Annotated in this window: 39 protein-coding genes and 1 riboswitch; of the genes, 18 read left to right on the plus strand and 21 right to left on the minus strand. The window is 70.7% G+C overall.

All coding sequences use genetic code 11. The features are described 5' to 3' along the window. Positions 1 to 458: 458 nt before the first annotated feature. The 3 genes from N864_RS02675 to N864_RS02685 form a co-directional block, all read right to left on the minus strand. On the minus strand, positions 459 to 1,400 hold the full coding sequence (locus N864_RS02675; protein ID WP_240474181.1) for an esterase/lipase family protein: 942 nt from the start codon (positions 1,398 to 1,400) through the stop codon (positions 459 to 461). A 138-nt stretch (positions 1,401 to 1,538) separates the two neighbouring features. Then, the gene (locus N864_RS24495) at positions 1,539 to 2,138 is read right to left on the minus strand and encodes a hypothetical protein (RefSeq protein WP_034713176.1); all 600 of its coding nucleotides are present in this window, start codon (positions 2,136 to 2,138) and stop codon (positions 1,539 to 1,541) included. Then, the gene (locus N864_RS02685; RefSeq protein WP_081793311.1) at positions 2,135 to 2,698 is read right to left on the minus strand and encodes an RNA polymerase sigma factor; all 564 of its coding nucleotides are present in this window, start codon (positions 2,696 to 2,698) and stop codon (positions 2,135 to 2,137) included. The genes N864_RS24495 and N864_RS02685 overlap by 4 nt, the downstream gene beginning before the upstream one ends. A 128-nt stretch (positions 2,699 to 2,826) precedes the next feature. Between N864_RS02685 and N864_RS02690 the strand changes: the two genes are divergently transcribed. The 3 genes from N864_RS02690 (at position 2,827) to sucD (ending at position 5,746) form a co-directional block, all read left to right on the plus strand. Beyond that, on the plus strand, positions 2,827 to 3,384 hold the full coding sequence (locus tag N864_RS02690; protein ID WP_034713180.1) for a hypothetical protein: 558 nt from the start codon (positions 2,827 to 2,829) through the stop codon (positions 3,382 to 3,384). Positions 3,385 to 3,636: 252 nt separating this feature from the next. Further along, positions 3,637 to 4,836 (plus strand): ADP-forming succinate--CoA ligase subunit beta, encoded by a 1,200-nt coding sequence (sucC, locus tag N864_RS02695; protein ID WP_034713181.1) that lies wholly within the window; start codon positions 3,637 to 3,639, stop codon positions 4,834 to 4,836. A gap of 16 nt (positions 4,837 to 4,852) precedes the next feature. Further along, positions 4,853 to 5,746 (plus strand): succinate--CoA ligase subunit alpha, encoded by an 894-nt coding sequence (sucD, locus tag N864_RS02700; RefSeq protein WP_034713184.1) that lies wholly within the window; start codon positions 4,853 to 4,855, stop codon positions 5,744 to 5,746. A gap of 110 nt (positions 5,747 to 5,856) precedes the next feature. On the opposite strand, the gene N864_RS02705 is transcribed toward sucD, so the two are convergent. Next, positions 5,857 to 6,549 (minus strand): polysaccharide deacetylase family protein, encoded by a 693-nt coding sequence (locus tag N864_RS02705; RefSeq protein ID WP_034713188.1) that lies wholly within the window; start codon positions 6,547 to 6,549, stop codon positions 5,857 to 5,859. Between the two features lie 156 nt (positions 6,550 to 6,705). Between N864_RS02705 and N864_RS02710 the strand changes: the two genes are divergently transcribed. Further along, positions 6,706 to 7,947, plus strand: coding sequence for a cell division protein PerM (locus N864_RS02710; RefSeq protein WP_051518102.1), 1,242 nt, complete (start codon positions 6,706 to 6,708; stop codon positions 7,945 to 7,947). Between the two features lie 14 nt (positions 7,948 to 7,961). Here N864_RS02710 and N864_RS02715 read toward each other — a convergent pair whose 3' ends face one another. Next, positions 7,962 to 8,354 carry a hypothetical protein gene (locus tag N864_RS02715; protein ID WP_240474182.1) on the minus strand — a complete coding sequence of 131 codons (393 nt, stop codon included), beginning with the start codon at positions 8,352 to 8,354 and terminating at the stop codon, positions 7,962 to 7,964. A gap of 56 nt (positions 8,355 to 8,410) precedes the next feature. Here N864_RS02715 and purN point away from each other — a divergent pair, with 56 nt between their 5' ends. Then, on the plus strand, positions 8,411 to 9,043 hold the full coding sequence (gene purN / locus N864_RS02720; RefSeq protein ID WP_034713192.1) for a phosphoribosylglycinamide formyltransferase: 633 nt from the start codon (positions 8,411 to 8,413) through the stop codon (positions 9,041 to 9,043). Between the two features lie 8 nt (positions 9,044 to 9,051). Beyond that, a riboswitch (ZMP/ZTP riboswitch) is annotated at positions 9,052 to 9,128 on the plus strand. Between the two features lie 37 nt (positions 9,129 to 9,165). Then, on the plus strand, positions 9,166 to 10,779 hold the full coding sequence (gene purH, locus N864_RS02725) for a bifunctional phosphoribosylaminoimidazolecarboxamide formyltransferase/IMP cyclohydrolase (protein ID WP_034713194.1): 1,614 nt from the start codon (positions 9,166 to 9,168) through the stop codon (positions 10,777 to 10,779). A 78-nt stretch (positions 10,780 to 10,857) separates the two neighbouring features. On the opposite strand, the gene N864_RS02730 is transcribed toward purH, so the two are convergent. Then, positions 10,858 to 12,951 carry an MMPL family transporter gene (locus N864_RS02730; RefSeq protein ID WP_034713195.1) on the minus strand — a complete coding sequence of 698 codons (2,094 nt, stop codon included), beginning with the start codon at positions 12,949 to 12,951 and terminating at the stop codon, positions 10,858 to 10,860. A 50-nt stretch (positions 12,952 to 13,001) separates the two neighbouring features. On the opposite strand from N864_RS02730, the gene N864_RS02735 reads away from it, so the two are divergent. Then, complete coding sequence (locus tag N864_RS02735) at positions 13,002 to 13,511, plus strand: MarR family winged helix-turn-helix transcriptional regulator (protein ID WP_240474183.1); 510 nt, start codon at positions 13,002 to 13,004, stop codon at positions 13,509 to 13,511. Position 13,512: 1 nt separating this feature from the next. Here N864_RS02735 and N864_RS02740 read toward each other — a convergent pair whose 3' ends face one another. Then, positions 13,513 to 14,625, minus strand: coding sequence for an alpha/beta hydrolase (locus N864_RS02740; protein ID WP_034713199.1), 1,113 nt, complete (start codon positions 14,623 to 14,625; stop codon positions 13,513 to 13,515). A gap of 214 nt (positions 14,626 to 14,839) precedes the next feature. On the opposite strand from N864_RS02740, the gene N864_RS02745 reads away from it, so the two are divergent. Next, positions 14,840 to 15,253, plus strand: coding sequence for a PPOX class F420-dependent oxidoreductase (locus tag N864_RS02745; RefSeq protein WP_034713202.1), 414 nt, complete (start codon positions 14,840 to 14,842; stop codon positions 15,251 to 15,253). Here the strand turns inward: N864_RS02745 and N864_RS02750 are convergent. After that, positions 15,216 to 15,932: a phosphodiesterase gene (locus N864_RS02750; protein WP_155892797.1), complete on the minus strand. Its 717-nt coding sequence runs from the start codon at positions 15,930 to 15,932 to the stop codon at positions 15,216 to 15,218. The two genes, N864_RS02745 and N864_RS02750, sit on opposite strands and share 38 nt — an antisense overlap. Positions 15,933 to 16,097: 165 nt before the next feature. Between N864_RS02750 and N864_RS02755 the strand changes: the two genes are divergently transcribed. The 3 genes from N864_RS02755 to N864_RS02765 all read left to right on the plus strand — a co-directional run bounded on the left by N864_RS02755 (position 16,098) and on the right by N864_RS02765 (position 19,354). Further along, positions 16,098 to 16,583 carry a CinA family protein gene (locus N864_RS02755; protein ID WP_051518104.1) on the plus strand — a complete coding sequence of 162 codons (486 nt, stop codon included), beginning with the start codon at positions 16,098 to 16,100 and terminating at the stop codon, positions 16,581 to 16,583. 99 nt (positions 16,584 to 16,682) lie between these two features. Then, positions 16,683 to 17,192, plus strand: coding sequence for a hypothetical protein (locus tag N864_RS02760; RefSeq protein WP_155892798.1), 510 nt, complete (start codon positions 16,683 to 16,685; stop codon positions 17,190 to 17,192). 47 nt (positions 17,193 to 17,239) lie between these two features. Then, positions 17,240 to 19,354, plus strand: coding sequence for a bifunctional polysaccharide deacetylase/glycosyltransferase family 2 protein (locus N864_RS02765; protein WP_034713252.1), 2,115 nt, complete (start codon positions 17,240 to 17,242; stop codon positions 19,352 to 19,354). Positions 19,355 to 19,428: 74 nt separating this feature from the next. On the opposite strand, the gene bar is transcribed toward N864_RS02765, so the two are convergent. From bar to N864_RS02790, 4 genes are all read right to left on the minus strand, one after another. Continuing rightward, on the minus strand, positions 19,429 to 20,565 hold the full coding sequence (gene bar, locus N864_RS02770) for a barbiturase (RefSeq protein ID WP_034713207.1): 1,137 nt from the start codon (positions 20,563 to 20,565) through the stop codon (positions 19,429 to 19,431). Between the two features lie 36 nt (positions 20,566 to 20,601). Continuing rightward, positions 20,602 to 21,540, minus strand: a complete 939-nt coding sequence (locus N864_RS02775; RefSeq protein WP_034713209.1) for a carbamate kinase — start codon at positions 21,538 to 21,540, stop codon at positions 20,602 to 20,604. A 292-nt stretch (positions 21,541 to 21,832) separates the two neighbouring features. After that, positions 21,833 to 23,335 carry an acetyl-coenzyme A carboxylase carboxyl transferase subunits beta/alpha gene (locus N864_RS02785; protein ID WP_034713212.1) on the minus strand — a complete coding sequence of 501 codons (1,503 nt, stop codon included), beginning with the start codon at positions 23,333 to 23,335 and terminating at the stop codon, positions 21,833 to 21,835. Further along, positions 23,332 to 24,516 carry a CaiB/BaiF CoA transferase family protein gene (locus N864_RS02790; RefSeq protein ID WP_034713214.1) on the minus strand — a complete coding sequence of 395 codons (1,185 nt, stop codon included), beginning with the start codon at positions 24,514 to 24,516 and terminating at the stop codon, positions 23,332 to 23,334. The genes N864_RS02785 and N864_RS02790 overlap by 4 nt, the downstream gene beginning before the upstream one ends. A 150-nt stretch (positions 24,517 to 24,666) precedes the next feature. On the opposite strand from N864_RS02790, the gene N864_RS02795 reads away from it, so the two are divergent. Continuing rightward, on the plus strand, positions 24,667 to 25,323 hold the full coding sequence (locus N864_RS02795) for an SDR family oxidoreductase (protein WP_034713215.1): 657 nt from the start codon (positions 24,667 to 24,669) through the stop codon (positions 25,321 to 25,323). A gap of 45 nt (positions 25,324 to 25,368) precedes the next feature. Here N864_RS02795 and N864_RS02800 read toward each other — a convergent pair whose 3' ends face one another. From N864_RS02800 to N864_RS02810, 3 genes are read right to left on the minus strand one after another with little or no spacing between them, the layout of a single operon-like run. Beyond that, positions 25,369 to 26,211, minus strand: a complete 843-nt coding sequence (locus N864_RS02800; protein WP_051518105.1) for an NmrA family NAD(P)-binding protein — start codon at positions 26,209 to 26,211, stop codon at positions 25,369 to 25,371. Then, positions 26,208 to 28,232: a hydantoinase B/oxoprolinase family protein gene (locus N864_RS02805; RefSeq protein ID WP_240474184.1), complete on the minus strand. Its 2,025-nt coding sequence runs from the start codon at positions 28,230 to 28,232 to the stop codon at positions 26,208 to 26,210. Before N864_RS02805 ends, N864_RS02800 begins: the two co-directional genes overlap by 4 nt. After that, entirely contained in the window at positions 28,229 to 30,367 is a 2,139-nt protein-coding gene (locus N864_RS02810) for a hydantoinase/oxoprolinase family protein (protein ID WP_034713220.1), read from the minus strand. The genes N864_RS02805 and N864_RS02810 overlap by 4 nt, the downstream gene beginning before the upstream one ends. A 180-nt stretch (positions 30,368 to 30,547) precedes the next feature. On the opposite strand from N864_RS02810, the gene N864_RS02815 reads away from it, so the two are divergent. Together N864_RS02815 and N864_RS02820 are read left to right on the plus strand one after the other, a co-directional pair. Further along, positions 30,548 to 31,297: a hypothetical protein gene (locus tag N864_RS02815; protein WP_034713222.1), complete on the plus strand. Its 750-nt coding sequence runs from the start codon at positions 30,548 to 30,550 to the stop codon at positions 31,295 to 31,297. A gap of 38 nt (positions 31,298 to 31,335) precedes the next feature. Next, positions 31,336 to 31,680 (plus strand): winged helix-turn-helix domain-containing protein, encoded by a 345-nt coding sequence (locus N864_RS02820; protein WP_051518106.1) that lies wholly within the window; start codon positions 31,336 to 31,338, stop codon positions 31,678 to 31,680. A gap of 61 nt (positions 31,681 to 31,741) precedes the next feature. On the opposite strand, the gene N864_RS02825 is transcribed toward N864_RS02820, so the two are convergent. The 6 genes from N864_RS02825 to N864_RS25905 form a co-directional block, all read right to left on the minus strand. Further along, the gene (locus N864_RS02825; protein WP_034713225.1) at positions 31,742 to 32,392 is read right to left on the minus strand and encodes an SRPBCC family protein; all 651 of its coding nucleotides are present in this window, start codon (positions 32,390 to 32,392) and stop codon (positions 31,742 to 31,744) included. A 4-nt stretch (positions 32,393 to 32,396) separates the two neighbouring features. Beyond that, complete coding sequence (gene cutA, locus N864_RS02830) at positions 32,397 to 34,847, minus strand: aerobic carbon-monoxide dehydrogenase large subunit (RefSeq protein WP_051518107.1); 2,451 nt, start codon at positions 34,845 to 34,847, stop codon at positions 32,397 to 32,399. After that, complete coding sequence (locus N864_RS26305) at positions 34,844 to 36,400, minus strand: FAD binding domain-containing protein (RefSeq protein ID WP_338033613.1); 1,557 nt, start codon at positions 36,398 to 36,400, stop codon at positions 34,844 to 34,846. The genes cutA and N864_RS26305 overlap by 4 nt, the downstream gene beginning before the upstream one ends. A gap of 165 nt (positions 36,401 to 36,565) precedes the next feature. Further along, positions 36,566 to 38,038, minus strand: a complete 1,473-nt coding sequence (locus tag N864_RS02845) for a uracil-xanthine permease family protein (RefSeq protein ID WP_034713227.1) — start codon at positions 38,036 to 38,038, stop codon at positions 36,566 to 36,568. Positions 38,039 to 38,404: 366 nt separating this feature from the next. Further along, positions 38,405 to 40,198 (minus strand): PucR family transcriptional regulator, encoded by a 1,794-nt coding sequence (locus tag N864_RS02850; RefSeq protein ID WP_081793313.1) that lies wholly within the window; start codon positions 40,196 to 40,198, stop codon positions 38,405 to 38,407. Between the two features lie 290 nt (positions 40,199 to 40,488). Then, complete coding sequence (locus tag N864_RS25905) at positions 40,489 to 40,731, minus strand: hypothetical protein (protein ID WP_240474185.1); 243 nt, start codon at positions 40,729 to 40,731, stop codon at positions 40,489 to 40,491. A 6-nt stretch (positions 40,732 to 40,737) separates the two neighbouring features. Between N864_RS25905 and N864_RS26370 the strand changes: the two genes are divergently transcribed. The 4 genes from N864_RS26370 to N864_RS02870 all read left to right on the plus strand — a co-directional run bounded on the left by N864_RS26370 (position 40,738) and on the right by N864_RS02870 (position 46,391). Then, positions 40,738 to 41,340: an oxamate carbamoyltransferase subunit AllH family protein gene (locus tag N864_RS26370; RefSeq protein WP_420805201.1), complete on the plus strand. Its 603-nt coding sequence runs from the start codon at positions 40,738 to 40,740 to the stop codon at positions 41,338 to 41,340. Positions 41,341 to 41,343: 3 nt separating this feature from the next. Then, complete coding sequence (locus tag N864_RS25915; RefSeq protein WP_034713231.1) at positions 41,344 to 42,948, plus strand: FdrA family protein; 1,605 nt, start codon at positions 41,344 to 41,346, stop codon at positions 42,946 to 42,948. Continuing rightward, entirely contained in the window at positions 42,945 to 44,369 is a 1,425-nt protein-coding gene (locus tag N864_RS02865) for a YlbE family protein (protein ID WP_034713233.1), read from the plus strand. Before N864_RS25915 ends, N864_RS02865 begins: the two co-directional genes overlap by 4 nt. A gap of 282 nt (positions 44,370 to 44,651) precedes the next feature. Further along, complete coding sequence (locus N864_RS02870; RefSeq protein WP_034713235.1) at positions 44,652 to 46,391, plus strand: sialidase family protein; 1,740 nt, start codon at positions 44,652 to 44,654, stop codon at positions 46,389 to 46,391. Positions 46,392 to 46,551: the final 160 nt, after the last annotated feature.

Raw genomic sequence — 46,551 nt, forward strand, 5'->3', positions numbered from 1 at the left:
GTCGCGGTCGTTGCCGGCCGCAGCGACGGCGCGGTCGCGGGCCTCGTAGCCGAGCCCGGCCACCGTGTCGGAGAGGCCCTGGACCGCGGCCGCCTCGGGGCTCAGGTCGCTGCCGCCCGCGCTGCGCACGACGACGCCACCGGCAATGGTGGTGGACACGAGGGCGAGGGGGACGAGGAGACGACGGCCGTGGGAAGCCTGCGCGGGCGCGCGGTGGCGACCCGCGTATCGGTTTTCGGACACGAAGAAGTTACCTAACTTGACCGGTGAAGACGCCTCACCCTAAGCGTGACCGTTTCGTGATGCAAAACCGTCGCAGGGCGTCCACCCCCGTTCGGACGTGCGGCCGACGGCGCGGTGGCACCTCGCACGATAGGGCATCTCCGGACAAAAGGGGAGCACTCCGGCGGTTAGGGGCACGCCAACGTGGGTACGGGCGGGGGTTGGCCGGTGGTGCTTCAGGAGCTGCGGCGCTCGCCGAGCGGGCTGACGCCTGGTGTCACCGTCGCCCCCGTGACGTCGAGGTGGCCCAGGGCCGAGGTGATGCCGTGCACCACGGAGCGGGTGATCGGCAGGCTCATGTGCCCGATGCCGTGCAGTTCGACGTTGTGGACGTTGAGGTCGGGGTGGTGCAGGGCGGCGTTGCGCTGGGGGACGACGAGCTGGTCGATGTCGGAGCGGTAGGCGATGAACCGGGTGCGGCAGTCCGCGATCGGTGCGTCGAGCTCGGCGAACAGGCTGCTGCCCGGGCGCAGCTGCCGGGTCAGCCCGTTGTTCCAGGCGTACGCGACGTAGGTGCCCTGGTGGGGCGTGCCGAGGGTGACGAGCGTGTCGACTCGTTCGTCCCCGCCCAGCCGGGTCACGTAGTAGCGGGCGATCAGGCCTCCGAGGGAGTGGCCGATGACGTGGATGCGCTCGTAGCCGGTCTCCTCGGCCAGATGCTCGACCTCACGGCCCAGGTCGGAGGCCGCCCGCCGCACGTCGCCGGTGAGGATCGAGTAGTTGATCGTCTCGATGCGGCCGAACCCGCGCCGGCGCAGACCGTGCCGCAGCACCGTGAAGATCGACCGGTTGTCGACCATGCCGTGCACGAGCAGGATCGGGGTCTCGGCCGCCTCGATGTTGTGCACTGCGAGGCCGCGCTGGGTCGGCGAGAGGTGCCCGATGCGGTAGCCGGCGCGCTGGTCGCTGCGGCGCGCCCCCACGTGCCCGAGCGGCCAGAGCCCGAGGTGCAGCCCGATCCACGAGGCCTCGACCGCGACGCCGGCGAGCCCGGCGGGACGGCAGAGGGCGCGGCCCATGGCCCGGATGTCGCCGAGGAGGCCGGGTTGCCTCGACGTCCTGTCGGCTCCCGGCTCGGGTCCGTGCGGCGCCATCGCCGCGGGTGCCACCCCAGCCACGACCGAGACGTTACCCCCGGCCAGGTCGAAACATGCGCCGGCCGCGCGACGTGTTGCCAGGTCGAGACCGGGCGTGTTGCCGGGTCGGGGCCGGGCGTGTTGCCGGGTCGAGACCCGGTGCCCCGACCGTGCCGCCGGTCAGGCGCGCGGGAGGCGCCGGTTGAGCGAGAAGAGCCGCCCGAGGATCGGCATGACGAGCAGGTTGAGGCCGTGCAGGACACCGATGACGAGCAGGATGCCGCCGATCCGCGTGAGCGAGGTGGCGAGCTGTTCCGCGGTCACCCATGTCGCCCAGCTGACCTGCGGCACGAGCTGGACGGTGAAGAGGATGTACGCGCTGAAGATGAGGTAGTAGACGATGTCGGTCAGCACGATGTAGCTCTTGCCGGTCTGCGGGTTGTCGTGGAAGACGTCGGCGGCGTACGCGCGGCCGAACCGCTTGATGAACGGCCCGAGCCAGACCGCGATGGCGATGAGGGCGAGGTTCGTCGCGATCTCGAGGATCCACCAGTGCATGGCCAGCCTCCCGTGGATGCGGGGCGTGAGGACGGCGACCCCGACGACCGCCGCGATGATGCCGGTCGCCCATGCCGCGGCAACCAGGCGCAGGTGCCGGCGGCGCCGCCGGTCGTCGGCGACGGAGTCCATGACCCGGGTGAAGAGGTCGCGGGGCGGCTCGAGCGGCTCGGGTCCGGACGGCCGCAGCGCTTCCTCGAGGAGGTGCTCGATGTCGCTCATTGGTGCTCCTCCAGGGCGAGGGCGAGGGCCCGCAGCCCCCGTTGCAGATGGGTCTTGACGGAGTTGACGGACAGTCCGAGCCCGTCGGCGATCTCCGGGGGCGACATGTCGTAGTAGTACCGCAGGGTGAGGCAGTCGCGTTGCCGCCCGGGCAGCTCGCGGAGGGCGTCGATGACGTCCTGGCGCCTGCTGCGCCCGAGGGCGAGCTCCTCCGCCGAGGGCATGTGCTCGGGGTCGGGCGGCCGGTGCCGCAGCGAGACGAGGCCGCGACGGTTGTGGTCGCGGGCGAGGTTGATGACGATCGAGCGCAGGTATGCCGCCGCGCGGGCGGGGTCCTCGATCCTCCCGACGCTCCGGCTGAGCCGGATGAAGGCCTCCTGCACGAGGTCCTCGGCAGCGGTCTCGTCGTCGACGTAGAACCGGGCCAGGTGCAGCAGCGACGGCGCCTCCGCGTGGAACAACGCCGCCGCCCGCGACTCGAAGCCGGTCGCGGGGATGCCGTCGGCCCGCGTCACCACCACAGCGGTGCCCGCCCCTGCCTCCGTTGCGAACGCATCCATCACCTCGACAGACGTGCCACTGACCGGTCCGGGTGACAAGGAAATTCGAGGAATCTTCCTCGTCCCGGCCGCGCTCACGGCCGTCTGCCCAAGTGTATGGATGCATCACGAACAAGGGGGGAAAACCCATGGAACACAGTCGGTTTCGCAAGCCGAGCATCCCGCTCGTCCTCGCCGGGTCGCTCGTGGCGGGCATCGCGTGGGGAGCGCTTTCTCGCCTCTTCATGCGACTCGTGTCGACGACGCCGGAGTTCAGCTGGGAAGGGACGCTCGGGATCGTCGGCATCGGCGCCGTCGCCTTCGTGCTGACCGGGCTCGTGGCCGGTGCGATGGCGAGGGGCTGGTCCGGCTGGTGGCGGCTCGCTGCGGTGCCGGCCCTGCTCATCTTCGCGGGACAGGGGCTGGGCCTGCTCCCGGCAGCAGCCGGCACCTTCCTCGCCGTCCGGGTCCGCAACGTCTGGCTCCGCTCAGCAGCGCTCGTCGCCGGTCTCGTGGGGAACTACGCGCTGCTCCACTCGGCGATCGACTTCAACTGGCTGCAGCCGCGCACGCTCCAGCTCGGCCTGGCCGTCGCGGTCCTGTCCGGCGCCTGGCTCGGTCTCCAGTTCGCGCTCGCCGCCCGGCCTCGCGCGCAGCGGGCCCCGCTGCGCACCGCGACGGACGTGACGCGGAAGGTCACCGTCTAGCGGGGGCGGGGTGAGCGGCATACCGAAGAAAGGGAGGTATGCCGCTCACCCGCGTCACGTGTCCACGGTGCGGCACGCTCGTGTTCCGTCCGTCACACCGCCCGCGTCGGGGCGCCGCAGCGGGCGCCCCACGGGTGGGGCTGCCCCTCGCACGGGGTCTAGAGTCCGAGGGAACCTTGTCGACTGCGGCGGGCGGGCACACCTCCCGGCCGGCGGTGGTCGACGCCAACCGACGACGAGGACGGACAATCCGTGGATCTCTTCGAGTACCAAGCGCGCGACCTGTTCGAGGCGCACGGGGTGCCGGTGCTGGCCGGTGCCACTGCCACCACCCCTGAGCAGGCCCGCGAGGCGGCCGAGCGCATCGGGGCGAGCTCAGGCGGCGTGACGGTCGTCAAGGCGCAGGTCAAGACCGGCGGTCGTGGGAAGGCCGGGGGCGTCAAGGTCGCCAAGAGCTTGGATGAAGCAGCCGAGGCGGCCCGAAACATCCTCGGCATGGACATCAAGGGCCACACCGTCGGCACCGTGATGGTCGCCGCGGGCGCCAAGATCGCCGAGGAGTACTACTTCTCGCTGCTGCTCGACCGGGCCAACCGCAGCTACCTCGCCATGTGCTCCAAGGAGGGCGGCGTGGAGATCGAGCAGCTGGCCGTGGAGCGGCCCGAGGCGCTCGCGAAGGTCGAGGTCGACCCCAACGTCGGCATCGACGATGCGAAGGCCCAGGAGATCGTCGACGCGGCCGGTTTCGACCAGTCGACCGGTGCGGCCATCGTGCCCGTGCTGAAGAAGCTGTGGGAGGTCTACCACGACGAGGACGCCACGCTCGTCGAGGTGAACCCGCTCGTCAAGACCGAGGACGGCTCGATCATCGCCCTCGACGGCAAGGTGACCCTCGACGCCAACGCCGACTTCCGGCACCCCGAGCACTCAGAGCTCGAGGACAAGGCCTCGGCCGACCCGCTCGAGGCGAAGGCGAAGGCACTCGGCCTCAACTACGTCAAGCTCGACGGCAACGTCGGCATCATCGGCAACGGCGCGGGCCTCGTCATGAGCACGCTCGACGTCGTCGCGTACGCCGGCGAGGATCTGCACGCGGAGCGGGGCGGCAGTGTTGTCGCCAGGCCGGCGAACTTCCTCGACATCGGTGGCGGCGCGAGCGCCGAGGTCATGGCCAACGGCCTCGGCGTCATCCTCGGGGACGAGCAGGTCAAGTCGGTGTTCGTCAACGTGTTCGGCGGCATCACGGCGTGCGACGAGGTCGCGAAGGGCATCGCCGGCGCGCTCGAGTCGCTCGGTGACGCCGAGACGAAGCCGCTCGTGGTCCGCCTCGACGGCAACAAGGTCGACGAGGGGCGCCGCATCCTCGCCGAGCTCAACCACCCGCTGGTCACCATCGAGGAGACCATGGACGGCGCCGCCCGCAAGGTCGCCGAACTGGCAGCCAAGAACTGAAAGGGACGCTGACTCAATGGCTATTTTCCTCAACTCGGACTCGAAGGTCATCGTCCAGGGCATGACCGGCTCCGAGGGCATGAAGCACACCACCCTCATGCTCGCCGCGGGCACCAACATCGTGGGTGGGGTCAACCCGCGCAAGGCCGGCCAGATGGTCGACTTCCCCGAGGGCAAGCAGGTCAAGGTCTTCGGCACGGTCAAGGAGGCGATGGCCGAGACCGGTGCCGACGTCTCGGTCGTCTTCGTGCCGCCGGCCTTCACCAAGGCGGCCGTCATCGAGGCCGTCGACGCCCAGATCCCGCTCGTCGTCGTGATCACCGAGGGCGTGCCGGTCAAGGACACCGCCGAGTTCTTCAACTACGCGAAGGGCCAGGGCAGCACGCGGATCATCGGCCCGAACTGCCCGGGCATCATCAGCCCCGGCCAGTCGAACGCCGGCATCATCCCCGCGACCATCGCCGGTCCCGGGCGCATCGGTCTGGTGTCCAAGTCGGGCACCCTGACCTACCAGATGATGTACGAGCTGAAGGACCACGGCTTCTCCAGCGCCATCGGCATCGGCGGTGACCCGATCATCGGCACGACGCACATCGATGCGCTCGAGGCGTTCCAGAACGACCCCGACACCGACGCGATCGTCATGATCGGCGAGATCGGTGGCGACGCGGAGGAGCGCGCGGCCGAGTACATCAAGGCGCACGTGACCAAGCCGGTCGTCGGCTACGTCGCCGGCTTCACCGCCCCCGAGGGCAAGACGATGGGCCACGCCGGCGCGATCGTGTCCGGCTCGTCCGGCACCGCGCAGGCGAAGAAGGAGGCCCTCGAGGCCGCCGGCGTCAAGGTCGGCAAGACCCCGTCCGAGACGGCCCAGCTCATGCGCGAGGTCATGCAGGGCCTCGCCAAGTAACCGTCGAGGGGCCACCAACCGACGAGTGGCCACCAACCGACGAGGGGCCAGTTCACGACAGCGTCGTGAACTGGCCCTTCGTCGGTTACTGGCCTTTCGACGGGAGAGGGTCAGCAGGCCATCAGGCCGAGGACGTAGCCGCGGGCCCGCAGCCTCGGGATGAGCAGGTCGAGCGCCGCGACGGTCTGCGAGCGGTCGCCGCCGCCGTCGTGGAGCAGGATCCGCGAGCCGTCCCGCACGTTGGCGAGCACCCGGTTCACGATGGTCCAGGTGCCGGGACGCGACCAGTCACGCGGGTCGACGGTCCAGAGGATGAGCCGCTGGCCGCGGTTGGCGATGATCGTCGAGATCCGGCTGTTGTAGGCGCCATAGGGCGGCCGGACGCAGCGGGGCCGGTAGCCGAGGGCCGACTCCATCCTGTTCAGCTGCCAGGTGACGTTGGCGGTCGACAGCGTCGTCAGGTCCGGGTGGTTCCAGGTGTGGTTGCCGATCTTCATGCCGTAGTAGCGCAGGGTCCGCGTGATCGACGGGTACCACGTGATGTTCTGGCCGAGCTCGAAGAAGACGGCCTTGACGCCGTACTTTCGCAGGATCGACAGGACCTTCGGTGTGTAGGTCGCGTTCGGGCCGTCGTCGAAGGTGAGGTAGACCGTGCCGGCGTAGGCGACCGGGACTGCGGCGACGTCCTGCGTGGCGGCATGGGTGGCCGCGGACGTGGTGGTCGGGCTCGGACTCGGTGCGAAGACGGTCACGGCCAGCATCGCGACGAGGACCGCGACGAGGGTTTTCAGTGTTGTCTTCATGGTCGTTCACCCCTTGTGACTCCAGTGTCTGGCGGTCCGTCAAGGGACGGATGGGGCACACGGCCGTCTTGTTGCTCACGGACCTTCGGCCCTGTCGGCGTGGGGACTCGCCAGGGCGGACGAGTCTTGTGAGCATGGCGGGGACCGATGTCAGGAGTGAGTCCAACGTCCAGCCCCACCTCGTCCGCCCTGCCCACCGCGGCCCGCGCCGGCCTCGTCACCGCGCTCGCCACGTGGTCCGTCGTCGTGCTGCCCGCCCTGGTCGGGTGGGTCAGCGCGCCGGAGAGCTCGCTCGGCTGGTGGTCGGGCATGGCCGTCGGCAGCGCCATCTGGTTCCTCGGTCACGGCCAGTCGGTCGCCGGCGCCGGGATCGCCGTCTCGACGACCCCGCTGCTCCTGCTCGGTGTCTTCGTCGTCATCGCCTGGCGGGTGTCGCGGCGGCTGCTGCTCGGCGCCCGGTCCCGGGTGCGCCGGGCGGAGTGGGACGCCGTGCTGTGGCGCGGCCTCGTCCCCGGCTACCTGCTCGGCTACGTCATCGCCGCCGCGGTCTTCGCTGCCCTGATGCTGGCCGGCTCGGTCCACCCGGACCCCATGGCGATCGTCGGCTGCCTCCTCGTGCCCTTGCTCGGCCTCGCGATCGTGCTCGTGCGACCGGGGGAGGACACCACCCCCGACGTGGTCGCGCGCGGCCTCGCGGCGCTGCCCGACTGGGCCGGTGCCGCGTGGCGCGCCGCGTGGCGTGGCGCGCTGCTGCTCCTCGCCGCCGGGATGGTGCTCGTCCTGCTGCGCGTGCTTCTCTCCCTCGGCGCCGTGCTCCGCATCCAGAGCGAGTATGGCGCTGAGCTCGTCGCCACGATCGTGCTCGCTCTCGCTCAGGTGGCCTTCCTCGGCAACGCCGCCACGTGGGCGCTCGCGTTCCTCGCCGGGCCGGGCTTCTCCGTCGCGGTCGACGGTGTGGTCTCCCCGGCCGGCGCCCACCCCGGGCTCATGCCGCTCATCCCGGTGCTCGGTGCGCTGCCCGACGACGCGACCTACCCAGGGGCGATGTGGGCGGTGGTCGCCGTGCCGGTCCTCCTCGGCGGGGTGATCGCCTGGCGGGTCGACCGGCTGCTCCGCCCGGCCGCCTGGCGGGAACGGCTCGGTGCGATGGTCGCTGCGAGTGTCGGCTCGACCGTGCTCGTCACCGTGCTGACGGCCCTTGCCAACGGAGCGATGGGGCTCGAGCGCCTCCGGTCCGTCGGCGTGGACATCTGGCCCTTCGCCGGGCTCCTGCTGGCCGAGCTGCTCGGCGGCACAGCCCTGTGGCTGCTGGTTGCCCTCTATCGCGAGCACACCGAGCCCCGTCCGGACGACGGTCACGAGTCCCGTGCGCGCACGGTCGCGGCCGACCGCACCTGACCCGCCTGGTCCGGCTACTTGACGACGAAGTCCATCCCGAACGGGCCCTGCTGGCGGATCTCCTCACACATCGCACGGGCGGAGCTCGTCTGCGCGCCGCTCATGCACTCCTCGTAGGCGCGCACGCTCGGGTAGAAGGCCGCCTGCATCGCGAGGCTGCCGAGCAGGAGCCCCGTCAGGACGAGGGTGATGACGGGCCAGACCTTCTCGTGTCCCGTCTGGCCGCGCAGGAACTGGAGCAGCCGGACCGTCAGGACGACTGCGATGACGAAGGGCAGCGCGGCGACGAACCGCTGCGGCAGCGGCAGGTACATCGCGATGATGCCGAGCAGCACGAGCAGCGACACCGGCAGGGTGCGCTTGGCCTTCTCACGGGCGAAGGCGATGTCTCGCGGTTCGGGTGGCACGGCCCCATGGTGGCCCATGCCGGGCCGCGGGCCGAAACCGGGCTACACTCGCCGCCGTGCCGAGCGATGAGACCAAGGGGCCCGTCGACGTCGTCGTGCTCGTGTCCGGTTCTGGCACGCTCCTGCAGGCGCTCATCGACGCGGCCCAGGACCAGACGTATGGCATCCGGGTCGTCGCCGTCGGGGCCGACCGCGACGGCATCGCCGGGCTCGAGCGGGCGCAGCGAGCCGGGATCCCGACCTTCGTCTGCCGGGTCAAGGACTTCGCCAGCCGGGACGAGTGGGACGCCGCGCTGACCGAGCAGACGGCGGCATACGACCCTGCGCTCGTCGTGTCGGCCGGCTTCCTCAAGCTGGTCGGCGCCCAGTTCCTCGCCCGGTTCGGCGGCCGCTACCTCAACAGCCACAATGCCCTGCTGCCGGCGTTCCCCGGGATCCACGGGCCCCGCGACGCACTCGACTACGGCGTCAAGGTCGCCGGGGCGACCCTCTTCGTCGTCGACGAGGGGGTCGACACCGGGGCCATCGTCGCGCAGTGCGTCGTCCCGGTCCTCGACGACGACACGGAGGAGAGCCTCACCGAGCGGATCAAGCAGGCCGAGCGGCCGCAGCTCGTCGAGTACGTCGGCCGGATGGCACGGGAGGGCTACGCCATCGAGGGCCGACGAGTTCGGCTCGGCCGCGGCTGACCGCTAGTCTGGACGCACACGACTGGCGCGGGTGGACCACCACCGGGGAGTGACGCCGGGAGCATCGACCGCCTGGGTGCTCCCCGGCGAGCCAACCACCGATCCCCGGACAGGAGCACCGCATGACCGTCCCCGCATCCGCACAGCCCGACGGGCGCCGCCCGATCAGGCGCGCCCTCGTCTCCGTCTACGACAAGACCGGTCTCGAGACCCTCGCGACCGCCCTGCACGAGGCCGGTGTCGCCATCGTGTCGACCGGCTCGACGGCCCGCACGATCGCCGCGACGGGCGTGCCGGTGACCCGGGTCGAGGAGCTGACCGGCTTCCCCGAGTGCCTCGACGGCCGGGTCAAGACGCTGCACCCCAAGGTGCACGCCGGCATCCTCGCCGACACCCGCAACCCCGAGCACGTGCAGCAGCTCGCCGACCTCGGGGTGGAGCCGTTCGACCTCGTCGTCGTCAACCTCTATCCCTTCACCGAGACGGTCATGTCCGGTGCGAGCCAGGACGACTGCATCGAGCAGATCGACATCGGCGGCCCGTCCATGGTGCGCGCCTCAGCCAAGAACCACGCGAGCGTCGCCGTCGTGACGAGCCCAGCGGCATACGACACCGTTGCCGCGGCGCTGGGAGCCGGCGGCTACACGCTCGCGGAGCGGCAGCGGCTCGCCGCCGAGGCGTTCGTCCACACCGCCACGTATGACGTGCACGTGGCCTCCTGGATGGGCAACGTCGTTGCGGACACGAGCGCCGGAGACGGGTTCCCCGCCTGGTCCGGCGCGACGTGGAACAAGGCCCACACGCTCCGCTACGGCGAGAACCCGCACCAGCGAGCGGCCTTGTACGTCAACGGTTTCCAGCCGCAGCCGGGCCTCGCTCAGGCCGAGCAGCTGCACGGCAAGGAGATGTCCTACAACAACTACCTCGACACCGACGCGGCGGTCCGGGCGGCCTACGACCACGGCGACCAGCCCACCGTGGCGGTGGTGAAGCACAACAACCCGTGTGGCATCGCCGTCGGGACGGACATCGCCGACGCCCACCGCAAGGCGCACGCATGCGACCCTGTGTCGGCCTATGGGGGCGTCATCGCGACCAACCGGGAGGTGACGGTGGCGATGGCCGAGACGGTCAAGGGCATCTTCACAGAGGTGGTCGCAGCTCCCTCCTTCGAGCCCGAGGCGCTCGAGATCCTCAAGGGCAAGAAGAACATTCGCCTGCTGCTCGTCGCCCCGCAGACTCCTGGGGGCATCGAGACCCGCCCGATCTCAGGCGGCTTGCTCATGCAGGAGCGGGACGCGGTCGACGCGGTGGTGGACGGCGAGAAGCCGGGTGGTGACGACCCGGCCCGCTGGGCGCTCGTCGCGGGGGAGCGCGCCGACGATGCCACGCTCCGGGACCTCGAGTTCGCGTGGCGCTCGGTGCGGGCGGTGAAGTCGAACGCGATCCTGCTTGCCAAGGACGGTGCGAGCGTCGGCATCGGGATGGGCCAGGTCAACCGGGTCGACTCGGCGCACCTTGCGGTCGATCGGGCCGGCGAGGGCCGGGCTCGCGGGGCCGTCGCCGCCTCCGATGCCTTCTTCCCCTTCGCGGACGGGCTGCAGGTGCTCCTCGACGCGGGAGTCCGCGCGGTGGTCGCCCCCGGCGGGTCCATCCGGGACGACGAGGTCATCGCCGCAGCGCGGGACGCGGGCGTGACGATGTACTTCACCGGCACCCGTCACTTCGCGCACTGACGCGGCGGGGGCGTCGCCGAGGAGGCAGGCGACGCCCCGGCCGTCATTGGCTGCGGGCCACTGGGGACCGGCGGGTGGTCACCGCCCTCCGGCCTTCACTGGCGCGGAGACCGGCTCGGGGCGCAGCGGCTCGGCACCGGATCGACGCCTCGGCCACCAGAAGGCGTCGCCGAGTCCGATGGCCAGAGCCGGCACGAGGAGGGTCCGCACCACCAGCGTGTCGAGCAGCACGCCGATGCAGATGATCACGCCGACCTGGGCGAGAACGACGAGCGGCAGGACACCGAGCACGGCGAAGACCGCGGCGAGCAGCACGCCGGCGCTCGTGATGACGCCGCCCGTGGCCGCAAGGCCGCGGACCATGCCGGAACGCGTGCCATGGCCCTGGGCCTCCTCGCGGGCCCGGGTGACGAGGAAGATGTTGTAGTCGACGCCCAGTGCGACGAGGAACACGAACGAGAGCAGCGGCGCGCTGTCGTCGAGACGTGCGAAGCCGAGCCACTGGGTGAAGACCAGCCAGGAGAGCCCGAGGCTCGCGACATAGGTCAGCAGGACCGTCGCGACGAGCACGACCGGCGCGACGAGCGAGCGGAGCAGCAGCACGAGGGCGACGAGCACGAGGCCGAGAATGAGCGGCAGGATGACCGAGCGGTCGTGCCGCGAGGCGCTCGCCGTGTCGAGGGCGGCCGCCTCGGTCCCGCCGACGTGGGTGTCTGGGAGGCCGGACAGGTGGTCCCGGAGGGCGGAGACCGAGCTGCGCACCTCGTCGCTGCCCGGCGCTCCTGCGAGCACGGCATCGATCTGGGTGACGCCGTTCCCCTGTGCGGTGACGCGGGCGGAGGTGACACCCGTGGATCCCGACACCCGGTCGAGTACGCCTTGCGCCTCCGCGGTGGTGACGACCACTGCGGGGTCGGCAGATCCCGCCGGGAAGGACTGCGCGAGCCGCTCCGCGGCGCTGATGGCCTCGGGCTTGTCGAGGAACTGTTCCGCGGTGGAGAGCCCGGTGCTGATGCCGGTGCCCAGGGCGGCGGCGATGCCGAGCCCGACAAGAGTTGCGGCGATGACCCGCATGGGCCTGGCGGCGACCGCCTCGCCGATGCGGCGCCAAGGGGTCCGCGCATCGGCCAGGGACGCCTCACCTACGTGGGGGACCTTGGGCCAGAAGACCCAGCGGCCGAAGACGACGAGGGCTGCGGGGAGGACGATCAGGACGAAGCCGGCGGCGGTGGCCACACCGACCGCACTGGCTAGGCCGAGCCCCCGCGTCCCCGGGAAGGCCGAGAGCAGGAGGGTCAGCACCGCGACCACGACCGTCGTCGCACTGCTCAGCACCGCCTCCGCGGTCCGCCGCAGGGCGAGCGCCATCGCCTCACGCCGGTCTTCGTGGCGGCGCAGCTCGTCCCGGTATCTCGAGATGAGCAGCAGGGCGTAGTCGGTCCCTGCCCCGAACACGAGGACCGAGAGGATGCCGATCGTCGACTCGTCCCACACCACGCCCGTCGCGTGCAGCACCTGCGTCGCGAGGACGGCGGCCAGCCGGTCGGCGACGCCGATGATGGTGAGCGGGATGAGCCAGAGGACCGGGCTGCGATAGGTGATGACGAGCAGGAGCGCGACGATCGAGGCAGTCGTGATGAGCAGCCGCACGTTGGCGCCCTCGAAGACCGCTGCCAGGTCGGCCTCGACCGCCGCGGGTCCGGTGACCTGTGCGGTGAGGCCCGAGGGCAGCCCGGCCTTGACCACGTCCCGGAGGTCGCGCACCACCTCTGCGGCCCGCGTCGCGTCCGCCGCGGCCACCGGGACGACGACCAGTTGTGCCGTGCCGTCCGCGCTCGGCACGACCGGCAGGCGCTTGCCACCCTGCGCGTTGGTGAGGCTCTGCACCTTCGTCCCGATCGCCGTCCGGTCGGCGTCGGAGAGTGCGGTGCCGTCACGGCTGAAGAGGACGACGGCGCTCGACTCGTCCTGCTGTGGGAGCCGTTCGCGCAGCGCGGCAGCCGCAGAGCTGTCCGAGCCGATGGGCAGGGAGTCGGTCGCGGACGGCGACCGTTCCGCCTGTCCCACCACCCCGATGACGAGCCCCGAGAGGAGCAGGGCGAGGAGCGCGATGGCTCCCGCCCACCAGCGCGCCGTGAGTCTGGAGGTGAGACGCACACCGAGATCTGCCACGCTTCGCTCCTGTATCCTCAAAACGAGTCGCTAAGGATCTTACTAAGTTGGTGAGCGAAATCAAGCCCGAAGGTCCGTCGTCGCAGGCGCGAGGAGGCCGACAGCCGTCTGCGCAGATGGCCGCCGCGGTGCCCGAGTGGCGCCCCTCATCGACCTTGGCGGCCCTGCAGCAGGTCATCGACGTCGCGCAGGAGCTGCCCGAGAGAGTGGCCCACCGGGCGGGCCTGTCGGTCAGCGAGCTGCACTCGCTTCGCGCGCTCTCGGAGAGGGCCATGGGGCCCGTCGAACTCGCGCGTCACCTCCACGTCACGTCTGCTGCATCCTCCGGAGTCGTCGACCGGCTCGTGGCTCGCGGCCACGCCCAGCGTCAGCCTCACCCCGTTGACGGCCGACGCACCGAGGTCGTCATCACCGACTCCGGACGCCGGGAGGTGATCGGCCAGCTGCGACCGATGTTCGAGGGGCTGGCCGCGGTCGACAACGAGCTCAGCGAGGGCGAGCGGGAGGTCGTGCAGCGCTACCTCACCGGTGTGCTCGCGGCGATGCGTCGGCTGCTCTGAGTCAGGCGCGAAAGCCCGGCAGGGTGCTCGCAAGCCAGGTGAGTGCGGCAGGACAGTAGGGAGCGTACAGGGACGCTCGGTGTCCGCCCGTGTTGAGAATCACCGCCTGAACGTCGAGAGGTGCTCTTGCCACGCTCAGGAAACGCGCGGTGGTGGGGTATGAGAGCGTGTCCTGCCGGGTCGTGAACACCCACAGCGCCACCGGTGGGGGCGCGAGCCGAGCCAGGCGCACCAGGTCGTAGGGCAACAGTTCCTTTGGCGTCAGGGGGTCGTAGCCGGCTCCAAAATCGGGTCTGAAGTAGCCCTGGAACACTACGGCGGCCGCGAAGATCGAGGGGTGACGAAGTGCTAGTTCCGCTGCGCACCATCCTCCGTACGAGTAACCCATGGTCGCCCAAGAAGTCCGTGCCGTGCTGACATGCAGATGCTGCACCGCCCAAGCTGGGACGTCTCGAGCGAGCCACGTGTCCGTCTGTGGTTGACCTGGGGGTCCGTTGATGCATTCGGTGTCTACGTAGACGGGTGTGTCGATGGTCGGAATGATGAAAATCGTCGACGCCAGGCGGTGCTCGCTGGTCATGCGGTCAGCTGTCGCAACGAAGGCGTTGGGATGAAGAAAGCTGATCGGCGTCCCCGGGAAACCATGGAGCCCCACTATGACCGGATAGCGGCGAGGCGATGCCGGGTTATAGCCGGCGGGTAGATATACGACCACAGGAACGTAGGTTCCTGATGCACGGTCCAGGACCGAATAGGTCTGGAGGCGCGAGCCCGCCTGTGGCAGCGCGTAGTTCGTCGGTCCCTGCTGGTGAAGTGCACCGGCGCCCACCTTCGAAGCGATCACCGTTCGGTTCGAGCCGCCTTGGTGCAACTGGGTCTGCGCCGACCGGGAGCCCAGCAGGTCGGCCCACGAGGAGTAGAAGACATACTGGTCGTTGAGCAAGGCGAAGGCGGTGACCACGACGACTGCATTCAGCAGGAGGACCTCCACGGCGCGAATCCCGATCCGCAAGCCACGCAGACGTGGACGTGGCCAGCCGATGACGACCAGCGTGAAGAATGCCGCTGCGAGGACCCCGAGGATGATGAGGGGGCCGGGATCGGTCAGTTCCACCTCTGCCCCCACTCCTGGGCCAGTCCAACGTCCATGCCTGATCGTCCCGCGTGACCCTGTGGGCCGCCTGTCCATCCTCTGGATAGCGATATAGAGGTCACTGAAAACTTCGCAACGCCACCTCGCCCTTGGACTGGGGCAGAGCGACCGGGAGCGGCTCGAACGGATCGCTCGTGACGTCGGCGGCATTTCCGAGTGAGGCTACGGTGAGGTCATGCCGCTGACGACCGACGAGGCGCTCGCCTTCATTGCCGACAACAGCCACGCGGTGCTCGCGACGCGCCGGCGCGACGGCTCTCTCCAGATGTCGCCGCTCAACGCCGGTGTCATCGACGGGGACATCGTCATCTCCAGTCGCCTCCGGCTCGCCAAGGTGCGCAACATCCGCCGCGAGCCCGAGGTCTCGCTGCTCGTCATCACCGACCGGTTCTACGGCCGTTGGGTGCAGGTGGACGGCGAGGCGGAGGTCGTTGACCAGTCGCAGCCCGGCACGCTCGACCTGCTCGTCGAGGTCTACCGCGCCATCGCCGGGGAGCACCCCGACTGGGACGAGTACCGCGCGGCGATGATCAAGGACGAGCGGGTCGTCATCAGGATCCGGCCCCGGCGCGCGAGCGGCCAGCTCTGAGGGTGCCCGCCTGGGGAGAGAGCAACCGGGCCGACAGATAGGCCGGCTCCCGCAACCACCGGACCCACCGATACTCCTCGGTGCCGGGCAGCTGGTTCGCGATCGGGTCGAACCGGAGCGGCTCATCGGTCCCACCCACCCAGTCGACCGATAGCCTGCCGCACCGCTGCCACGCCCCGGTGCCGTGTGCCCACGCCAGGTCGTAATCGGCCGGCCACCCCGCACCGCCCGAGCGTGGGAGCAGCCGCAGGAGGAGCGGCCGGCCGGAGGCCTGGACCGGCAGCAGCGTCGTCTGCACGCCGTGGTGGCGGGGCCGCCGCAGCCGCAGGATGAACCGGCCGACTCTCCCTGATCCCGTGCTCGCGAACAGGACGTCGGCCGGTGCCTCAAGCTGTCCTTCCGGCAGCAGCCGGAGTGCAAAGCCCTCGATGTCCGGTGCCTCCGGCCCCGTCCCCATCGCGTAGGACGCGCGGACGAGACAGTCGAGGTCGCCGGGCTCGTCGAGCAGCGGGCACCCGGACCGACCACCCGGATCCAGAGTGAGGTGCCCTGCCCCGACTCGACCCTCTGGGTGCAGCGGCTTCCCGTGCCGCAGGATCGCCACCGCGCCGAAGACCGCCGCCAGCAGCGCGCCGGGCACCGCAGCGATGAGGCCCGGCTTCACCAGACTTCCAGCCATGCGTGGTCAATACCCACGCTGCTGGCCGGTCCTCGTGCCGACGCGCCCGACTCCACCGGAGCGTGGCCGCGACGCGCCCCTGACGCCGAGCCCGGTGCGTGTCCGCCCGACCGCCGGGGTAGGGGAGGCCATGAACCCAGTCAGGCCCAACCAGGAGAGGTGACCATGGGGAGTGCAGACGCGCTGGCCGGTGCGAAGGACGTGGCGGACGAGATCTCGGAACTGGTGCGCGAGCGGGGCCTGTCCGTTGCGACCGCCGAGTCGCTGACGGGCGGCAAGATCTCCTGCCAGCTCGGCGTCGCGGAGTGCTCCGCCGAGTGGTTTGCGGGCTCGGTCGTCGCCTACCTGAGCCGGGTCAAGTACGACGTGCTCAAGGTTCCCGAGGGGCCGGTCGTCACCGAGGAATGTGCCGCTGCCATGGCCGAGGGGGTTGCCGGTCTGCTCGGCGCGGACCTCGCCGTCGCTGTGACGGGCGTCGGCGGCCCGGACGAAGAGGAGGGACAGCCGGCGGGCACTGTGTGGTTCGCAGTCCGCGCCGAGAGCGGGACCACGACGGAGCTTCGGCGCTTCGAGGGCGACCCCGCCGAGATCGTCGACAAGACGACCCTCCATGCCCTGCACCTCCTGCTGGACCACCTGAAGCGTTCCTGAACGCCGTGTCCGAGGCCGCTCGCGGGAGCCGGAACACCGCGTTCAGGCGAGGAGCAGGCTGAGGGGCGCTGCGCGCGATGCCGTACGGTGGACGGCGCCATGACGCCCCCTCCGCACCCCTCCACAGCCACACCGGACGAGACGCCCGTCTTCGTCGACCCCTCCGGCCGTCGCCTGAGGCGGGTGCGGTGGCTGACCTGGTCCGTCTTCGCGGCCGTGGCCGCCTACCTGGTCCTCGTGCTCAGCCCCTTCCTCGGTGGACCGAGCATCGGGTCTGCCTTCCTGCCCGCCCCCCAACAGCAGGACAGTCCCCACGCGGCCCCGAGCCGCCCTAGCGAGCAGTCCGCACCGGGACCGGCCCGGCCGGCAGAGTCAACGCTGGCGTCCGAGCGCGCTGATGTGCCGAACCGTGTGGGCACCATTCCCATCGGGAGCACCGCCACCGGCACCCCGGCGCCCACCAGGACGACGCCGCCCGCGACGACCGCGCCGGCACCGACGTCGAGCAACGGGCCCACCACGGCGCCGACTGCCTCCTCGACGGACCCGGGCAAGAGCCAGTCGGCACCCGGGCAGACTCGACGACCGACCCGCCCGCCGAAGCCGTGACCGTCGGGCGTCACCGACCGCCGGCCGCGGCCACGGTCCGACCGCGCGTGCACTGGGCGGTGCTCGCCGCGCTGCTCCTCGCGCTCGCGGCAGCCCTGCTCGTCGAGGGCTACACGCAGCACCTGGCCGGGGTGGGGGCAGATCATCCCAGCTCGCCGGGCGCCTCGGCGGCCGTCCCGCAGACGGTCACCGGTGGGGGCCCGGTCATCGCCGCCCGGGACGGCTCTGTCCGCACCGTCCGACCCGGCCCGGACACCGTTGCGCTCACCTTCGACGACGGACCAGACCCCACCTGGACCCCCAAGGTGCTCGAGGTGCTCGCCCGGCACCACATCCGTGCCACCTTCTTCGTCGTCGGCACCGAGGCGCTCGAGCACCCCGACCTGGTCCGACGCATCCGCGCCGAGGGCCACGAGGTGGGCGTCCACACGCTCACCCACGCGAACCTCAGCCTCGCCCCCGGGTGGCGGCGCTCCCTCGAGCTGCGCGCGGGGCAGCAGGCCGTCGTCGCCGCCACGGGCGAGACCACCTCGCTCTTCCGGCCGCCCTTCAGCCGCGACCCGGCCGGGGTCGATGATGCAGGCTGGTCCGTCATCCAGGAGGCCGGGGCGCAGGGCTACCTCACGGTGCTCGCCTCGTCCGACAGCGAGGACTGGCAGCGACCCGGGGTCGCCGCCATCAAGCGCAACATCGCCCCTCGTGGCTCCGCCGGTCAGGTCGTCCTCCTCCACGACGGAGGCGGCGACCGGAGCCAGACGGTGGCCGCCCTCGACCAGGTGATCCCGCAGCTGCAGCACCGAGGGTTCCGCTTCGAGACCGTGAGCGACACCGTGGGTCTGCATGGCGGTATGTCGCCCGCCTCGGTAGGCGAGCGAGTGGCCTCCACGACGCTCCTCTGGGGCGTGAGGCTCAGCCGGTTCGTCGTCGCCGCCCTCGCACTCGCACTGGTCCTGAGCGGCGTCGTCACCGTGGCCCGAGCGCTCCTCGTCGTCGAGGCGGCCGGTCGGCACCGGCGCCGCACGAGACGTGATCGATCCGGTCGGCACCGGCCGGGTGCCAGGCCCGCCTCCCCGGTCACCGAGCCGGTCACTGTCATCGTGCCGGCCTACAACGAACGGGCGGGAATCGAGGCGGCCGTGCGCTCCATCGTCGCGTCCTCCCACCCGGTCGAGGTCGTCGTCGTCGACGACGGGTCGACCGACGGCACCGCCGACCTGGTCGAGTCCCTCGGCCTGCCCGGCGTCCGGGTCGTCCGGCAGGCCAACGCCGGCAAGGCCGCCGCGCTCAACACGGGGCTGCGCGCGGCTCGGCACGGCATCATCGTCATGGTCGACGGTGACACGGTCTTCGAGCCGGACACCGTCGCGGCCCTCGTCCAGCCGCTCGCGGACCCGCGCGTCGGCGCCGTGTCCGGCAACACGAAGGTCGCCAACCGGGGAGGGGTGCTCGGGGCGTGGCAACACCTCGAGTACGTCGTCGGCTTCAACCTGGACCGCCGACTCTTCGACGTCGCGGAGTGCATGCCGACCGTCCCGGGCGCGATCGGCGCCTTCCGGCGGTCGGCGCTCGACCGGGTGGGCGGAGTCAGCGGTGACACCCTCGCCGAGGACACGGACCTCACCATGGCGCTCTGCCGGGACGGGTGGCGCGTCGTGTACGAGGACTCCGCACGGGCGTGGACGGAGGCACCGGCGACCCTCGGTGCCCTGTGGCGGCAGCGTTACCGCTGGTGCTACGGCACCCTCCAGGCGATGTGGAAGCACCGGCGGGCCGTCGTCCAGCGCGGAGCCGCCGGCAAGCTCGGCCGGCGGGGGCTCGGCTACCTGCTCCTGCTGCAGGTCCTCCTGCCGCTCTTTGCCCCGGTCGTCGATGTCTTCGCGGTCTACGGCCTCGTCTTCCTCGACCCGTCCCGGGTGGTCGGCCTATGGTCGGCCTTCCTCATCGTCCAGCTGCTGACCTCGGCCTACGCCCTCCGGCTCGATGGTGAGCCGCTGCGGGCGTTGTGGGCGGTGCTGCTCCAGCAGGTCGTCTACCGGCAGCTGATGTACCTCGTCGTGATCCAGTCGGTGTTCACGGCGGTCGCCGGCACCCGACTCCGCTGGCACCGGATGGAGCGCTACGGCTCACTCCGCGTGCCCGAGGCGCCCACCCAGACGACCTGAGCCTTCCGTCCGAAGCGCCGTGAGCGGCATACGGAATCCGTATACCGCTCACGTCCTTGAGGTGGAACCCGCGGTCAGCGCGACCAGCGGTATCCGGTCGGCTCACCCTCGCCGAGGTCGACGATGGCCGCGACGGGACCGCCGCCGTCCGGGCCCTGGTGGGCGGCGGACACCGAGACGAAGACCGCCGGGTCACCGGTCACGGCTGCCGTGACGCCACCGACGCACGACTTGATCTGGCGGTGCCAGTGGACGTCGGAGTCGTCGAGCATCGCGTTGCGTCGACCGTGGACCATGCCGTCGGCGCTCGCCTCACACTTGAGGAACACGTTGACGAGCCGGCCCTCGAGGTCGGTCCAGTGGGGACGCTCCGGCAGCTCGAGGCCGGCGTCCTTGATGGCCTCCCAGATGCCGTCCTGGTCGAGGGCGTCCCTCATCACCGAGTGGCCGATCCGGTAGCGACCGCCGACGCCGCGGGCGTTGCCGACGACGACGATCTGGGCCTGGTCGAGCTCGACGCCGGAGGAGCACGACGCGACGGACGAGTAGAGCTCGCGGTTGTGCATGATGTCCTCGTCCGAGGGCATCTCGATCTCGCCGAGGGCGACCGCGATGCCGAGGCCGGTCGTACCGTTCGACAGGTCCATCGACTCGTGGGTGTTCTCGGTCCAGACGCGGTGACCGCGGGACTTGGCGTCGCGGATGGTGTGGATCGTGAGGAGTGGCGTCTTCGTCTGGACGTAGTGCACGTCGGCCGGGTCGGTGATGCCGGCCCGTGCCATCGCCTCCTTGACGCCGGCGGCCACCTTGTTGACCATCCCGCTGTAGCCGATCTCCTCGGGGAGGATCGGCTCGCTCATGGCGAAGCCGACGGTGAGGCGCAGGTCGTCCGACTTCTCCGCCTTCTCCTCCGGCACCGTCGCGAAGATCGTTGCGTGCGGGCTGATCACGCCGTCCGTGCCACCGGACCAGACGATCGGCACCTGCCGGACCTGCTCCTCGGGTGCACCCTTGGCAATCAGCACCTCGCGGAAGGCCCGGTCGGCGATGATGCGGGTGTAGTCGTTGACGCCGCCGTTGCCCTCGGTCTTGCCGATGATGGCGATGACCCGGTCGGCCTCCATGACGCCCTCGTCGATGAGTCGGGCGAGGCCGGAGGCATCGGAGACGCTGTCGATCGGGACCTTGCGCACCTCAATGGGCTGGGCCATGTCTGTCCTCTCGTTCGTGTGGATGTGCTGGTGTGGTCACAGTCGTGGGGCGTCGATGACGGTGCCGACGTCACCCTCGACCGCCTCGGTGATCTGGTGGAGCGTCGTGATGACCGACCGGCCGCCGGAGCGCGCGAAGCGCAGGGCCGCCTCGACCTTCGGGCCCATCGAGCCCGAGGCGAAGTGCCCCTCGGCGGCGTACTTCTCCATCTCCTCGAGCCCGACCCGGCCGATGGGCCGGGCCTCGGGGGTGCCGTAGCCGAGCACCGCGTGCGGGACGTCGGTCGCGATGACGAGGACGTCCGCGTGCAGCTGCTCGGCGAGCAGGGCAGCGGTGAGGTCCTTGTCGATGACGGCGTCGACGCCCTCGAGGTCGCCGTCAGGGGTGCGCACGACCGGAATGCCTCCGCCGCCAGCCGCCGTGACGACGTAGCCGGCGTCGAGGAGGGTGTGCAGGGTGTGCGCCTCGAGCACCTCGAGCGGCTCCGGGCTCGGCACGACGCGGCGCCAGCCCTTCTCGCCGCGGTCCTGCCACGTCTCCCCGTGGTCGATCAGCTTCTGCGCCTGCGCGAGGGGCAGGTAGCGCCCGATCGGCTTGGTGGGCCTGGCGAACCCTGGGTCGTCGCGATCGACGAGGGTCCGAGAGACGATGGCGGCCACCTTCCGGTCGACGCCTCGCCGCGCCAGCGCCGCCTCGAGGGCGACGAGGATCATGTAGCCGATCGTTCCCTGCGTCTGGGCGCCGCACCAGTCGAGCGGGACCGGGGGGACGACATGGGCGGCGAGCTCGTTCTTGACGAGGATGTTGCCGACCTGCGGGCCGTTGCCGTGGGTGAGAACGACGTCATGGCCTGCCTCGACGAGCCGGGCGACATGCTCCATGGCGCCCCTGATGGCCTCCCACTGCGCCTGCGGCGCCGCGCTGCCGTCCGGACCCGTCATCGCATTGCCGCCGAGTGCGACGAGCACCCTCATGCCGACCTCCTCTCGTCCGTGTGGTGAGCCTATGGAGGAAAGCGGGCCGGTCGCGTTGTCACCTCCTGCCCAACGCGCCGGTGGCGGTTGGCAGATCTGTGCTGTCCCTCACGCCCGATCGAGCGTGCGCGTTTCCCGATCGAGCGTGCGCGTTTCCCCATCGAGCGTGCGCGTTTCCTGATCGAGCGTGCGCGTTTCTCGATCGACCGTGCGCTCTTCGCGTTCGAGCGTGCGCGTTTCGCGTTCGACCGTGCGCGTTTCGCGTTCGAGCGTGCAGCCTGCGCGGACTGACTCAGGCCCGGCCGAGGTCCCGGTAGCGCTCCAGCCGCGCGGCGAGCCGCTCCGCTCGGTCCTGACGGGCCAGCTCGGCCAGCTCGTGCTGGATCGTCTGGCTCATCCGCCGGCAGAACTCGGCCGGCTCGTCGGCGGCATCGGGATGCTCGGCCACGATCCGGTCGACGATGCCGGCCTCGAGCAGGTCGATCGAGCGAACCCGTTGCGCGTCGGCCATCTCCGGGGCATGGCTGGTGTCTCGGTGCACGATCGCCGAGGCGCCCTCCGGCGGCAGCGGCGACAGCCAGGAGTGCTGGGCGCTGATGACCCGATCGGCGGGCATCAGGGCGAGGGCACCGCCGCCGGTGCCCTCGCCCAGCAGGATGCACAGGGTCGGCGCGTCGAGCATGACGAGCTCGGCCAGGCACCGAGCGATCTCGCCCGCCATGCCGCGCTCCTCCGCCTCCTTCGACAGCGCAGCCCCGGCGGTGTCGATGACGGAGACGAGCGGCAGGTTGAGCTCCCGGGCCAGGCGCATGCCGCGCTGGGCCATCCGGAGCCCGGCGGGGGAGAGCGGGTCGAGCAGCTGGCCCCGCCGGTCCTGCCCGAGGACGATGCACGGGGCGCCGCCGAACCGGGCCAGCGCCATGAGCAGCCCCGGGTCGTTCTCGCCCTGCCCGGTGCCGTGCAGCGGCAGCACGTCGGTCGCGCCGAGCTTGAGCAGGGCCCGCACACCGGGGCGTTCCGGTCGCCGGGACCGGGTGATCGACTCCCAGGCCGGCAGGTCGGGCAGCTGCTCGCGCTGCAGCTCGGGCACCTCGGGGAGGTTCTCCCGGGGCCCCATCAGCACGGTCAGGGCCCGGTCGGCCGTCTCGGCGAGGGCCTCGACGGGCAGGATCGCGTCGATGAGGCCGTGCTCATAGAGGTTCTCCGAGACCTGTACGCCGTCGGGGAAGGGCCGCTCGAAGAGCGCCTCGTAGACGCGGGCCCCCAGGAACCCCACCGTCGCGCCCGGCTCGGCGACCGTCACGTGGCCGAGCGAGCCCCAGGAGGCGAAGACCCCTCCGGTGGTGGGGTGCCGGAGGTAGACCAGGTAGGGCAGTCCCGCCTGCTTGAACTCGGTGCAGGCGGCGCTGATCTTGATCATCCCGACGAACGCCGGCGTGCCCTCCTGCATCCGGGTCCCACCCGAGCTCGGTGCGGCGAAGAGGGGCAGCTCCTCCCGACGAGCACGCTCGAACGCCAAGACGATCCGCTCCGCGGCGGCGGCGCCGATCGAGCCCGCCAGGAAGCGGAACTCGCCGGCGATCACGGCCACACGCCGTCCGCGGATCCGCCCCTCGCCGGTGATGACGGCCTCGTCGCACCCGCTGCGCTCGGCAGCGGCAGCCAGCTCAGCGGCATACGGGCTGTCGGGGGCGGTGGGCTGCACGGGGGTCCGGTCCCAGCTCGTCCAGCTGCCCTCGTCGAGGACGGTCGTGAGCAGCTCGAGCGCGCCGAGGCGCTGCGTGGAGCTCGTCATGACGGCGCGTCCCGGTCCTGCTCGTCGAGCCAGGCTCGCACCGACTCGTTGTGCTCGCCGAGCAGCGGTGGATGCTGGTGGTCCGAGCGGCCTCCGGCGAAGGCATTGTCGTCCAAGCGAATCGGCGGTCCGGGGATCTGGATCGAACCGAGCACGGGGTGGTCGACGTCGAGGACGAGGCCCTGCGAGCGGGTCTGCTCCCACTCATAGACGCGGTCGAGCGTGCGCACCTCGCCCGCAGGAACGCCGACCTCGGCCAGCTTCGCGAGCAGGTCGGTGAGCGGATAGGGGGCGAACGCGGCGTCGAGCAGCTCGATCACCTTGTCGCGGTTGGCAACCCGTTCCCGGTTCGTCGTCAGCCCGGGAGTGGTCGGGTCGATCCCGAAGGCCGTCGCGAGCCTGACCCAGAGTCCCTCACTGCCGCACGAGATCTGGACCTTGCCGTCCTTGCAGGTGAAGAGACCGTACGGCGCGATTGACGGGTGGTGGTTGCCCTGGGCCGTGGGCACCTCACCGGCGACCGTGTAGCGGGTCCCCTGGAAGGCGTGCACCCCGACGATGGCCGCGAGCAGGGACGTGCGAACGACCCGGCCCCGCCCGGTTGTGTTGCGCTCGTGCAGGGCGGCGGCGACCCCATACGCGCCGTACATCCCCGCGAGCAGGTCACCGATCGGCACACCCACGCGCTGCGGGTCGTCGGGGCCGCTGCCGGTCAGCGACATGAGGCCGCCCTCGCCCTGGGCGATCTGGTCGTAGCCGGCGCGTCCGCCCTCGGGTCCGTCGTGGCCGAAGCCGCTGATCGAGAGGATGACGAGGCGCGGGTTGAGCTCATGGAGACGCTCGACGGAGAAGCCGAGCCGGTCGAGCACCCCCGGACGAAAGTTCTCGACGAGCACGTCGCCGTGCCGCACGAGGCGGGCGAGGACCTCACGTCCGTCGTCGGACTTCAGGTCGAGGGTGATCGACTCCTTGTTGCGGTTGCAGGACAGGAAGTACGTCGAGACCGGGTCGTCCTCCGGCCCGACGAACGGCGGGCCCCAGCCCCGCGTGTCGTCGCCGTGCCCCGGTGACTCGACCTTGATGACGCGAGCGCCCATGTCTCCCAGCATCATTGCCGCATGGGGGCCGGCGAGGGCCCGGGACAGGTCGATGACCACGATGTCCTCGAGTGGTGCGCCCATTTCCGCTCCCTTGCTAGCCGTATGCCGCTGTGCCCGAGCCTATGCGCCCACCTGACCTCAGGCGCGTGGCAGGTTGTGGCAAGGGGTCGGCGCTGCGCTGGTCAGGTGTTGCCAAGTGCGGTGGCGACCAAGGTCGTAGGGTCTGGTCTCGTGGGCGACAGAGTTGCGGTCATCATCGGTGTCGGTCCGGGCGTCGGGGCGTCCGTGGCTCGACGGTTCGGCCGGGCGGGGTACGACGTCGCGCTGGTTGCGCGCTCGCCCGGGTACCTCGAGGAGCTCGGGACGGAGCTGCAGGGTCAGGGCGTCACGACCGGGTGGACACCGGTTGACATTGCGGATGCGCCGGCGCTCCGCGCTGCCGTTGAGCGGTTCGGCCGGCATCTGGGCCGGATCGACGTGCTGCACTACAACCCGAGCGTCTTCCGTCAGGCCGATCCACTCCAGCTGGACGTCGACGACCTGCTCGAGGACGTGCGGGTCGGCGTCGGGGGGTTGTTGACGGCGGTGCAGGGTGCGCGGCCGGCCATGCTCCGGGGAGCGCGGGTCCTGGCAACGGGCAGCATGGCCGCCGACGAGCCCTGGAACGAGGCGTGCTCGCTCGGTGTCCAGAAGGCCGCCCTGCGCAACCTTGTCCGCAGCCTGGACGCGACGCTCGCTCCTGACGGCATCCGCGCGATGTCGCTGACAGTCCGTGGGACCCTCGCGCCCGACGGGCCGTTCGCCCCCGAGCGTGTCGCCGAGGCGCTGTATGCCGCTTCGCAGACGACCGAGGACAACTGGCAACCCGAGGTCCCCTACGCCGGCTGACCCCGTCGACCGGTCGATCGGGGACAGCGGAGCGTCCTCGGGGAGTCAGGTCACAGCTCGAAGGACGACGCCGCGCCACGTGGCTGGGCGACGACCGAGGAGGCGCTCGAGGTCATCACTCTCGTCGGCGAAGCCCTCGCGGTCGTAGGCCTCGAACATCGCCAGGAGCGCGGCCGTTCGTTCCTCGCCCAGCCCGCCCCCTGGTCCAGCAAGCCACTCCGACAAAGGGATCTGTTCGGCGACAACTTCGCGGCCCAGCACGTCGGCGGCCACCGCCGCGAGCTCGCGGACGGAGTACCGCTCGGGCCCGACCAAGTCGTAGGAGCGGCCTTCGTGCCCGCACTCCGTCAGCACCCGCGCCGCGACCTCCGCCACGTCGTCGAGGTCGACGTTCGTGAAGGGCGCGTCCAGCGAGTAGGGCACGCGGATCCGCCCGCCGAGGGCGGAGCCGAGGACGTTCTGGTGGTATGCCGCTGGGCGCAGAACCGTCGCGCCGGGAAGTCGCACTCGGATCAGCCGCTCTGCCTCGCCCTTGCGGACGTGGTGTGGCATCGCGTCGTCGTCGGGATGCAGCACCGAGTGGAAGACGAACCGCGAAACCCCTGCGGCACCAGCAGCGTCCGCGACCCTTCGGGCCATCCCGACCTCGTCGGGGTGCACGTTGGGAGCCAGGTGATAGACGGCATCAGCGCCCGCCAGAGCGCGCTCGAGACCCAGCCCCGTCTCGAGGTCAACGGTCACCGGCGAGACGAGCTCAGCGGCATACGGCTCGCTTGTCGACCCGGGACGAACCGCCGCGCGCACCCGCGCGCCGCGCTCCAGGAGAGCGCGCGTCACGGCGCGGCCGGTCTTGCCGGCCGCGCCGATGACGAGAACCGTTGCGGTCACAGCCAATCGACGTCGGCCGCCTCGACGCCGGACGCGAGACGCCCGTAGCCGGGCCCGCGGTCGAAGAACGGCTGGTCCCCGCGTGACGCCCGCAGTTCGGAGCGGAGCGCGTCCGAGGCGGCCACGTCGATGACTGGCTCGTCACGCGACCCGGACGCAATGACCCCGTAGTCGGACCGCGCGCCCGCGAAGGAGACCTTCCCCCAACGGAGGTCGCGCTCGACCTCGTCGTAGGGCCGGTCGAGCGGGTCGCCCCAGCCGCCACCGCCGGTCGTACGGATCCGGATGACCTGGCCGGCCTTGACCGGCTCGGCGTCCGCGAGGGCATCGACGACACGCTCGTCGGGACCGCCAAGGTCGATCGTGACCTCGAAGGGTCGACCGGCCTTGCCGCCCTTGACGCCCCAGCACGCGAGAATCGACCGGTCCGCGATCGACATGAAGTTCGCGTCCTTGAGCATCCGGATGTGCTTCTCGTAGCCCAGGCCGCCCCGGTACCGGCCGGCCCCGCCGGAGTCGACCGCGAGCCCGAGGCGCTCGACGATGAACGGGAAGCGGCTCTCGGTGAACTCGGTCGGCAGGTTGCGCGAGTCGGGCACGACGTGGATGGTGTCCTCGCCGTCGGCGTAGTAGCGCCCGCCGGATCCGCCGCCGAGCACCTCGCGCATCAGGTAGTCGTTGCCGTCGCGGTCCTTGCCGTAGACGCCGGTGTAGCGGATCGTCTCCTGGTCGGCCGGCATCTTGCCGTCGACGGCCTTGGCGACGACCCCGGCGAGCACGCCGAGGAGGCGCAGGATGACGAACGTGCGGGCGTTGGTCGGCGCCGGGTAGACCGGGGTGAGCAGCGTCCCCTTCTCCGGGAAGCGCATCTCGATGAGCGGCACGATCCCCTCGTTGACGTCGAGCTCGGCCATCCGCTCGGGGCTGTCCGCGAGGTTGCGCAGGATGGGCGCGAGCCACTTCTTGAGGAAGTTGCCGCCGACGTAGTCGCCGCAGTGGTTGATCGGCCCCTTCGCCTGCGGTGCGGTCCCGGTGAAGTCGACGATCAGGCGCGGGCCGTTGCCCGGGCCGCCGGTCGAGGTCTTCGTCAGGGTGATCCGCTGCGTGTGCAGCTTCGGGTCGTCGACCCCGTCGTGCTCGGCGTAGTCCTCCCAGACGTACTGGCCGTCGGGGATCTTCGAGAGGATCTCGCGCCGGTAGGTCTCGGTCGTGTTGTCGAGGATGGCGTCGAAGGCCGCCTCGACGGTGTCCCGGCCGTACCGGGCGAACAGCTCCGAGAGCCTCCGGGCACCCATGAGGCACGCCGAGCACTCGGCGTCGAGGTCCGCAGCCAACGAGTCCGGCATCCGCGAGTTGCGCGTCATGATCCGAAGCGCCGCGCGGTTCGGAACGCCCTTGTCCCACAGCTTGATCGGCGGGACGGACAGGCCCTCCTCGTGCACGCTGGTCGCGCCGGACGGCATCGACCCGGGGCAGGCGCCGCCGATGTCGTCGTGGTGGCCGAAGGCCTGGACGAAGGCGACGACCTCGCCCTCGTGGAAGACCGGCACGGTGACGCAGAGGTCGGGCAGGTGCCCGATGCCGCCCTCCGACTCGTAGACGTCGTTGTGGAAGAAGACGTCGCCCTCGCTCATCGTCTCGAGCGGGAAGTCGCGGACGATGGGGTGGACGAGGGCGCTGTACGACCGACCCGTCAGCTTGCGCAGCTGGCGGTCGTGGATGCCGGCGCGGAAGTCGTGCGCGTCCCGGATCATGGGCGAACGCGAGGTGCGCGAGATCGCGGTCTCGACCTCCATCTCGACGCTCGCGAGCGTCCCCTCGACGATCTCGACGATGATCGGGTCGACCTTCGTCCCCTCGGCCGTCAGGCGGCCACCGTGCTCGTACGACGTGGGCAGCCCGGCCGGGTTGACCGGCTCGGACGCGATGTAGCGCTCGAGAGCCGCGCCGGTCAGAGGTATGACGCTGAGCTGGCTCGCATTGTCGGGCGCGGTCGGCTGGGTGGTTGGGGTCGCAGTCACTGGTCCGACTCCTTGGTGATGACGAGGTTGCCGTAGGCGTCGACGCGGACGACGAAGCCAGGGTGGACGGGCACGGTGGAGCCGAACTCCTCGATGATCGCCGGTCCGGTGATGGTGTCGTCGGCACGAAGGTCCGGGCGCCAGTAGACGTCAGTCAGCACGTAGCCCACGGATGCGTCGAAGCAGACCTTGCGGGTGGAGCGGCGGGCCCGGCCCACGCCCTGGTCGGCGGCGTCCGTCCCCGGGATCTCGCGCAGCTCGGGGCGGGCGATCGGCCCGATGCCGGAGACGCGGAGGTTGACCCACTCGACCTGCTGGTGCGGGTCACCGCGGAAGTCGTAGCCATAGAGGGCGCGGTGCTCGGTGTGGAAGGCGTCGGCGACGGTCTCGACGAGCTCGCGGGTGACGGGCCCGTCGGGCATCGGGACCCGGACCTCGAAGGCTTGGCCGAAGTAGCGCAGGTCGGCAGTCCGGGCGTACCGATGGGCCGAGCGGTCGAAGCCCTCGGCGTCGAGGGCCTGGGCCGCCCGGTCGGTGAGGTCGTCGAGGACCGTCTGGACGGCGTCGAGGTCGAGCCCCTCGTGCTTGGCGACGGCCGTCTGGACGTAGTCGTTCTTGACGTCGACGGTGAGCAGGCCGAACGCCGAGACGTTGCCCGGGTTCTGCGGCACCACGACGCCGGCAAGGCCGAGGATGTCGACGAGGCGGCAGGCGAGGAGCGAGCCGGAGCCGCCGAAGGTCGCGAGCATGAAGTCGCGGACGTCGAGGCCTCGCTTGACGCTGACCTGACGGAGCGCGTTGGCCTGGTTCCAGGCCGAGATCTCGAGGATGCCGACCGCGCACTGGTCCGGCGAGAGGTCGAGCTTGCCAGCGAGGTTCTCGATGCCGGCGCGGGCCGCGTCGATGTCGAGTGGGATCTCGCCACCGAGCAGGTGCGGGGGGATCCGGCCGAGGAGGACGTGCGCGTCGGTGATGGTCGGCTCGGTCCCGCCCTTGGCATAGCAGAGCGGGCCCGGGTCTGCACCCGCGGACTGGGGGCCAACCTTGAGGGTGCCCTCCGGGGAGATCCAGGCGATCGACCCACCGCCCGCGCCGACTGTGACGACGTCGATCATCGGGATCTTGCTCGGGTAGGCCCCGACGCTGCCCTCGGTCGTCAGCGTCGGCTCGCCGTCGAGGACGACCGACACGTCGGTGCTCGTGCCCCCGCCGTCACAGGTGAGCACCCGGTCGAAGCCGGCCCGCTTGGCGATGAGACCCGCTCCGAGTGCACCGGCCGCCGGGCCGGAGAGGACGGTCGTGATCGGCTGGTTGACGACCTCGTGCGCGGACAGGACCCCGCCGTTGGACTTCATGACATAGAAGGGCAACCCACGGGGGGCCTCGCCCCCCGTGCTCCCCCCGAAAGGCCGGCGTGGCTGGCTGAGGAAGTCCTGAAGCCGGTCGTGGATGTTGCGCACGTAGCGCGCCACCTTCGGCTTCACGGCAGCATCGACGAGGGTCGTCATGGACCGCTCGTACTCGCGGTACTCCCGCAGCACCTCGCTCGAGATCGAAACCACGGCCTCCGGGTGCTCCTCCGCGAGGATCTCGCGCATCCGCCGCTCATGGGCGTCGTTCGCATAGGAGTGCAGGAAGCAGACGCCGAGCGTCATGACGCCTCGGTCGCGGAACCAGCGGGCCACCCGGACGGCGCCCTCCTCGTCGAACGGACGCAGCTCGTTGCCCTCGAAGTCGAAGCGGCCCTCGACCGTCCTGACGAGGTTGGCCGGCACGATCCGCGGTGGCTTGACCCAGAAGTAGCTGTTGCCGTAGCCGTCCGGCACCGCCTGGCGCGCGATCTCGAGGATGAACTCGTAGCCCTCGGTCGTGATGAAGCCGACCCGTTCGACCTTGCCCTCGAGCAGCTGGTTCGTCGCCACGGTGGTCCCGTGCGAGACCGCCGTCACGTCCTCGCCGGTCGCGCCGAGCAGGTCGAGCACCTTGGTCACGCCGTTGATGAAGCCGTCCGCCGGGTTGGACGGGGTGGACGGGGTCTTCGTCGTGACGAGCTCGCCCGTGTCCTCGTCGAGCGCGACGACGTCGGTGAAGGTGCCACCGGTGTCGATGCCGATCCTGATGCGCCGTGAAGTCATGGCCACGATTCAACCGGTGCTGCCTCCGTCGGGCCTTGGCACATCCTGCCAACGGAAGGGCTGTTCCTCGTCACTGTTCGAGGCCCGCGACGTCCAGGCGACTCTTGACCAGCGACTGCTCTGTACCGCAGAGTGAATCCCAGGGAGGACGGCGAGGTCCTCCCGTCCGAGGAGGCAGTGATGAACGGCAGGCACCCGGAAGCACTTGACCCACTAGCCGCCCGCGATGTCATCGCGAGGACCGAGCAGGTCCGCCGTGCGGCTCGCGCGGACCAGCAGGGCGTTGCCATCCCCCTGATCATCCTTGGGCCCCTGACAGTGCTCTACGCCGCGCTGCTCGTCGTGGTTCGAGAGCAGATGGTGGGAGACCTGGGCCCTGGGGAGAGCAAGGTCGGCACAGCGGGGGAGCTCGCCTTGATGAACTTCGTCCAGCGTTACTGGGGGACCGTTGGGGCGCTGGGACTCATCGCAATCGGGTTGTGGTTCGGGGTGCGCAACCGGCGGGCCGGAGCGGGTGCGGGCGCCACGAGCTGGATCATCGCGGGTGCCGGCCTGTACCTGCTGATCGCCCACAGCGGTCTGGTGCCTGCCGTCGCGCTCGCGGTGAGCCTGCTGACCATGCTGACCCCAACGGTGCTGATCAGCGTCGTCCTCCTCGTGGTCGCTTGGCGTCGGCGCAACCGCCGTCTCGCCCTCTGGGTGCTCGTGTTCGGCGGGGTCACCGCTCTTGCCGACATCGGCTTCATCGCGAACCGAACCTCTGACCTGCTCGAGTTCCTCAGGGTGCCGATGAGCACCGTCCTCGCGCTCGGCACGTGGGCCGACGTCGTGGCCATCGTGCTGCTAGGCATGGTCCTGACCGTGGCAGGTTGGCGTGCCCGGAGGGCAGACCTCGCAACCCACACCGCAACACTGAAGCCGTTGGCATGAGTCGGGGAGAGGCTCCGGCGCGTGGGGAAGAGCCCCCGGTGGAGACAGCGCGGGAGCAGAGCGAGGTCGAGGGGGCACACCCAACGAGTGGCCTGAACGACGTGGTCCACCAGAAGGCGCGCCTCGGCATCCTCGCCGTCCTGTCCGAGGCCGAGCGCGCGGACTTCACCTACCTCAAGTCCCTGCTTCAGCTCACCGACGGCAATCTGGGCCGGCACATCGAGGTCCTCGCAGGCGAGGGGCTGGTGCATGTCGACAAGGGATACGCCGGCCGGCGCCCTCGCACGCGGGTGACCATCACCCGCTCCGGTCGCCAAGCCCTGGCGGCGGAGATGGCGGCGATCCGGGAGCTGCTCCGGCGCTTCGACGCGGGAGCCGGCTGAGCGTCATACCGTGCGTATGACGCTCAGCCAGCGGCGTGGGCCTACCTCGACGGGCAGGGAGCTACCGGCGCCGGGCGATGCGCGCGCCGACGAGGACGCCGGCCAGGGCGAGCAGGCCGCCGACGACGGCACCGGCCGCAAAGCTGCGCCCGTCCACCGCGACCGGCGCGGCAGGGGCCTTGCCGGCGTAGACACGCGGTTCGGCGGCACCGCCGGCCTGGGGTGCGGCGGCAGTGCTCGGCAGGGGTGCGACCGCGCGCTCCTCCGGGCGAACTCCGGCGATGTCGGCGTCGAGGGCCGCGAAGAACTGACCAGCCATCTTCTTCGTGACGCCCGACAGCATCCGCTGGCCGACGCCACCGATGGGACCGCCGACCTCGGCGTCGGCGTTGTACGTCACCCGGGTCCCGCCGTCCTCGCACAACTCGAGAGCGACGTCGACGTCGGCCTCCACTGTGCCAGGACTACCCGCGCCAGAAGCCTTGAGCCGCAAGGATTTCGGCGCCTCGACATCCTCGAGCCGCACGGTCCCGTCATAGGCACCCCGCACCGCGGCGACGCCCATCGTGACCCGCATCTTGTAGGCGTTCGCACCGTCCTCGGTCAGCGACTCGCAGCCGGGGAGCGTCCGCGCGAGAACGGCCGGCTCGTGGATCGCCTGCCACACCTGGTCGGGGGTCGCGGACAGTGAGACGGCTCCGGTGATCTTCATCGAGTCACTCCTTCGGTATGCCGCTGAGCTCAGCGGGCGCGGACGTGCGGGTATGGGGGTGGCGGAGTGATGGCAGGTCTCCGGCGGAGTGGCGTCGGCGCAGGTCCCACAGCTCCGCCGGTGAGATCGGCATCGAGGTGATCGGGAAGCCCTCCGCGTCGGAGATCGCCGAGGCGATGACGGCCGTGACCGGGATGCAGCCCGCCTCGCCGGCGCCCTTGATGCCCAAGGGGTTCAGCGGGGACGGCGTCTCGAGGTGGTCGGTCTCGACGTGCGGCACCTCGGAGGCGTAGGGGAGCAGGAAGTCCATGAACGAGGCGTTGAGCAGCTGCCCGCCCTCGTCATAGACCATCCGCTCGTAGAGCGCCCCGCCGACGCCTTGTGCGACGCCGCCGTGGACCTGGCCCTCGACGATCATCGGGTTGATCATCGGCCCGCAGTCGTGGATGACGCAGTAGCGCAGGATCTTGATCTCGGCGGTGACAGGGTCGGTCTCCACGATCGCGGCGTGCATGCCGTTGGCGAAGGTCGCCTGGGTGGGGGAGTAGAAGTCCTTCCCCTCGAGGCCGGGCTCGTCGTCGTCGGCCACCGGTGGCTTGTCAGGGTCGAAGGTGCCCGCGAACTGCGTTGCGGCCCTGGCCGCCTCGTCGAAGGCGTAGCGGAGCGGGTTGGACAGAACCGAGATGGTCCCGAGCGAGATCGACTGGCCGGGCGCGCCCTTGACCGACACCTCGCCGTCGACGATGTCGAGGTCGTCGACCGACACCTCGAGGGCCTCAGCGGCGATCCGAAGGGCCTTGGCTCGGACGGCGCGCGCGGCGAGGGCGACGGCGTTGCCGCTCATCACCGCCGCGCGGGAGGCGAAGGTGCCGACGGCGTAGGGCATCTTCCGGGTGTCGCCCGTCGTGACGTGGACGTCCTCGACCCGCACCCCGAGCTCCTGCGCGACGACCTGCGCGAAGGCCGTCTCGTGGCCCTGCCCCTGCGACGTGAGACCGGTGGAGACGTTGACCCGCCCCGACGTCTCGACCTGGACGTGCCCGCCCTCGTAGGGCCCGACGCCGGTGCCTTCGACGTAGCAGCCGATCCCGAGCCCGACCCGGCGCCCCTCGGCCTCGGCCTTGGCCCGGTAGTCGGCGAAGTCGTCCCACCCGACCAGGGCCTTGAGCTTGTCGAGGCTGGCCGGGAAGTCGCCGGAGTCGTACTTGAGCGGCCGGCCGTCCTGGAAGAGGAGCCCGTGGTCGTAGGGCATTTCGTCGGGGAGGATGAAGTTGCGCGACCGGACCTCCGCCCGGTCGAGGCCGAGGTGGTCGGCGATGGCGTCCATCGTGCGTTCCATGAGGAAGCAGCCCTGCGGCCGGCCGGCCCCGCGGTAGGGCGTCACGATGACGGTGTTGGTGTAGAGCGACCAGAACTCGCAGCGGTAGGCGCCGGGCTTGTACGGGCCGAGCAGCTGCGTCGACGTGATGATCGGGACGATGATCCCGTACGGCGTGTAGGCCCCGTTGTCGTGCCAGAACTTGACGTCGAGCGCCGTGACGACGCCCCGCTCGTCGAAGCCGACCTCGACGTGCTGCAGCTGCCCGCGCTCGTGCGCGGACGAGATGAAGTGCTCCCGACGGTCCTCGGTCCACTTGACCGGGTGCCCGAGCATCCGCGCGGTCCACGAGACAAGGACCTCCTCGGGCCACGGGTGCATGATCTTCACCCCGAAGCCGCCGCCGACGTCCGGGGCGATGCACTCGACCTTGGCGAGCGGCAGCCCGAGACGGGCCGCCACGGCGGCGCGGACCCCCGTGGACGTCTGGGTCGAGGACCAGAGCCGCAGCTCGCCGCGCTCGTCGTCCCATCTGGCATAGACCCCTTTGCCCTCCATGGGCATCGAGGCGCTGCGCTCGACCTCGAGGTCGAGGGTGAGCCGGTTGACGCTTGAGGCGAGGGCGCGCTCGACGTCGCCGACCTCCTGGACCATGTGCGCCGCGACGTTGCCTGGCACGTCCTCGTGCACGAGCTCCGTTGCGGCCCGCGCCTGTTCGAGCCCGACGACGACCGGCAGGCGGTCGTAGGTGACGACGATCCGCTGCGCGGCGTCCTCGGCGATGTAACGGTCCCGGGCGACGACCATGACGACGGCCTCACCGACGTGGTTGACCTCGTCCTTGGCGAGCGCGTAGCCGGTGCGGCCGTGCGTCAGGGTGGGGTGCGGGATGAGGAGCGGGAGCGGATCGGCCATCCGCTCGGGCAGGTCCTCCCACGTGTAGATCCCGACGACGCCCTCGATGTCGACCGCCTCGCTCGCGTCGACGTCGACGATCCGGGCGTGCGCGTGCGGGCTGCGGACGAACGCCGCCTCGAGCGCGTCGTGCCCGAGGTCGTCGAGGTAGCGCCCCTGTCCCGTGACGAGCCGCGGGTCCTCGCGGCGCTTGACCGGTGCCCCGAACATCCGCGTCGTCACGCCGGGCCCCCTTCCGCTCCAACCGATCCCGTATGCCGCTGAGCCGGGTCGTGCTCGGTTGCGTCCTCGCGCTCGTCGTCCTCACGCTCGGTGCGCAGCTCGGAGGCACGCAGCACGCTCTTGACGATGTTCTGGTAGCCGGTGCACCGGCAGAGGTTGCCGGAGATCGCCTCGCGCGCCTCGTCCTCGGTCGGTTTGGGGTTCTCGTCGAGGAACGCGCTGATGGTGGTGAGGAAGCCCGGGGTGCAGAAGCCGCACTGCAGGCCGTGGCACTCGGTGAACGCCTGCTGCACGGAGTTCATCCGGGTGCCGTCCTCGCGGTCGCGGGCGTCCGGTGCGTCGCAGAGGCCCTCGACCGTCGTCACCTCGTGACCCTGGGCCGACACGGCGAACATGAGACACGAGCGCATCGGCTGGCCGTCGACGAGGACCGTGCAGGCGCCGCACACGCCGTGCTCGCAGCCGACGTGCGTGCCGGTGAGGCGCAGGTCGTGGCGCAGGAAGTCCGACAGGAGGCGACGCGGCTCGACGGTCGCGCTCCGCTCCTTCCCGTTGACCCGCACCGTCACCCGCCCACTCTCCCCGAACGCGGTGTTCGGGGGCGAACTCACCGGTGCACCGCTGCGTTCGGTCAGGAACCACGAGTTCGATCCACGGGCGGGAGGCGGTTCGTGCGCCCCGGAGTCGGCCACGGCCTGGATGAGGGCGCGACGGGTCAGCTCCGTGACGAGCATTCGCCGGTAGTCGGCACTTGCGTGGATGTCGCTCTCGGGCTCGACGAAGTTGCGCACCCGCTCGGCGACGTCGTCCAGCCGCCGACCGAAGGCGCCCCCGTCGGCGACCTCGACGCCCGACACGGCGTCCGAGACGTCGAGCACGGCCGGCACGTCGGTCACGGAGACGAAGCCCACCTTCGCCCCGCTCACCGTGCCGCCCTCATCGAGGGTGACCGCCACGCCGACGCCGGCCAGCGCGTAGTCCCCGTGCCGCCGGGCCGACTCGAGGAACGCGGTCCGCATGCCGGGGCCGAAACGGCGGAACCGGACCCCGACGGACAGCTCCGACTCGTCGAGCGAGGTCTCCAGCGGCCCGAGGAAGAACTCGCCCCACGGCACCTCACGGCTGCCCGATGGCCCGGCCACCTCGACGACGCCGTCACAGAGCGCGAGGACCGTCGGCATCTCGCCGGCCGCGTCGGCGTGTGCGATCGAGCCGACGGTCGTGCCCCGGTTGCGGATCGCCGGGTGGGCGACGTTGAGGAGGGCCTGCCGCAGGAGGGGGAGAGCGGCATACGCGTCCTGGTCGCGCTCGAGCGCGGCGTGACGCACGAGCGCGCCGACCCGGACCCACTCGTCGGAGACCTCGACCTGGTCGAGCCCAGCGATCGCGTTGATGTCGACGAGGTGGGCCGGGGATGCCAGGCGCATGTTGAGCATCGGGATGAGGCTCTGGCCGCCGGCGAGGACCTTGCCGTCGTGACCCACCTCGGTGAGCACCGCGACGGCGGCCTCAACCGAGTCGGGGGAGTGGTGGACGAAGGGTGCGGGCTTCACGCTCTCGATCCTGCCTGCTGTGACGTGAGTGGACTAGGGCTGCGGCTGTGACGAGCCCCTCGCAGGTTTGGCAACTTCTGCCGAGGGCCTCGTCTGCCGAAATGGCGAGGGCCCCCGACCGTGATCGGCGGGGGCCCTCGTCATGCTTCGTTCATGCCGATGGGGTCACCGCGGCGTGCGGAGGTCGGGGCCTCCCGGCCGGTCCTGGTAGAGGTCGTCGATGCCGTCGCTGTCACCGTAGGCGGCGTCGCCCAGGGTGATCGCCGTGCCCTCCGCCCGCATGACGAGGTCGCGCGGAGCGATGGCCCGGGCCAGGTGGTAGACGCCGATCGCGACGATCGTGCCGAGGGCGATGCCGCCGAGGGTGAAGTTGTCGGTGAACTTCAGCTCGACGTTGCCGATGCCGATGATGACGCCGGCCGCGACCGGAACGAGATTGATGGGGTTGCCGAAGTCGACCCCGTTCTCCTTCCAGATCTTCGCGCCGAGCAGGCCGATCATGCCGTAGAGGATGACGGTGATGCCGCCGAGCACGCCGCCCGGGGTCGCCGCCACGAGGGCGCCGAACTTCGGCGAGAGGCCGAAGAGGATGGCGACGAGTGCTGCGACGTAGTAGGCGGCGGTCGAGTAGACCCTGGTCGCGGCCATGACGCCGATGTTCTCGGCATACGTCGTCGTCGGCGACCCACCCACGGCACTGGCGATGGCGGTGCCGACACCGTCAGCGGCGATCGCGCGGCCCATGTAGGGGTTGAGGTCGTGCCCCGTCATCTCGGCGACGGCCTTGACGTGGCCGGTGTTCTCGGCGATGAGCGCAATGACCGCGGGCAGGACGAGCAGGATGGCCGCCATCGAGAAGGTCGGCATGTGGATCCCGACGATCTCCTTGCCGTCCGGGCCGATGCTGGAGGTCGGCGGGAGGCCGAACCACGAGGCGCTCGAGACGCTGTCGAGGTTGACGCGGAAGTGCTCGCTGACCTTCCCGGCCCCGTCCGGCGACGTGATCATGCCGAACGCCTTGTCGAAGATCCACGACAGGATGTAGCCGAAGATGAGCGACAGGAAGACGGCGATCCGGCTGATGAAGCCCTTGAAGGCGACCGTCATGACGACGGCGAAAGCCATGACCAGCAAGGCGATCCACTGGTCCTGCGGCCAGTAGACGCCGGCCACCACCGGTGCGAGGTTGAAGCCGATGAGCATGACGACGGCACCGGTCACGACGGGGGGCAGCACCCGGTGCAGGATGTTCGACCCCATGAAGTGGATGACGACACCGACGAGGGCGAGCACCACACCGGCGATGAGGATCGCACCGGTGACGTTCGCCGACGTGCCGCCCTGGGCGCGGATCGCGACGACGGCGCCGACGAAGGCGGCCGACGTGCCGAGGTAGCTCGGCACCTTTCCGTTGACGATCAGCAGGAAGATGATCGTCGCGACACCGCTCATCATGATCGCGAGCTGGGCGTTCAGCCCCATGATGAGCGGGAAGACGAACGTCGCGCCGAACATCGCCACGACGTGCTGTGCACCGAGGCCGATCGTCTTGCCCCAGGAGAGGCGTTCGTCAGGGGCGACGACGTCGTCGGGCCCCATCGTCTTGCCGTCCCCGTGCAGTTTCCAACCGAAAGCCATGTTGACTCCTTTGTCGGTCCGTGTCACCTCGTGACATGGCTCACTCTCCCCACCCTGTAGCGGCAAAGTATCGCCGCACGGAGCCCGCTTCATTCGGCAATTCGTGCCATGTCACGGCGTGTCGCTGTGTCAGGTGTGACTCAGGTGCCTTCGGGAAGCGAGGCTACGGATGTCGTGACAGGGCGGGACGAGGCGCTCACTCGAGGAGAACTGGGTGGCCGCCGAGGGGCACGTGCGCTCCTTCGCCGGGTGAGCGGCATACGGCGCACGTGTATGCCGCTGAGCCAGCCCGCGCGAATGGTGCCCTTCCGCGCCTTCCGTCGAGTGAGCGCTGAGTCCCGTGGGTCACAGCGGTCCCACGCGACGTCAGATGCCCTTCATCTGGTGGACCTTCAGCGCGAGCGCGAGGGTCAGGCGCACCTCGGGGTCCTCGGTGAACGGCCCGAGCATCCGCTCGAGCTTGCTGATCCGGTAGCGCAGGGTGTTGTAGTGGAAGAAGAGCTGCCGCGCGGTCTCAGCCACGTTCATGTTCGTGTCGATGAGGATAGCGAGGGTGCGGCGGAGGTCCGCGTTCTCGGGGGAGTCGTCGGTCGCGAGCGGGCCGAGGGCGTCGTGGACGAAGCGACGCAGCTGGGCGCTGTCGGGAACGAGCGCGAGGAGGCGGTAGATGCCGAGCCCGTCGACGTGGGTGAGGGCGCCGAAGCCGTGCATCTGCCGGCCGACCGTGACGGCGTTGAGCGCCTCCTCGTAGGCGCGGGGCAGGTCCTCGAGCGACCGGATGCCGCGCGACACGCCCGCCGAGAAGCTGCGCCGGCCGCCACCGCCGTCGCCGCGGACGACCCGGACGAGCTCGCCCACGGTGCGCATGATCCGGTCGGTGTCGTCCGGGTCGCTGACGCCGAGGACGGTGACGACCTCGCGGCTGAACCCCATGACGGGCGAGGCGACGTCGCGAACCCCGACGGCGTGCGTCCAGGCCTTGGCGAAGCGCTGCTGCAGGAACCGGGCCTCGTCGGGGTCGCGTTCCTCGTCCTCGTCCATCTCCGCGACGACGACGACGAGTGGGCGGTCGATGTCCCAGCCGAGCGACGCCGCGTGCTCGATCGCCTTGGTGGGCGGGCCGGCCCGGCCTGCGAGCGCGTCGCGGAGGAACTCGGCGCGATACTTGCTCTCCACGGCCGAGACGGCCTGCTCCTTGGCGATCGCGAGGGCGGCGACGGTGCTCGCCCGTTCGAGCAGGCGCACGTCCTCGAGGCCGAGCAGGCGCTCCCGGGAGAACGCGATGAGCAGGCCGTGGTCGAGCGAGCCGGACACGATCCGCACGGCGGCGCGGTGGGCGGCGGGTCCGGGCGCGCGCGGCCCGATCGGCTCCTGCTCGGTGATGAGCCGCCCGGTCCGGTCGAAGCAGTCGCCGGCCTGCGCCCAGGCGAGCTCCGGCTCCGTGCCCGCCGTCGCCAGGACCCGGCCGTCGGTGGTCGTGACCATCGCGGCCCCGCCGACGAAGTCGACGACCCGGTGGCACACGTCCTCGAGGGAGCCGCCGGCGAGGACGACCTCGACGAGGGCCTGGTGGAGGGCGTCGAGCCGGCCGAGGGTGGTGTTCTGGTGGTCGAGGACGGCACCGAGCACCTCGGCGTTGAGACGGTCGAGGCGGCCGTGCGGCAGGAGCAGGAGGGGCAGCCCCAGGGCGGCGCATGCGGGGACGAGCCGCGTGACCAGGTGGTCGGCGGCGCCCCCGACGACCAGCACGGCGGTCTCCGCCTCGGCGAGGTGCTGAAGCGCGTCGGGCCGAGAGTCGAGCAGGGCGCCGAGCTGCGCCCCGTCGGCGAGCACGAGCTGGTGGCGCGAGCCGTGCGGCTCGGCGACGGCCCGCTGCAGGGTGCAGGTCCGGACGATGACGAGCTCGCGGTCGGTCCGCGGGCGATGCAGTCGCCCGTCTGCGGCAGCAGGCAGCGCCGCCAGCTCGGCGAGGGTGATGCCGGAGTCGAGCGCGTCACCGTCGGGGATGCCCGGGCCAGCGGGGGCCGGGTCGGCGGGGGCGGCCGGGTCGGTGGGGGCCGGGTCGGTGGGCGCTGCGTCCGTGGCCGGATCGCCCGCCCCAGGCTGGTCCGCTGGCAACTCGCGGGGAATGAAAGGGGCATCGTTGGCAACTTTCACCATGCGGGCAGCATAAGCGCACTCGATACGGTCGTCTGAAGGTTCGGACCGGGATTCGGTCGCCGCCCCTCGAGGGCCCGGTATCAGGAGGACTCGTGCAGGTGCCCGCCGCTGTGTCCCCGCTGACGCGGGACATCGTGATGGGGCCGGCTTGCGCGGCGAGGGTCCTGGCGGTGTTCCCGACCGCGGTCTACCTCGGGGTTGACGGGGGCCGGTCCCGCACGGCTGCGGTGCTGCCGGTCGTGACGTCGGACGCGCTGCTCCTGCCGACATCGCTTCGGCTGGCCGCTTCCTCAGGTGAGGTCGCCTGGCCGGTCTGCGCGGGGGATGCGGTCGTGGTCGGTGCGGGCAGGGTCGTGGGTGCCGGGCTCGAGCTCCGTGCCGTCCGTGAGTGGCGCCCCAGTCGGGTGGGGGTGTTGCCGGTCCCCGGAAGGGCGGCCGCGGACGGGGTGGGACATGCCGGGGTGCTCGCTGACCTCTGCGCCGATCTCGTCCGGGCGGCGCTGGACGGTCGGACGGTGGAGCCGCACGTCCACGGCCTGGTGGGTGCCGGTGCCGGGCTCACCCCCAGCGGCGACGATGCCCTGTGCGGTGTCCTTCTCGCGCTGCGGGCGTGGGGCCGTTCGCCGGCGCCCGTCGCTGCGGTGGTCGGCGCGGTCGCGCGATCCCTGCGCCGCACGAACGATCTCTCCGCGTCACTTCTCAGGGCCGCCGCCGAGGGGTATGCCGTTCCTCAGGTCGTCTCCCTCGTCGAGGCCCTCTCCCGGTCCGAGCCCGAGGCCGAATCCGAGACCGGCCGGTCCGTGGCCGTCACGGCGCTCGAGGCGGTCCACGCGATCGGCCACAGCTCCGGACGCGACCTCGTCGCCGGCCTCGCCGGTGCCCTCCACTCGATCGAGAGTGCAGGTTCCCCGATCGAGAGTGCACGTTCTCCGATCGAGGGTGCACGTTCTCCGATCGACGGTGCACGTTCCCCGATCGAGAGTGCACGTTCCCCGTTCGAGAGTGCACGTTCTCCTATCGAGAGTGCACGTTCTCCGATCGAGAGTGCAGGATCTCCGATCGAGGGTGCAGGATCTCCGATCGAGAGTGCAGGATCTCCGATCGAGAGTGCACTTTTTGCCAGTCCTCTCAGGAAGGAATGACCCGTGGCTGACCACGTCGAGCTGCGCACCGGCGCGTACTACGACTCCGTGAGCCTCATGCAGGTGTCCCGCGCGGTCGCCGCAACCTCCGGCGTCGAGGCGGCTCAGGTTGCGATGGCCACCGACCTGAACCTCGACGTCATTCGCGGCATGGGGTTCGAGGTGCCCGCGGCGGCACCGAACGACCTCCTCATCGCGATCCGCGGCGACGACTCCGGCATCGAGGCGGGCAAGTCGGCCGTCGAGACCGCCCTGGCCGAGCTCCGATCGGCCTCGGGGAGTTCCGCGGGCCTGGGCCAGGCGCCCGCGCCCCGCACGCTCGGTGGCGCCACCCGCCGCGGTCATGCCAACCTGGCCCTTGTCTCCGTGCCCGGCCCGCATGCGACCACCGAGGCGCTCGATGCGATCAACGCCGGCGTGTCCGTCATGGTCTTCTCCGACAACGTCCCGCTCGCCGACGAGATCCGTCTCAAGGACGCGGCCGCGGCGCAGGACGTCCTCGTCATGGGACCTGACTGCGGCACGGCGGTCGTCGGGGGAGTGGCGCTCGGCTTCGCGAACGTTGTCAGCCCCGGAACGATGGGCCTCGTCGCGGCCTCCGGCACGGGGGCCCAGCAGGTGATGTGCCTCCTCGACGCGGCGGGGGTCGGCATCAGTCACTGCCTCGGCGTCGGCGGTCGTGACCTCTCGGCCGAGGTGGCCGGCCGTTCGACGAAGCAGGCGCTCGCGGCGCTCGCCGCTGACGAGGCGACGACGTCCATCCTCGTCGTCTCCAAACCTCCTGCGCCGCAGGTGCTTTCCGACATCGAGAGGTATGCCGCTGAGCTGGGCAAGCCGGTCCACTGGGCCACGCTCGGGGCTGGGAAGCCGGACCTGACTGCCGCCGTCGAGGGGGCGCTCCGCTCGGCGGGCCAGGCGGTCGGCGAGTGGCCCTCGTGGGGCGCGGGGTCGGCGGCGCCCGGGCAGGGTTCGCTCCGGGGGTTGTTCTGCGGGGGCACGCTCGCGGACGAGGCCATGCTCATCGCGAGCGAGGAGCTCGCTCGATCGGAGGGAACGCACTCTCGATCGGAGGGAACGCACTCTCGATCGGAGGGAACGCACTCTCGATCGGAGGGAACGCACTCTCGATCGGAGGGAACGCACTCTCGATCAGGACAGATCCGGTCCAACATCCCGCTCTCACCTGAGCTGGCACTCGGTCCCGACCTGCGTGACGACGGGCATGTCGTGATCGACTTCGGGGACGACTCGATGACCCAGGGCCGGGCGCACCCGATGATCGACCCGTCGCTGCGGCTCGAGCGCATCGCCGTCGAGGCCGCCGACCCCACGTGTGGCGTGCTGCTGCTCGACCTCGTTCTGGGCTTCGGCGCCCATCCCGACCCCGCGGGTGAGCTGGCCGAGGCGATCCGCAAGGCACGCGCCACAGCGCACTCCGACGGGCGCACCCTGCCGGTGGTCGTGTCGATCACCGGCACAAGCGGCGACCCCCAAGGACTGGAGCGGTGTGCCACGACCCTTGTCGACGCCGGCGCCGAGGTCTACCTGTCCAACGCCGTCGCCGCCCGGCGTGCCGTGGCGCTGCTTCACAAGGAGGCTGCTCAATGACGACCCAACCCCTCCACGGTCTCCTTTCGGCGGACCTTTCCGTGGCGACGGCCGGCGTGACCCTCTTCGCCGATGCCCTTCGGCAGCAAGCGGTTCCGGTCACCGAGGCGGCCTGGCAGCCGCCGATGCCCGGCACGGAGGCCGATCTTGCCCGGGTCCTCGCGGACCCAAGGCGCGAGGCGGCGAACGCCGAGGCAGTTCGGCGGATGATGGCGGCCGGTGCCGAGCTCGTCGACGTGCGCCCGGCCCGCGAGGCGCTCGGGCTCGAGAAGGGCACCTTCCTCCACGCCGGGCCACCGATCGAGTTCGCCCGTGCGTCAGGGCCGCTCAAGGGCGCACTGATCGGCGCGATGCTCCTCGAGGGCCTCGCCGACTCCGCCCCGGACGCGGAGGCCAAGCTCGAGAAGGGCGACGGGATCACCCTCGAGCCCTGCCACCACCGCGACGCCGTCGGCCCGATGGCGGGCGTCATCTCTCCATCGATGTGGGTCTACGAGCTGCGCGACGAGGTCCACGGCAACACCTCGTGGTGCTCGCTCAACGAAGGTCTGGGCAAGGTGCTCCGTTACGGCGCCTACGGGCCGGAGGTCATCGACCGGCTGCACTGGATGAACGCGACGCTCGGTCCGATCCTGCAGCAGGCGGTCCGGGCCCGGGTCGACCAGGGCTCCGCCATCGACATCAAGGCGATCATCGCCCAGATGCTCCAGATGGGCGACGAGGGCCACAACCGCAACCGCGCCGGCTCTCTCATGCTCCTGCGCGAGCTGCTGCCGACGATGATCACCGCCGACGCACCGAGCACCGACATCGCCGAGGCGGTGCGCTTCTCGGGCGCCAACGAGCACTTCTTCCTCAACCTCGGCATGCCGGCCTGCAAGCTGGCCACCCTTGCGGGGCAGGGGATCCCGGGCTCGTCGATCGTGACGACCATGGCCCGCAACGGGACCGACTTCGGCATTCGCGTATCGGGCACGGGTGACGAATGGTTCACCGGTCCGGCCAACACCCCGGAGGGGCTGTTCCTCGGCTCCTACGGTCCGGAGGACGCGAACCCCGACATCGGCGACTCCGCGATCACCGAGACCGGCGGCATCGGCGGCTTCGCCATGGCGGCGGCCCCGGCCATCGTCAAGTTCGTCGGCGGCGACGTGCCGTTCGCTCTCCAGGCCACCCAGACGATGTACGAGATCACGGCCTCGGAGCACACCGCGTTCCAGATCCCGATCCTCGAGTTCCGCGGCACCCCAACGGGCATCGACGTTGCCGCCGTCGCGCGCACCGGCATCCTGCCGCAGATCAACACCGGGATGGCCGGCCGCGTCGCCGGCACCGGGCAGGTGGGAGCCGGCCTCGTCAACCCGCCGCCCCGGTGCTTCACCCAGGCCCTGTCCCGCCTCGCGGAGCTGGCCACCCCCTGACCGCGAACGGACCGTTCGAGGGCGAGCGGGTGGGTCTACCGTCCAGTTCACCCACGAACGTCCAGTTCGTATGCCGCTGAGCTCGCTCGAGCGGCTGTCCGCGCTCCCGCTCGAGTGAGCTCAGCGGCATACGGGCTCGATTTTCACCACAGAACAGGCAATGCGGACATCCGCCCTTGTCGCTGTCCACTGGCTGGGAGCACGCTGGGTCATGGCCGCCGGCGGGCGCCGACGCTGACGACTTCCTTCCACCGGACCCACAGAGCACCGGGAGTAGTCACCATGCGCCAATCTCGACTCATCACCGCGGCCCTGGCCTCCCTGGCCACCGCCCTCGCCGGGGCCGCCGCGGCCGTCGCCGCACCACCGGACGTCCTCGTGTCGACCGGGAGCCCATCGACGCCTTTCTCGCAGAACAAACAGAACGAGCCGGCCGTGGCCATCGACGCGCACGCGCCAAGCGTCGTCGCCGCCGGGTCCAACGACGAGATCGACGACGAGTCGTGTGCCGCCGGTGACCCGACGACCTGTCCGTTCACGGCAGGAGTCGGGGTCTCGGGCATCTACTTCTCGTTCGACGGCGGCGCCGGATGGAGCCAGCCGACCTACAGCGGCTGGACCGGTCGCGACTGCCTCGGCCCGGACGCCTGTTCGCCACATGTCGGTCCGATCGGCACGCTGCCCAACTACTACGAGCACGGCCTCGTCTCCGACGGGGACCCGGCGCTGGCCTTTGGGCCGCAGCCGGGTGCCAACGGTCACTTCTCGTGGAGCAACGGCTCGCGGCTGTACTACGCAAACCTGACGTCGAACTTCCCGACGGCCACGAAGCAGGGACAGGCCTTCAAGGGCTTCGAGGCGATCGCCGTGTCGCACACGGACAACCCGCAGGCCGCTGCGGCAGGCGACAACTCGGCATGGTCGGCACCAGCGATCATCTCGAAGCAGTCGTCCACGACGTTCTCGGACAAGGAGCAGGTCTGGGCCGACAACGCGTCGAACAGCCCGTACTTCGGCAACACCTATGTGTGCTGGGCGTCGTTCCGCAGCAACAGCCACGGCAACGCGTTCCCGACGCCGCTCATGGTCTCGCGCTCGACTGACGGTGGCGTGACGTGGACGACCCGGCAGGTCGGGCCCGCCAGCGACAACGGTGTGAACCAGCAGGCCGACGGGTGCACGATCCGCACCGACAGCAAGGGCAACGTCTACGTCTTCGGCATCGGGGTCCGGCGTGGCGTCAGTTACGAAATGATGTACCGCTCGACCGACGGCGGCGCCCACTTCAGGGGCCCGACACTGATCTCCCCCGTCGTGGCGCCCGGTGTCCTCGACCCGCAGCTCGGCCGGCCGGTCATGGACGGCATCGCGGGGGCGCGCGTTGATCTCGCCGATGCGCCCAGCGTGGACATCGCCAATGGTGCACCGACCGGCACCGACGCCACCGACCAGCTCGTCATGACGTGGGTCGACGGCAGCGCCGGCCTCAACAACGAGCACCTGATGGTCTCGACGTCACGCGACGGCGGCGCGTCCTGGTCGACTCCGGCCGTCGTCGGCCTGACCACGGGGGACCGGCCGATCTACTCGGCACCGGCCATCTCGCCCAACGGCACGGACCTCTATGTCGTGGTCAACGCGTACACGACGCCCTACCGCGACAACACGACCGCCCCCCGGGGCCTCGTCGGCGAAGTCCTGCACGCTGATGTCACTGGCGGGACGCTCGGCACCTTCACGGAGCTCCACCGGGGCGACGTGGGCGACCCGCGTGGCTCGTCACAGAACGGCCTGACCGCCGAGTTCCTCGGTGACTACGTCTACGCCGCGGCGACTCGGACGGGCATGGTTGGGGTCTGGAACGACACGAGCAACGCCGAGCCGTGCACGGCCATCAACGACTATCGGGCCTCGCTCTACACGAGCACGCCAAGCAAGCCGCCGGCTGTCATCGCGAGCTGCCCCGCCACGTTCGGCAACAGCGACATCCGCGGAGCCGCCCTGCCCGACCCGACCCCGTAGTCCGTCCAGCAGCCTCCCCTTCCCCCCGCGAACGGACCGTTCGAGGGCGAGCGGGTCGGTATACCGTCCAGTTCGCTCACGAACGGCCCGCTCGATGGGGTCCCGGCCGGCTTCCGGCAGCCGGACATTTGGTATGCCGCCGAGCTCGCCGTCGTTGTCC

This window comes from Intrasporangium chromatireducens Q5-1, from assembly GCF_000576575.1.
GTDB lineage: Bacteria > Actinomycetota > Actinomycetes > Actinomycetales > Dermatophilaceae > Intrasporangium_A > Intrasporangium_A chromatireducens.

What these genes read in the sequence shown, in the direction of transcription:
- N864_RS24495 (WP_034713176.1), bottom strand. Translation starts at nt 2,138, where the DNA reads ATGAGCGACATCGAGCACCTCCTCGAGGAAGCGCTGCGGCCGTCCGGA.
- N864_RS02685 (WP_081793311.1), bottom strand. Translation starts at nt 2,698, where the DNA reads ATGGATGCGTTCGCAACGGAGGCAGGGGCGGGCACCGCTGTGGTGGTG.
- N864_RS02690 (WP_034713180.1), top strand. Translation starts at nt 2,827, where the DNA reads ATGGAACACAGTCGGTTTCGCAAGCCGAGCATCCCGCTCGTCCTCGCC.
- sucD (WP_034713184.1), top strand. Translation starts at nt 4,853, where the DNA reads ATGGCTATTTTCCTCAACTCGGACTCGAAGGTCATCGTCCAGGGCATG.
- N864_RS02705 (WP_034713188.1), bottom strand. Translation starts at nt 6,549, where the DNA reads ATGAAGACAACACTGAAAACCCTCGTCGCGGTCCTCGTCGCGATGCTG.
- purH (WP_034713194.1), top strand. Translation starts at nt 9,166, where the DNA reads ATGACCGTCCCCGCATCCGCACAGCCCGACGGGCGCCGCCCGATCAGG.
- N864_RS02745 (WP_034713202.1), top strand. Translation starts at nt 14,840, where the DNA reads ATGCCGCTGACGACCGACGAGGCGCTCGCCTTCATTGCCGACAACAGC.
- N864_RS02750 (WP_155892797.1), bottom strand. Translation starts at nt 15,932, where the DNA reads ATGGCTGGAAGTCTGGTGAAGCCGGGCCTCATCGCTGCGGTGCCCGGC.
- N864_RS02755 (WP_051518104.1), top strand. Translation starts at nt 16,098, where the DNA reads ATGGGGAGTGCAGACGCGCTGGCCGGTGCGAAGGACGTGGCGGACGAG.
- N864_RS02760 (WP_155892798.1), top strand. Translation starts at nt 16,683, where the DNA reads ATGACGCCCCCTCCGCACCCCTCCACAGCCACACCGGACGAGACGCCC.
- bar (WP_034713207.1), bottom strand. Translation starts at nt 20,565, where the DNA reads ATGGCCCAGCCCATTGAGGTGCGCAAGGTCCCGATCGACAGCGTCTCC.
- N864_RS02775 (WP_034713209.1), bottom strand. Translation starts at nt 21,540, where the DNA reads ATGAGGGTGCTCGTCGCACTCGGCGGCAATGCGATGACGGGTCCGGAC.
- N864_RS02785 (WP_034713212.1), bottom strand. Translation starts at nt 23,335, where the DNA reads ATGACGAGCTCCACGCAGCGCCTCGGCGCGCTCGAGCTGCTCACGACC.
- N864_RS02790 (WP_034713214.1), bottom strand. Translation starts at nt 24,516, where the DNA reads ATGGGCGCACCACTCGAGGACATCGTGGTCATCGACCTGTCCCGGGCC.
- N864_RS02810 (WP_034713220.1), bottom strand. Translation starts at nt 30,367, where the DNA reads ATGACTTCACGGCGCATCAGGATCGGCATCGACACCGGTGGCACCTTC.
- N864_RS02815 (WP_034713222.1), top strand. Translation starts at nt 30,548, where the DNA reads ATGAACGGCAGGCACCCGGAAGCACTTGACCCACTAGCCGCCCGCGAT.
- N864_RS02825 (WP_034713225.1), bottom strand. Translation starts at nt 32,392, where the DNA reads ATGAAGATCACCGGAGCCGTCTCACTGTCCGCGACCCCCGACCAGGTG.
- N864_RS02845 (WP_034713227.1), bottom strand. Translation starts at nt 38,038, where the DNA reads ATGGCTTTCGGTTGGAAACTGCACGGGGACGGCAAGACGATGGGGCCC.
- N864_RS02850 (WP_081793313.1), bottom strand. Translation starts at nt 40,198, where the DNA reads ATGGTGAAAGTTGCCAACGATGCCCCTTTCATTCCCCGCGAGTTGCCA.
- N864_RS02865 (WP_034713233.1), top strand. Translation starts at nt 42,945, where the DNA reads ATGACGACCCAACCCCTCCACGGTCTCCTTTCGGCGGACCTTTCCGTG.
- N864_RS02870 (WP_034713235.1), top strand. Translation starts at nt 44,652, where the DNA reads ATGCGCCAATCTCGACTCATCACCGCGGCCCTGGCCTCCCTGGCCACC.